The following is a 57,671-nucleotide window of genomic DNA, read 5'->3' as shown; positions in this document are numbered from 1 at the left end:
CACATCACCTCCATCGCCGACTTTATCGCTGCCCGTTACGGCAAGTCCCAGCGCCTTGCCATGGTGATTTCTCTCATCGCCATCATGGGGATCCTCCCCTATCTGGTGTTGCAGCTTAAAGCCATCGTCACTGGGCTGGATCTGTTGATCAGCAACAGCGGGGGGGGCGGTGCGACCGGTGTATTTCCCGGTAACACTGCCGAGTTGGCACTGGGCGTGACCCTGCTGCTGGCGCTGTTCAGCATCCTGTTTGGCACCCGCCATCTCGATGCCACCGAGCACCACCGGGGGATGGTGGTAGCCATCGCCTTCGAGTCGGTGGTGAAGCTGCTGGCCTTTATCGCGGTGGGGGGCTTTGCCCTCTGGCTCATTGTCAGTCAACCCGGTCCGGTCAACGATCAGGTGACCCACGACTTCTTTGTGCAAGTGGTGGCGGTGACCCCCGGCAACCTGCTGGAACTTGCCATCTATACGGTATTGGCGATGTGTGCCGTTATCTGTCTGCCGCGCCAGTTTCATGTGACTGTGGTGGAGAACAATCAGGGGCAGGATCTCCACTGGGCGCGCTGGATCTTCCCGCTCTATCTGTTCGTGATGGGGCTCTTTATCTGGCCGCTGGCGCTGGCGGGCAAACAGTGGGTGGGGGCGGAGATGGCCTCCGATACCTATGTGATCAGCTTGCCGATGACTCTCGGGTTCGACGGCATGGCGATGCTCGCTTTTCTCGGCGGTACTTCGGCGGCCACCGGCATGGTGATCGTCTGTACCATCGCGCTGGCCATCATGGTGAGCAACGATCTGGTGCTGCCGGTGCTGCTGCGCCGCTTCTGGCAGCAGGGGCGTGACGAGCGGTTGGTGCGGCTGCTGTTGCAGGTGCGTCGGGGCGCCATCCTGCTGATCCTGCTGGCCGCCTGGTTGCTCTATCTCTGGCTCGGCGATCTCACCAGTCTGTCGCGTATCGGTTATCTCTCCTTTGGCGCGGTGGCCCAGTTTGCCCCCGCCCTGTTGCTCGGCCTCTACTGGCGGCACGGCAATCGCAAAGGGGTCTATCTCGGTCTGGCCCTCGGGGTGAGCCTCTGGTTTGTCACCCTGTTGGCGGAGAGCGGCCTGCTGGCGGGCTCGCCACTGGCCGCGTTGCTGGCGCCACCCGACTGGCCCGCCTTTCGCGATCTGAGCCTCGGTGCCTGGTGCATCTTGCTGAGTCTGGTCTTCAACCTGCTTGGCTATGTGGTGGGTTCGCTGCTCTCCCGTCCGGCGGTGAGCGAACGGCTGCAGGCGGCCAACTTTGTTGGCAAGCCGAGCCGCGATACCGCTGCGCTCTATCAGGCGCGGGTGTCGGTGAAGGAGCTGGAGATGCTGGCGGCCCGCTTTGTCGGGTCGAGCCGGGTCAAGCGCGCCTTTGGCCGTTTTGCCGGTGAGCGGGGTGGCACGTTGGCGCCGCAGATGCAGGCGTCAGCCGAGCTGATCGCCCACACCGAGCGGCTGCTGGCCGGGGTGTTTGGCACCTCGTCGGCACGGCTGGTGCTCGCCTCTGCCCTGCAGGGGCGCAACATGCAGCTCGAAGAGATCGCCACCATAGTGGACGAGGCCTCCGACGTGTTTCGTTTCAACCGCGGCCTGCTGCAGGGGGCCATCGAGCATATCGGACAGGGGATTTCGGTGGTGGATCGGGAGCTCAAGCTGGTGGCGTGGAATCGGCGCTACATCGAGCTGTTCCACTATCCGCCCGGGCTTATCCAGGCGGGACGCCCCATCGAGGAGATCATCCGCTACAACGCCCTGCAGGGACTCTGCGGCCCCGGCGATATCGAGGAGCATGTGGCGCGCCGGGTCGCCTTTATGAAGCGCGGCAGTGCCCATATCTCGGCGCGGGAGCGCCCCGATGGCCGGGTGATCGAGATGCAGGGCAACCCCATGCCTGCCGGTGGCTTCGTCATGACCTTTACCGACATCACCCCGTTTCGCGATGCGGAAAGGGTATTGCGCGAAGCCAACGAACATCTGGAGGCGCGGGTGGCCGAGCGGACTCGTGAGCTCTCCGAACTCAACCGCCAGCTGCTGCTGGTCAACCAGCAGGTGGAGCGGGCCAATCACTCCAAGAGCCGGTTTCTGGCGGCGGTCAGTCACGATCTGACCCAGCCGCTCAATGCCGCCAAGTTGTTTACCTCCTCCCTGCTGGAGATGCTGACGCAGAGCGGGGAACAGGACGTGGTACAAAAATCAGAGCAGGCACGCATCGCCCGCCATATCGACGATGCGCTGGGGGCGACCGAGGATCTCATCACCGATCTGCTCGATATCTCGCGGCTCGAAGCAGGCAAGTTCAAGGCCAAGAAGCTCGACTTCGCCCTGGGCGATCTGTTCGACAATCTCAAGGCGGAGTTTGGCGTGCTGGCGCAGGCGGGGGGGATCCACTTCTCGGTGGTGGAGAGCAAGCTGGCGGTGCACAGCGATGTGCGCCTGCTGCGTCGGGTGTTGCAGAACTTCCTGACCAATGCGTTTCGCTATAACCCGGGCGGTCGGGTGTTGCTCGGTTGCCGTCGGGGCGGGGGGAAGATCCGCATCGAGGTGTGGGACAATGGTCCCGGCATCCCGGCCGACAAGCAGGAGGCGATCTTCGACGAGTTCTCCCGTCTCGATCACTCCCGTACCGCCAAGGAGCAAGGGTTGGGGCTGGGGCTGGCCATCGCTCGCGGCATCTCGCAGGTGCTGGGCCATCAGCTCACTCTGCGCAGCTGGCCGGGCAAGGGGTCGGTCTTTGCGGTGACCCTCAATCTGGCAACCCGCCCGGTTGTGCCTCATCCGCTGGTCGCACCGGTGGTTCGCGACAGCCAGCTGGAGGGGGTGACCGTGCTCTGCATCGATAATGAGCGGGACATTCTGACCGCCATGAGCACCCTGCTTGGCCGTTGGGGCTGCGAGGTGCGCTGCGCCAGCGATCTGGCGGAAGCCGAGACGCTGCTGGCGGAGGGATTCGTGCCGCGGCTGGTGCTCTCTGACTATCACCTCGACGATGGCAAAACCGGGCTGGATCTGCTGGCTGCGCTGCGGCAGGTGTGTGGCGACGAGATGGGGGGCATCATCATCAGCGCCGATCGCAAAAGCGATCTGCAGGCGCAGATCCGCGAGCAGGGTTATGGCTACATCAGCAAGCCGGTCAAACCGCTCAAGCTACGGGCGCTGATGAACAGTCTGCTATTGCGATAACGGCGACCAAGGCCGTTTGCTGTGAACAAGCTCACAAAACCGGGTAAATGTAGCGGCGGCCATCGCCATGATGGCGCCCCATCCATGCGTATATATTGGCGATTATCCCCTCACTTTTCAGTGCAATAGCGACAGATTGCCGTTCTGCTTCCCCGCTGTCGGTAAATGCCGACAGTAGCGGGCAGGATCGGCTCACTCTATAGTCGGAATGCGATTATTTTCATCGCAAATGAAGTAACCGAAGGGCAAACCGATCGCGAGGTCGGGACGCAAAGCTTCCGGTCCAGGGATGAGCCGTACTTGAGATAGCGGGGCCACCACAGGTTGTTGTGCACCTTTGCCAAGAGGCCGCACTGCTGTCTGCGTTACCTGTCAGGGCGTAGCCCTTTTCGTTGCCAACATAACGAAATAGGGAACTATAACAATGCTAAGTCCAAAGCCAACCATGCTGGCCCTTGCGGTCGGTCTATGTTGTACCACCTCTGTTTATGCTGCCCCACCCGGCAAGCCTGCCATTGCGTCTGGCCCCACCAAGTTCGCCGTTGTGGAGGTCGATATGGCCGCCACCGCTTATAACAATCTGGTCAAGGTGAAGGATGCCGCCGATGTGGAGGTGAGCTGGAACCTCTGGAGTGGCGACGTCGGCCAGAGCGCCAAGGTGTTGCTCGATGGCTAGGAGGTATGGTCAGGCCCCTCTGCCGCCGCGGGCACCGCCAAATTCAAGGTCAAAAAGGGGGGCCGTTACCAGATGCAGGTGGCCCTCTGCAATGCTGACGGCTGCACCCTCTCCGACCAGAAAGAGATAGTGGTCGCTGATACCGACGGCAGCCATCTCAAGCCGCTCAAGCCAGTGCTGCAAGAGAACAACAAGCCTTACGCCAACAAGTCCGGCAAGGTGGTCGGCACCTACTACGTAGAGTGGGGCGTCTATGGCCGCAAGTTCACCGTGGACAAGATCCCGGCCCAAAACCTGACTCACATTCTCTACGGCTTTACTCCCATCTGTGGCGGGGATGGCATCAATGACAGCCTCAAGGAGATTGAGAACGGCAACAGTTTCCAGGCGCTGCAGCGTGCCTGTGCCGGTCGGGCCGACTTCAAGGTGGCGATCCACGATCCCTGGGCGGCCGTCCAGATGCCACAAAGCGGTTTGACTGCCTATGACGAGCCCTACAAGGGCAACTTCGGCGCCCTGATGGCGCTCAAGCAGGCGTACCCTGACCTCAAGATCCTCCCCTCCGTCGGCGGTTGGACCCTCTCCGATCCCTTCTACTTCCTCGGCGACCAGAGCAAGCGCGACACCTTCGTCGCCTCGGTCAAAGAGTTCCTGCAGACCTGGAAATTCTTCGATGGCGTGGATATCGACTGGGAGTATCCGGGCGGACAGGGCGCCAACCCGAAACTGGGCAGCCCGAGCGATGGCGCCACTTATGTGGTCCTGATGAAAGAGCTGCGCGCCATGCTTGACGAGCTGGAGTCGCAGACCGGCCGCAAGTATGAGCTCACCTCCGCCATCGGTGCCGGTTACGACAAGATCGAAGATGTGGATTACCGCGCGGCCCAGCAGTACATGAGCCACATCTTCATGATGACCTACGACTACAACGGTGCCTGGAGCAACACCGAGCTGGGGCACCAGAGCAACCTCTACGCGGCGAGCTGGGATCCCAACACTAAGTACACCACCGACAAGGCGGTCAACCTGATGCTGGCGCAGGGGGTTGATCCCGGCAAGCTGGTGGTTGGTGCAGCCATGTATGGCCGTGGCTGGACCGGGGTGAGCGGCTATCAGGGCAACAACCCCTTTACCGGCAAGGCGACTGGCAAGGTGAAAGGGACTTGGGAGGATGGCGTGGTCGATTACCGCGACATCGTCAACAACCGGATGGGGGCGGGTTGGGAACAGAGTTATGACGAGGTGGCCGAGGTTCCCTATCTGTTCAAGGCGGGCACTGGCGATCTCATCACCTATGACAACGATCGTTCGGTCAAGGCCAAGGGGCAGTATGTGCTGGCCAACAAGCTGGGTGGCCTCTTCTCCTGGGAGATCGATGCTGACAACGGTGACATCCTCAACGCCATGCACGAGGGGCTGGGCCACGGTGAAGGAACGACTCCGCCAGCCAACAAGCCGCCGCTGGCCAATGCGGGCAGCGATCTCAAGGTGACTGGCCCGGCCGAGGTGGTGCTGGATGGCTCGGCTTCCCACGACCCGGAAAATAGTGCTCTCACCTATAGCTGGAAACAGGTTTCCGGCCCGCAGGCGACGCTGCTTGATGCCACTCAGGCCAAGGCCCGGGTGGTGCTCAATGGGGTGACGGCGGACATCAATCTGGTGTTCGAGCTGACTGTGACTGACGATCACCAACTGAGTGCCAAGGATCAAGTGGTGGTGACCAACAAGGCGCCGCAGCCCAATTTGCCGCCGCTGGTGAGTCTGCCTGCCACGGCCTCTGTGGAGTCGGGCAAGCTGGTGTCGCTCAAGGCGACCGCCTCCGATCCCAACGGCGATCCGCTCACTTACCAGTGGACGGTACCGGCTGGCCTCACCGCAACCGGCCAGAACAGTGCGACCCTGGTGGTCACTGGCCCGAATGTCACCGGCGATACCGTCTATGACCTGAGCCTTGTCGTCTCCGATGGCGCGCTGGATGCCAGTGCCGCCACCCGTCTGACGGTCAAGCCGGTCAGCGGAGGGGGCGGTTGCTCGGCCACCGATCCGGATGCCGCCAACTGGCCTGCCTGGCAGAGTGGCAAGGTCTACAACGGCGGCGACAAGGTGAGCCACAACCAGCTGGTGTGGCAGGCCAAGTACTGGACTCAGGGCAACGAACCGAGCCGTACCGCCGACCAGTGGACGCTGGTGAGCAAGGTGCAACTGGGTTGGGATGCCAATGTGGCTTACAACGGGGGTGATCTCACCACCTATAACGGTCGCCAGTGGAAAGCCAAGTACTGGACCAAGGGCAACGAGCCTGGCAAACACGAGGTTTGGCAGGATGTAGGGGCCGCCAGTTGTAAGTAATCAGCAATGTGTCACGGGGCATGCCTGGCATGCCCCTTTTTTGTGTGCAGCTGTCAGGGCGCGCCTTGTCAATCAGCGGTTGCCGACATCCGATATGGATCAGTCACCGTCCACCCGCCACTCTGCCCGGAGTGGGTCAGACGAACATTTTTGTCGTATCTGGATGGGGCGGTCGGAGGAAGCACCGGTTGTGCGGGTAACCCAATGCGAGTGAAAAAGTGACTAGCCATGCATGTCGGCTGCACTATCACGCCGCTTGCTGATTGTTGTTAGTTATTGATTTTTAACTGTTTATTTTGCATGTGGTGGTGTGTTCGTGTCGTATCTTAACTGAGTGTAAACACAGTAATGAGCACAGCTATATGTTTTTAAAGAGTTAGTTCACAAAAATAAAACAGACTCGGCGATTTTTTACAGGGGCGCTGGCAATGGTCGGATTTGCTTGGCCTGTTGTATTCCCCTACAGTTAATCGGTGATTATTTATCACCAAGAAGAAAATTGTGACAAGGGCAAACCGATTGAAAAGTCGGGACGCAAAGCTTCCGATCTAAGGGGGATGTTGACCTAGGATAGCGGGGCCACCACAGCGTTATACGGGCTGCCTTCGCCAAGAGGTGGCCGTTTTGGTGTTAGCTGTCGTGTTGCGTCGCCCTTTCGTTTCGCCATAACGAAAAGGAAAGCAATATGCTAAGTCCAAAACCGGCGTTGCTGGCCATGGTGGTCAGTAGCCTGTTCACGTCATCGGCTGCCTATGCTGCAGCACCCGGCAAGCCCGCCATCGCCTGGGGTCCGACCAAGTTCGCCATTGTCGAAGTGGATCCCGCGGCAACCTCCTACAACAAGCTGGTCAAGATAAAGGATGGTGCCGATGTCTCCGTCAGCTGGAACATCTGGAGCGGCGATATCGGCCAGAGTGCCAAGGTGCTGCTGGATGGCAAGGAGGTGTGGTCTGGTCCCTCTTCGGCTACGGGCTCCGCGACGTTCAAAGTCCACAAGGGCGGCCGTTATCAGATGCAGGTGGCCCTCTGCAATGCCGATGGCTGTACCCTCTCCGACAAGAAGGAGATAGTGGTCGCCGATACCGATGGCAGCCACCTCGCGCCCCTCAAGCCAGTCTTGCAAGAGAACAACAAGCCTTACGCCAACAAATCCGGCAAGGTGGTTGGCACCTACTATGTGGAGTGGGGTGTTTACGGTCGCAAGTTTACCGTGGACAAGATCCCGGCCCAGAACCTGACCCATATCCTCTATGGTTTCACCCCGATTTGTGGTGGTGATGGCCTCAACGATGGCCTCAAAGAGATCGAAAACGGCAACAGCTTCCGTGCCTTGCAGCGAGCCTGTGAGGGGCGGGAAGATTTCAAGGTCGCCATCCATGATCCCTATGCGGCAGTGCAGATGGCCCAAGGTGCTTTGGGGTCTTGGGATGAGCCCTACAAGGGCAACTTCGGTAACCTGATGGCTCTCAAGCAGGCCTATCCGGACCTGAAGATCCTCCCCTCCATCGGTGGCTGGACCCTCTCCGACCCCTTCTATTTTATGCATGACAAAGCCAAGCGTGACGTGTTCGTCGCCTCGGTCAAAGAGTTTCTGCAGACCTGGAAATTCTTCGACGGCGTGGACATCGACTGGGAGTATCCGGGTGGACAGGGTGCCAACCCCAATCTGGGTGACAAGACCAAGGATGGTGAAACCTATGTGCTGATCATGAAGGATCTGCGCGCCATGCTCGACGAGCTGGCCGCCGAGACCGGCCGCACCTATCAGCTCACCTCTGCCATCGGTGCCGGTTACGACAAGATTGAGGATGTGGATTACAAGGCTGCCCAGCAGTACATGGACCACCTCTTCGTCATGAGTTACGACTACAACGGCGCCTGGAGCAATACCCAGCTGGGCCATCAGGCCAACCTGTATGAAGCGACCAATGGCTCGGCCAACAAACGCTACAACACCGATTCCTCTGTGCGGCAACTGCTGGCTCAGGGCGTTGACGCCGAGAAGCTGGTGCTCGGTGCGGCCATGTATGGCCGTGGCTGGCAAGGGGTCAGCGGTTATCAGGGCAATGATCCCTTCACCGGTACCGCGGCTGGCAAGATCAAGGGGACTTGGGAAGATGGCGTGGTCGATTACCGCGACATCGTCAACAACCGGATGGGGGCGGGCTGGGAGTACAACTACGACGAGACTGCCGAAGCGGCCACCCTGTTCAAGCCCTCTACCGGCGAGCTGATCACCTATGACAATGAGCGTTCGGTCAAGGCGAGAGGCCAATATGTGCTGGCCAACAAGCTGGGTGGTCTCTTCTCCTGGGAGATCGATGCCGACAACGGCGACATCCTCAATGCCATGCATGAAGGTCTCGGCCACGGGGAAGGGGTCACCCCGCCCACCAATAAGCCGCCAGTAGCCAATGCTGGCAGCGATGTGACCGTGACCGGTCCGGCCACGCTGATGCTGGATGGTTCCGCCTCCCACGATCCGGAGAAAGGCACCCTGACCTACAGCTGGAAGCAGCTCTCCGGGCCGCAGGCCGTGCTGGGCGATACCTCGCAGGCCAAGGTGCGGGTCGATGTGAACGCAGTGAGCGCCGATACTGCGTTGCTGTTCGAGCTGACTGTCACCGATGACCATCAGTTGAGTGCCAAGGATCAGGTGGTGGTAACCAACAAGGCGCCGCAACCCAATCTGCCTCCGGTGGTGACTCTGCCCGCCAGCGTCAAGGTGGAAGAGGGCAAGCAGGTGAGCATCACCGCCAAGGCATCCGACCCCAATGGCGACGAGCTGATCTACCAATGGCAAGTGCCAGCTGGCATCACGACCACCGGCCAGAACAGTGCCACCCTGGTGGTTACCGGCCCGGCAGTCGATGTCGAGACCGGTTATGACCTCTCTGTGACCGTATCTGATGGTTCCCTCGACGCCAACGCGGCAACCCGTCTTACCGTCACCCCGGTTAATGAAGGTGGTGAGGGGGGGTCTTGCAACACCACCGACCCGGAAGCGGCCAACGTCCCCGCATGGCAGGCTGGCAAGGTCTACAACGGCGGTGACAAGGTGAGCCACAACCAGCTGGTGTGGCGTGCCAAGTATTGGACTCAGGGCAATGAGCCGAGCCGCGGTGCCGATCAGTGGACACTGCTGAGTCAGGTTGAGCTGGGCTGGAACGCCACCGTTGCTTACAACGGCGGGGATCTGACCAACCACAACGGTCGTCAGTGGAAGGCCAAGTGGTGGACCCAGGGCAACGAGCCGGGCAAGCACGATGTCTGGCTGGATGTCGGTGCGGCCAGCTGCCGTTAAGCCGAGATCACTATGATGGTTGCGGGGTCTTATGAGACCCCAACCTTTTCTGTTGAAAACCTTAGTCAGAGAGCAACAATAATGAAAAAAAATCGCATCACCCTTCTGCTTGCCGGCCTGATGCTGAGCGGCCACCTGTGGGCCGCCGAGGCATACGACATCAACAAATCCTATCCGGGCGGTAGCCAGGTCAACTACAACGGCCAGCTGTTTGAGGCCAAGTGGTGGGTCAACCCGGGCCAGACCCCCGGCACCACGGTTGCCAATGAGTGGGATACCCCGTGGAAATTGATCGGCGAAGGGGAGGTGACCCCGCCGGACAATGGTAACGGTGGTGACAAGCCAACCCCACCGACCCCGACGCCGCCGGATGGCGGTACCACCCCGGTCTATATGAGCCAGGCCGAGCTGGCTGCCAAAGAGAAAGCGCTGACCGACTTCCCTGCCATGGCGGTTGTGAAGGCCTCTATCGCTACCCGTGACAATCTGGTGGTAGAAGCAGTGCAACCGGGCCGTGCCGATAACCCGGACAACGTCAAACTGGTGGAGAGCCTGCTCAGCGAGAGCCAGTTCAACTACCTCTTCCCCCTGCGTGCCCCCGAGTACAGCTATCGTGGTCTGCTGCAGGCAGTTGCCAAGTTTCCGGCCCTGTGCAGTGACTACAGCGATGGTCGCGATGCCGATGCCATCTGCCGCAAGACCCTGGCGACCATGTTTGCCCACTTCGCTCAGGAGACCGGCGGCCATGAGAGCTGGCGCCCGGAAGCCGAGTGGCGGCAGGCGCTGGTCCATGTACGGGAAATGGGTTGGAATGAAACTATGCGTGGCGGCTACAACGCCGAGTGCAACCCCACGGTATGGCAGGGTCAACAGTGGCCGTGCGGCACCTTCGATAATGGCGAGTTCAAGAGCTACTTCGGTCGTGGCGCCAAGCAGCTCTCTTACAACTACAACTACGGCCCCTTCTCCGATGCGATGTTTGGCACGGTGCGCACCCTGCTCGACAAGCCGGAACTGGTGGCGGACAGCTGGTTGAACCTCGCCAGCGCGGTGTTCTTCTACACCTATCCGCAGCCGCCCAAGCCCTCCATGCTGCATGTTATCGACGGCACCTGGCAGCCCAATGACCATGACAAGCAGAACGGTCTGGTGCCCGGTTTCGGGGCCACCACCCAGATCATCAATGGCGGGGTAGAGTGTGGCGGCAAAGTGGAACACGGGCAGTCCCAGAATCGCATCAATTACTATCGCGAGTTTGCCAATTACTTCGGTGTACCGATACCGGCTGATGAAGTGCTTGGTTGCAAGGGGATGAAGTATTTTGATGAGAAAGGTGCCGGTGCCCTACCCATCAACTGGGAGCAGGACTGGAGCTATGTGGCTGAAAATCCCAACGGCGGCAAGAGCTATGCGTGCAAGCTGGTGGGTTACCAGACCCGCTTCAGCGCCTTCAAGGAGGGGGACTACACGCGCTGCATCCAGCACTTCTATCCCGAGGTGGTGATTGAAGATAATGGCGGGGGTACCAACCAGCCACCGGTGGCCAGCATCACCGGTCCGGCGCAGGCCGAAGGCGGCAGCAAGGTGACCCTCTCCGCGCAGCACTCCAGCGATCCGGAAGGCAAACCGCTGACTTATGCCTGGGTTTTGCCGGCAGGCGCCTCCGCCCCGGTACTGGATCAGGTCACCCTGGAGTTGACTCTGCCCAAGCCCGCCACCGATACCAAGCTGGATATCAAGCTGACGGTGACCGATGAAGGGAGCCTGAGCCGCAGTGCCAGCCATGCTTTGCTGGTCAAGGGGGAAGAGGGGGGCGTGACGCCACCTGACGACTACCCGGCTTATAAAGAGGGGACGCCTTACAAGGCAGGCGAGCGGGTCAGCAATGGCGGCGTCAGCTACGAGTGCAAACCGCACCCCTACACTGGCTGGTGTGCTGGCGCAGCCTGGGCCTACGAGCCCGGCAAGGGCACCGCATGGAGTGACGCCTGGATCAAGCTCTGATCCGGTTTGTCGTGACCAATCGCTGCAATGAAAAAATGGGGCCTGCGGGCCCCATTTTGCTTTGGTGGAGTTCAGGTTTGGCCGAGGACTCTCTCTGGCCGGGACAGGACAGCACCTGAATGGCGCTGCGATAGGATGTGTGTTTTGTAATTTAATTACTATTTATGGTGAAACACTTTCACGTCTTACTTGCCGTAGCGGAAGTAGTATTCACGGGTAGCCGGTGCATAGGTATCTTTCTCAACGATACCGCCTTTGGTGGTTGCGCCCTTGAGGCGGAACAGGACTGCCAGATTCTCAAACATGGTTTACCTCATCGCTCTGTCATTTATGGTTATGGTGTGTGACCTGTGTCACGGTTTGATCCTATGGTCATCTGTGAGCCAGATCAACTTTTTGTGTTGTAAATTTACCAAAATCATGGAAAGGGTTTTCAAATGCAACGCTTTTTATGGAAAGGTTTCCTGTTGGGGGAGGAATGAATCCGTTTGCGAGCCCGCAACAGCAGAAAGGAGGGTGGCAGGACCGGATGCGGGAGGGGTTCACTTCGTGGCTGGTGCGGTATCGGGATTTGACCCGATTTGTGACATAAAACAGAGAGATAGCGCGCTCTTTGCTGGTAAAAACAGCGAACTGCTGTAATTTTGACTAAACGCATCAATCGTCGTTATTTTAGGGTTGACAGCAAAGCGGGTGATGCCTATCATGCGCCTCCGTTGCCGGAGATAACTTCGTCAGCGCCGAGGTGAGTTGGGGTTATAGCTCAGCTGGGAGAGCGCTTGCATGGCATGCAAGAGGTCCGCGGTTCGATCCCGCGTAGCTCCACCAAATTCTCCTCGAACAATCTGGAATCAAAGGGGTTATAGCTCAGCTGGGAGAGCGCTTGCATGGCATGCAAGAGGTCCGCGGTTCGATCCCGCGTAGCTCCACCAGATTCTTGATTGTTGTATTGAATACCCAGGGCAGTGCGGTGTGTATCACCCAAGCCGACCTTTGTGGGGTTATAGCTCAGCTGGGAGAGCGCTTGCATGGCATGCAAGAGGTCCGCGGTTCGATCCCGCGTAGCTCCACCATTATTTAGGATGAATGGCCGCCAGAACCATTCATTCAGTGCCGAATTTGGGGTTATAGCTCAGCTGGGAGAGCGCTTGCATGGCATGCAAGAGGTCCGCGGTTCGATCCCGCGTAGCTCCACCAAATTCAGAGTGATTCAGCGTCACTCACACATATCGGGGTTATAGCTCAGCTGGGAGAGCGCTTGCATGGCATGCAAGAGGTCCGCGGTTCGATCCCGCGTAGCTCCACCATCTTTCGTAATGAAAGTAAAAAGGCCACCGCATTGCGGTGGCCTTTTTGTTTTCTCAGGTATTTAGTTTCCCCATACTTTTCCGCCTTTCATTTGCAAATCAAATGGCCAAAACAGAAAAGCCCGCGATATTCGCGGGCTTTGAGCGGTGTTCAAGCTGTTTGCCGGTTAGCGCCGACGGCGCCAGGCCAGCGGCAGCAGAGCCAGCAGGCCGAAGCCCAGGGAACCACCGCCATTGCTATTGCTGTCGGAGGTGGTTGCTACCTGCGGTTTGGTTGGGGTCTCAGCTGTTTGAGTGGTATCGGTCGTCGTGGTGTTGCTCTGTGCTTTCAGATCGATAATGACCGGGTCATGATCGGAAGAACGGAACATATTTTCAGACTTTTCAAATACGCCTGAGTTTTTCTTGCCGTACTCGAACAGCTTCATCTCGTAGGAGTTGATATGCCAGTCGGAGACCTTGAGTACCCGTTCGGCCATCGCCTTGTTGGCCAGCGCATAGTCCAGGGTGCCCTGCTCTCCCTCGAAGCTGTAGGAGATCGCCGCTTTGCCGTTGAATTTGACATTGAGATCGATCAGGCCATAGCCAGGTTGGCTGAACTGTTGGCCGTCGGTGTAGAGCGTATCCCCCAGATAGGTTTGCTGGCCAGTTTTGATGGGGTGTGACGGGTTGGGAACATAGTCGGTGAGCACCCGAATTGGGTCCTCTTTGGCGTAGGAGTTAAAGTCGCCCACCAGCAGCACCTGCCCCGGCAATTTGGTGACCGCGTCACCCAGCGCTTTGGCGGCACTGACCCGGAACTCGTTGCACTTGCCTTGCAGGTCGGCCGGTTCACTCTTGTCATTTTCCAGGCAGCCGGAGCCCTTGGATTTCAGGTGGTTGACCACCAGCGTCAGCGGTTCTGCTTCTCCTTTTACTGTAAAGGTCTGCACCAGCGAGTCCCGCTGCGATGCTGCGCGAGCATCACCACTCTTCTGGACGGGCAGGCGGATAATGTCGGCGGCCCCTTGTGGGCTCAGCAGGGCCGGGCGATAGATAATGGCCTGGCCAATGGCATCGGAGCCAAAGAACTTGCCTTGATAGAGCAGTTTGCTATCGGGAATAACATAGGCGTACTGCTTGTCAGCAGAGACTCTTTTATTGAGTTCATCCACCAGATTTTTAACCGCAGCACCATCTTGGTAACCGTTGTTTTCAATCTCCATCAGCCCCAGCAGATCGGCATCCATATCGACGATGGCGCTGACGATCTTGGTTCTTTGCAACTCGAATTCTGATTCTGAGGGGGCTCCACGGTTGCATTTAGGGGTAAATGCATCACCACAGGTCGGGTTGATATCGCCGCCGACCCCGCTGTTGAAGTAGTTCAGGACGTTAAAGCTACCCAGACGCAGTTTGGTACCATCAGGCCGCTTGGGTGCCGATTGGCGGGGGGCCTGGCTATCTTGGATATCACCCATTTTCAGCAGGGCATCCGGAGAGAGGATTAAGCGCCATTTGTCATGGTTAAAGGCCACTACGCCTTGCAGTTTGGTGATCTGATCGCCAACGCGCAGATAACCGGTGTCTGCATTAAGCTCCGGGAACCAGGCAATTTTACCATCTTTGGCCTTGATATCGGTTTCAATTACCAGCTGATTATTTTGGTTGGCTTCATTTAACGCGATGGCCTCGGGGCTATTCGCTTCATGTAACTGGGTCGGTTTTAACAGTGGCTCTTTATGAGAGAGCACCATATTGCTGCGCTTGGGGCCGTAATCAAAACCATAAGTACGGGTGATCCTGAGATCGCTGGCACTGTCGAGCGCAACCAGCATCCCTTCATGGCGCTTGAGCGTTGCGGCCAGTGATTCGCCATCTCTGACTTTGAGCATGACGGGAGCCGGAGCTTCGCTGCCATTAGTAACCTGAATGTTGTTATTGTCTGCCAGCTTAAGCTGCAGGCCACCGAAGAAATCCTGAATCTTGGCTTCAAAGCACACTTCTGAACCCGGTTTCAGGTCAGGGAATTTTTTTTCGGCATCAGGCAGATAGACAAAAATACCGGCGGATTCTTGGGTATTGCCAGCCTGGGTATCGGTCAGATAAATGCCCTTGGTCAACTTCTGCACAATGGCCGTGACCTGCCCTTTGACTATTTCAGTGCCAGTGCTGGTAGAGCCGGATCCCTTGGGATTGACGGTCTCTGCCTTGGCAATTTTGCCGGCTTGGTAGTCGGCGCGTAGTTGAGGTATGGGGAGGATTTGATCGGTTGGGCAGTCATAGGCGAATACAGAGGGGGATGCCAGCGCCAGCCCAATAGCGAGCGACAGCAGATTACGCGTAGCGTTCATTATTATTCCTTTTATTATTTTGCCAGTTATTCCGTAGCCTTGAGTCTTTGCTCAAGGGGGTGGCATTTTTGCATGTTAGACATGTCATACCAGTGAGCCACCGCACATTAAATGGATACACCTGTGTCTTTGTTAATGTTTTTATGATCAAGGTAACGTTATGAATTAATTGATTATTTTATCAATTTAATCGTTTTTGGATGATTGATTGAATGAGTGCAGCTAATAATTCTCTTCGAGAATAAAGATTGAGGGGGTGGTGGTACTTTTCTATACTGGATTCGTTCCTAACGGAACCCAGGTAAAGGGCAAACCGATAGTGATGTCGGGGCGCAATGCTTCCGGTCTCGTTATTTGAGCGAGATAGTGGGGTTTCCCTGGGTGAGGGTTGTTTTTGTGGCAGGTCCATTGCCAGTTGTCTGCACCTATCACGCAGGTTGCGCTTGTGCTTTGCCTTGGTGACCAACGCCAAGACAAAACAAGGAAGATAACAATATGCAACAGCTCTTCAGACCCGGCAGGCTTGCCATGCTGGTCGCCCTTGCGGCTGCGCCCGCTTGGGCACAGGCAGCCTACCCCGCCTACAAGGCCGGTACCGCCTACAAAGCCGGTGACATTGTCAGCAATGCTGGCGCCCTCTATCAATGCAAAGAATTTCCTTACTCCGGTTGGTGCGGGGCTTCGCCTTATCACTATGAACCCGGGGTCGGGGTGGTCTGGGCTGACGCTTGGAAGCTCTATGGTGGCGAAGTGCCGCCACCAGCGCTCGGCGTGGCCGTCAGCTCACCGGCTGCCGGTGCCAGCTTCAATGAAGGTGCCAGCGTAGCGCTGGCGGTGACCCTGAGTGGACCGGTCACGGCATTGGCCCGGGTGGAATACCTCATCGACGGCAAGCTTGCTGCCACGGCGAGCGCCTCGCCCTGGAGTGCCAGCTGGCGTGCCGCGGGCGTGGGGGCGCACGCTCTCAAAGCGCGGGCGCTGGATAAGGATGGCAAGGTGCTGAGCGAAGCGGATTCGAGCTTCAACGTCGCCGCTGTGGTCGCGCCAGAGGCGCCCAAGGTGAGCATCAGCAGCCCGGCCAGCGGTGCCAAGGTGACGCTGGGTCGCAGCGTGGCGGTGAGCGGTAACGTCACCGATGCCAACAACGATGTGGCCAAAGTCGAGCTGTTTGTCGATGGCAAGAAGGTAGGGGAAGACAACGCCGCTCCCTGGCAGGTCAACTGGACACCCGATGCCAAGGGCAGTGCCGCCCTCAAGCTGGTTGCCACCGACAAGACCAATCTGAGCGGCGAGTCGGCAGCAGTGAACGTCACTGTCGAGGAGGCCGCGCTGCCGCCCACCGGTGGCAACCTCTCCTGCGATATCCGCCAGATCTACCGCCCGGATGGCTACGAGTGCATGGGAGATGATCATGCCCGCCGGGTTATCGGTTACTTCACCTCCTGGCGCACCGGCAAGAACGGTCTGCCCGCCTATCTGGTGAGCGATATCCCGTGGAGCAAGATCACCCACATTAACTACGCCTTTGCGGCGGTGGACGAGCAGAGCCACACCATCAAGGTGGATGATTCGGCGACCAAGATGACCTGGGATGGCGTGCCGGGAGCCGAGATGGATCCGGAGTTCGCCTACCAGGGCCATTTCAACCTGTTGTCGAAGTTCAAGAAGCAGTATCCGGACGTTAAGACCCTGATCTCGGTCGGGGGTTGGGCGGATACCCGCGGCTTCTATACCGCCACTACCAAGGGCGACTGTTCGGTCAACACCGACGGCATCAACGCCTTTGCTGGCTCGGCAGTGAACTTTATCCGTCAGTACGGTTTTGACGGGGTCGATATCGACTATGAATATCCCACCTCCATGAAGGATGCGGGCAACCCCAATGACTTCCCGCTCTCCAACCAGTGCCGCAGCAAGCTGTTTGCCAACTACAAGGTGTTGATGCAGACCCTGCGCAGCAAGCTCGACACCGCGGGCAGCGAGGATGGCCGCAAATATATGCTGACCATCGCCTCACCGGCTTCGGCCTATCTACTGCGCGGTATGGAGAACTTCCAGGTCACCCAGTATCTCGATTATGTCAACCTGATGAGCTACGACTTCCACGGTGCCTGGAACAACTTTGTCGGCCACAACGCGGCCCTGTTTGACAACAAAGTGGACGGTGAGCTGGCTCACTGGGGGGTCTACACCCAGAAAGAGTTTGGCGGTATCGGTTACCTCAACGCGGCCTGGTCTGCCCACTACTTCCGCGGTGCGCTGGCGGCGGGCAAGATCAACGTAGGTGTGCCCTACTATACCCGCGGTTGGCAAGGGGTGAGCGGCGGCACCCACGGCCTGGGTGGCAAGGCCGCGCTACCGAGCCAGAGCGATTGTCAGCCGGGTACCGGTGGCAGCACCATTCCGTGTGGCAACGGGGCGGTCGGCATCGACAACATCTGGCATGATCTGGACAAGAACGACAAGGAGATCGGCGGTGGCACCGTCCCCATGTGGCATGCCAAGAACCTGGAGCACGCAGCCGATTTGGGGATCACCGGCATGCCGAGCTACGGCCAGGCCTGGGGTCTGGATCCCAACAACCCGGCGCACGTGATGCAGGGCAAATATGTCCGCTACTACGACGACAAGGCTCATGCGCCCTGGCTGTGGAACGAAGAGAAGAAAGTGTTCCTCTCCACCGAGGATGAGGAGTCCATGGGTCACAAGCTCGACTACATCGTCAATCGTGGTCTGGGTGGCGTGATGTTCTGGGAGATGGCGGGTGACTACGCCTTCGATCCGGTGAAAAAAGAGTACGGCATGGGGGATACCCTGACCACGCTCGCCTACGACAAGTTCGCCAAGGCGACCAAGTACAACACCAAACAGAACGATCTGGCGGCGCCAGCGGCTCAGCTCGACATCGCGGTGAACCTCTCGGGCTTCAAGGAGGGGGATTCCAACTACCCGATCAACCCGACCCTGAAGCTCACCAATAACTCGACCCAGACCATTGCGGGCGGTACCCGCATCGAGTTTCTGGTGCCCACCTCTACCTCCGACACCATCACCGACCAGAGCGGGATGGGGCTGAAAGTGGTGGAGAGCGGTGGCAACCAGAACTCCGACGGGATTGCCAACGAGAAGGACTTCCACAAGGTCGCCTTCACGCTGCCGAGCTGGAAAGCCTGGACACCCGGCACCGATGTGGACGTGGCGCTGACCTACTATCTGCCAGCCGCTGGCGTGCCGAGCGGTATCCGCATCATCAGCGGCACTCAGACGGTGGGTCTCAAGGCCGAGTTCCCGACCCTGCCGGAGGCCGTACTGGGCTCGGGTGGTGGCGAGGGTGGCGCGACCTGCAGTAGCCAGAACATCAATCCGGCAGCCTACAAGGCTTATCCGGCCTGGCCGCAAGGGGATCATGCCAACGGTGGCGATCGCATCACCCACAACAAGGTGGTGTGGCAGGCTAACTGGTGGACCAACAGCGAGCCCAAGGCAAGCGATGGTAGCTGGAAATCCGTATGTAGTTATTGATTTTCAAATCAATGATGTAAGTGGGGCTTCGGCCTCACTTTTTTTGTCTGGTTGGTAGAACTGGTTGAAAATGCGCCTGCCTTTCCTGGCAGGCTGCCTCTATAATAGAGTCGATTAATAATCAGATGGATGTCAGCATATGGCGAGCATATTGGATTCAGTTGATCAACGAACCCAGCTGGTAGGGGAAAACCGCCTGGAGTTGTTGATGTTCCGTCTCGGCACCCGCCAGATGTTTGCTATCAACGTCTTCAAGGTACGGGAGGTGGTCAAGCTGCCGCACCTTAGCAAAATGCCGGGTTCCCATCACAATATCAGCGGGGTGGCCAATATTCGCGGCACCTCGATCCCGGTGATCAATTTGCGCGGCGCCATCGGCATGCGCCCGATGCCCATCGACAGTGAATCCAACCTGATCATTACCGAGTACAACCGCACCATTCAGGGTTTTCTGGTGGGGCAGGTTGCCAACATCGTCAACATGACCTGGAAGGATATCCTGCCGCCGCCGCGCTCGGCCGGGCGCGCCAACTACCTCACTGCCATCACCCGCATTCCTGAAGAGGGAGTCGATCAGATCGTCGAGATCATCGACGTAGAGAAGGTGCTGGCCGAGATCATCACCTATGACATTCGCATCTCCGAAGAGGTGCTGGATCGGGAGATCCTGCCCGAGATGAGTGGCCGCAAGGTGTTGATCGTCGATGACTCCAGCACCGCCCGCAATCAGGTGCGCGAGACGCTGGGGCAGCTGGGACTTGAGGTCATCGAGTGCCAGGATGGTCTGCAGGCACTGACCCTGCTGAAAGGGTGGTGTGATGCGGGCAAGAAGGTCACCAACGAGATCCTGCTGATGATCACTGATGCCGAGATGCCGGAGATGGATGGCTACCGCCTGACTCACGAGGTGCGCAGCGATCCGCGCATGGCCGATCTCTTCATCACTCTCAATACATCCCTCAGTGGCAACTTCAACGAAGCCATGGTCAAAAAGGTAGGGTGTGACCGTTTTATCTCCAAGTTCCAGCCCGACCTGCTGGTGGGTGTGGCACAAGAACGGTTGCGTCAGGTGCTGGAGAGCTGAGTGGTTGCCAGCCGGTTATGCGCAATCAATAACAAAACATCCCGCTTCGGCGGGATGTTTGTTTATCTGCGCAGGTCGGTTCAGGCCAGTTATGGCCAACGCTTTAGCGGCTCATCAGCGGCTCTATAAAACGGGCCACCTTGTCACAGATCTGCGGCTGAGCGGCCGGGGTTGGGTGAATGCCATCGTTCATCATGAGTTCAGGGCGCAGCGCAATATCATCCATGAAAAAGGGGAGCAGGGGCAGCTTGTTGGCCTCGGCAAGCTCCGGGAAGATCTGTTCGAACTGGCGCAGGTAGCGGGCTCCGTAGTTACGGGGTAGCTGGATCTGGGTCAAGGCCACGTGAACCTGCTTCTCTTTGGCGAGGGCAATCATGCTGGCCAGATTCTGGCGGGTGATGGTCGGGGCAAAGCCGCGCAGGCCATCATTGCCCCCCAGCTCGATCAGCAGCCAGTCCGGCTGATGCTGCTCCAGCAGGGCTGGCAGGCGCGCCAGTCCGCCTTGGGTGGTTTCGCCGCTGACGCTGGCGTTGATGAGGGTGTGTTCACCACCTTCGTTTTGCCACTTTTGTGCGAGCAGGGCTGGCCAGCTCTGCTTCTCTTGCATCTGATAGCCCGCACTCAGGCTGTCGCCGAGCACCAGCAGGGTTTGCGCCTGAGCGGATGAGAGCAAGCAGCCGAGGCCAACCCACAAGACAAACAGCATACGTACCATCAATTCAACTCCCGCTATGGGTTGCCATCAAGGGATTGGGACAAAGGACATAGAGCATGAGTTCAACCCCCATTATTGTCGTCAAGGGCCTCGGCAAATCGGTCAGCCTTGGCCAGGAAAGCCTCACCATCCTTGAAGGGATCGATCTGCAAGTCAATAGTGGCGAGACGGTGGCGCTGGTCGGCGCTTCCGGCTCTGGCAAGTCTACCCTGCTGGGATTACTGGCCGGACTCGATCTGCCGAGCCTTGGTGCCATCGAGATCCTCGGCAAGTCCCTCGGCAAGCTGGATGAGGAGGGGAGGGCCAGATTGCGCGCCGAGCAGATTGGCTTTGTCTTCCAGTCATTCCTGCTGCTCCCGACCATGACAGCGCTCGAGAACGTGATGCTTCCCGCCGAGTTGCGCGGCGAGCGCGACTGCGAGCCCAGAGCCCGTGAACTGTTGGCATCGGTAGGGCTTGGCGAACGACTGCATCATCTGCCACCGCGTCTCTCCGGTGGTGAGCAGCAGCGGGTGGCCATCGCCCGCGCCTTCATGACCCGCCCCAGCTTGCTGTTGGCCGATGAACCGACCGGCAATCTTGACAGCAAGACCGGTGACAAGGTGATCGAGTTGCTGTTTGAGCTCAACCGCAAGCACGGTACCACGCTAGTGGTGGTGACCCATGATCATCAGCTGGCCGAGCGTTGCCAGCGGCAAGTGGTCATGACGGCGGGCAGACTGGATCGCGAGGTGGCCCATGATGTGGTGTAACGGGGTGAGCTGCGGATCAGGCGGGAGATGCAAGGGATGATGCAGTGGCGATTGGGATGGCGGCTGCTTCGCCGGGAAGGGGGAAGCGGCGAGTTGCGCTGGTTTGTGCTGGCACTGGCTCTGAGTGTGGCCTGCGTACTGAGTGTGGCGCTGGTGGCCGACCGGCTGGATGCCGGGCTCAAGGCCTCGGGTCGCGATTTTATCGGGGCAGATCGGGTGCTGCGTACTCCTGCGGCAGTGCCGGATGGCTGGCTGCAGCAGGCACACAAAATGGGGCTGGCGGTGCAGACCACGGTCAGCTTCAACAGCATGCTGTTTCATGGCGAGGCCCTGCAGATAGCGTCAATCCGTGCCGTACCGAGTGATTTTCCCTTTTATGGCAAGCTGGAGCTGACCCCGGCGCGGGCTCCGGCCCCCGGCGAGATCTGGCTCTCCGCCCGGGTGATGCAACTGCTGGCTGCCAAGGTGGGCGATGAGCTGGAGGTGGGCAATACGGTGCTCAAGGTGGCAGGTCTGCTTGGCGAGGAGCCTGATCAGGGCTTCAGCCCGTTCCTGCTGGCCCCGCGGGCTTTGATCCACAGTGCAGACATAGAGGCAACCGGCGCCCTGCTGCCAGGCAGTCGTCAGCAGTGGCGCTACTTGTTGAAGGGTTCGCGCGAGCAGGTGGCTAATTATGAGCGCTGGCTCAGGCCGCAGCTCAAAGCAGGACAGAAACTGATCAAGCCCGATGATCAGGGCTCCCGGGTAGGGCGCTCGCTGGTTAATGCCGAGCGCTTCTTCCGGCTTGCTTCCCTGTGCGGCGTGCTGCTGGGGGCGCTGGCGATGGGCATAGCGGTACGCCACTTTGCCGAGCGCCAGACCAACATGGTGGCGCTGCTCAAGACGTTGGGGGCATCTCGCACCACGTTGTGGCAGTTGATGAGCGTGCTATTGCTGTCACTGACCCTGATCGGTTCGCTGCTTGGGCTGGTGGCCGGTACCATCATGCAGTGGTTCACTCTGCAGTTGCTGGGAGGGCTGTTGCCGTCTGATCTGCCTTCTCCTTCCTGGCGTCCTTTTGCCCTTGGTGTGGCGGTGGCGCTCTTTATCACCCTGTTGCTCGCGTTTATCCCCTTCATGCGCCTGTTGAAAGTACCGCCACTGCGGGTATTGCGCCGCGAACTGGAGGCGGGTATTCCCCCCTGGTTGGGGCTGCCTGTCGGTCTGCTCGGCCTGTTTGCGCTGGTGTGGGGCTTTACCGCCGATGCAACCCTGGCGCTGGGGCTCATTGGTGGCATGAGCTTGTTGATGGGGTTGCTGGCCATCATCGCCTCGTTGTTGCTCCGGCTCGGTCGGCGGTTACAGGGGCCTCACGCGCTGCGTCTGGCGCTGGGTCACCTCTCTCGTGAGCGGGGCAGAGGTCTGTTCCAGCTGGCGGGTTTTGCGCTGGCACTGATGCTATTTGGCCTGTTGTGGGCGGCGCGGGTCGATCTGCTTGGCGAGTTTTCGGCCCGCTTACCGGCGGATGCGCCCAATCGCTTCCTGATCAATATCGCGGATGGGGAACGGGAAGGGATCCTGGCCGATCTGCATCAGGTGGGGGCCGCTACCTCGGACTTCTACCCCATGGTGCGGGGCCGATTGGTCAGCATCGCCAGCGAATCGGTACGCGATACCGATGAAGAGGGGCGGGAGGGCGTCAACCGCGAGCTTAACTTCACCACTACTGCCACCTTGCCACCAGACAATGCCCTGACCGCGGGACGCTGGCTGGATGGACCCGGTCAGGTGTCGGTGGACAAGGAACTGGCCAGGCGGCTCGACATCGCCCTCGGCGATACCCTGGGCTTTACCATTGAGGGGCGTAGTTTCAAGGCGAAGGTCACCAGTCTGCGCAGCATCAAGTGGGACAATATGCGCCCCAATTTTTACATGATCTTCTCGCCGGATCTGCTGGCCCCTTTCTCCCGTACCTGGCTCGGTAGCTATCGTCTGCCTGAGCAGGGCCGGGTGGCCGAGGTGGAGCTGGTCCGCAAGCACCCCACGGTGAGCCTGATCGACGTGGATGATCTCATCGTGCGGCTGACGGCGGTATCGGATCAGGTGAGCCGTGCGCTGGCCCTGATGTTGGGGTTGGTGACGGTGGCTGCGCTGCTGGTGTTGCTGACTCAGACCCAGGCCAGTATGGCCAATCGGCGTCGCGAGTTGCTGCTGATGCGCACCCTGGGGGCCAGCAGTGAGCTGCTGGGCAAGATGCTGCGTTGGGAGCTGGTGGCCAGTGGCCTGCTGGCGGGGCTGTGCGCCGCTATGGTGGTGGAGCTTTGCTCCTTTGGCCTGCAGTGGTGGTGGTTCGAGGGGCAGTGGCAGTTCCACTGGGCCATCTGGCTCGGCTTGCCTGTACTGGGAGCGTTGCTGGTGACGCTGGCAGGGCAAGGGATACGGCGCCAGCTGCTGGCGGGGACCCTGAGCGATCGGCTGCGAGGCGTGGGGCAGGGGTTGTTGTGATGCCAACCGGCTGACTCGATGCTGCCAGATGCAATAACCATCAGCCCGGCCAATGGCCGGGCTGATGGTTATCTGTCTCTTGAGCTGCACGGCTCTGCTCGTGCAGCGCCAGTTAATCTGGCGTATCGAGCAGATTGGTGAGCGCTTGGGGAAGCTCGGGATAGGTAAAGTGAAAACCAGCCTGTTGCAGGCGCATGGGCAGCACCTTTTGGCCTGTTAGCAGCAGATCGGCCGCTTCTCCCATCACCAGTTGTAGCAGGGGAGCTGGGACGAAGAAGAGGTGCGGGCGGTGGAGCGTGCGAGCCAGAGTCTGGCTGAACTCCCGGTTGCTGACCGGGTGGGGGGCGGTGCCGTTGAAGATGCCGCGGCACTCCTCGTGTTCCAGCAGAAACAGCATGGCGCGTACCAGATCCTGCACATGGATCCAGCTCATCATCTGGCTGCCGCTGCCCATGGGGCCGCCAAGGCCAAGACGATAGGGGGGCAGCATCTTGGGCAGTGCTCCACCATCCATACCGAGTACCAGCCCGATCCGCACGATGCAGACCCGGGTCTGGCTGCTGCCGGCCTCCTGCGCCAAGGTTTCCCACTGCTGGCAGAGCTGGTGGGTGAACTCGTCGTGGGGAGTAAGGCACTGTTCGTCGAGGGACTCCGTTCCTTGCCTGCCATACCAGCCGATGGCGGAGGCGTTGATCAGCACCCTGGGCGGTGTCGTGGAGAGTTTGATGAGGTCGACCAGCTGCTCGGTCAGCAGCCAGCGGCTGTCACAGAGCAACTGCTTGCGCGGCTCGCTCCAGCGACCTGCTGCGATCGGCTCTCCCGCCAGATTGATCACCGCATCCACGTCATTGAGGTCATCGAGTCGATCCAGACTATCGAGAAGCTGGATATCGTGGCCAAGTCGGGAGTATGCGCGGCTGCCTTGTCGACTCAGGACGACCACATCGTGATTGACCTTGAGATGAGCCACCAGACGGTGGCCGATAAAGCCGGTACCTCCGGTAATCAGAATCTTCATCGCTGCGCACTCCTGCTGTCGTTTGTTCTACTCTAATGGCCTCGTTCCCGATCAACAAGCTGGGGGCCGGAGTGGTAGATGATGAACTTCCAGCGGTTCAACAGGCCAGTAGTTCATAAAATGTTATTGAACAATAGTCAGAATTGATTGATTTTTGTTGGGTGGACATTTGTTGTTCAATCGCTATTATGGCGACCCTTTACGCTTGTCCACCGGGGCTGCTACAACTCATCCGTGTATCAAAGAGGCCACCATGCCATTTCGTCGTATGAAACTTCGCCAGTTCTCCATGAGGATTCTTGTGGCGCTATTGGTGGGTGGCGGGCTCCTGTTGCTGGGCGGCGTTGCGATCACTTGGCAGACTGTCTCGGAGATAGAACAGGATGCCGAGTCACGCTTGCAGCGTGCCCAGCTGATGTTTGATCGCACTATGAGCCATGCTCGGCAGGCTGCCACCAATGTGGCAGGGATGCTTGATCGTCCCTGTGCCGATGCGGCTCAGTTGCTGCGTGAACAGGTAACCACAGTTCCCGATGTGCGTTCGGTCAGTCTGGCCACGGGACACCGTGTTTACTGTACTTCGTTATACGGTGAATACGATGGGCCTTTCAATCCGGACAACTATGTGGATGGTCAGCTGCAATTGCTGAGTGGCAATGCCGTGACGCCGGATCGCCCTTTGATCGTCCTGCGTCAGGATACGGACAAGGGGAGTGTGCTGATCGGTATTGACGGCTATTACCTGCGCAATACCCTGGATATCTCCAGTAAAAACTCATTGATTGCTTTGGTGGTGGGCAAGAAGGCGATGTTTGGCTCAGGCCAGGTCGGAGAAGCCCCCTCGCCTGCAGAGGAGGGCTATATTGCCCTCTCTTCAGCCAGTTTCCCTTATCAGGTGGCAACACGGGTGACGGAGCATGACTATCTGAGTTACGCTTGGCGCCACTCTGTGGGCAGCATCATACTCTATCCGCTGCTGTCACTGTTGGTTGGACTCGGCACCTTCTGGTTGATGGGGCGTAGCCACTCGCCAGCGGAGGAGCTTAAGCGAGCATTGGTTGCAGAGGAATTTATCCCCTACCTGCAGCCTGTTGTGGCCGGTGACGATGAGCAGTGGCACGGATGTGAAGTGCTGATGCGCTGGCAGCACCCAAGGCAGGGGATGATTCCACCGGATCGCTTTATTTCTCTGGCAGAAGACAGCGGTCTGATCGTGCCCATGACCAGCCTGCTAATGGCGCAGGTGAGCACCCATTTTGCCCCCTACGTACACCAACTGCCTGCCGGATTTCATTTCGGTTTCAATATCTGCGCCAGCCACTGCAAAGATTTGAGCTTGGTGGCGGATTGCAGGGATTTTATCAATGCCTTTCGGAAAAAACCTATCCAGCTGGTGCTGGAGCTGACAGAGCGTGAGCTGATTGTCGCCGATGAGGTGACCGACCGGTTGTTTGCCGAGTTGCGCCAACTGGGGGTGAAGATCGCTATCGACGACTTTGGTACCGGTCACTCCAGCCTGACTTACTTGCAGCAGTTTCAGATCGATGCGCTCAAGATAGATCAGAGTTTCGTCGGCATGATCGGCACTGATGCACTCTCCAGCCATATCGTCGAAAACGTGATTGATCTTGCCATTCGATTGGAGCTTCAGCTGGTAGCGGAAGGGGTTGAAAATCAGGTGCAGGCGGACTACTTGCGGGCTCGTCATGTCGATTATCTTCAGGGTTATCTCTATGGGCGCCCTATCCCGATGAAGCAGTTCTGCAAGACCCTGTTTGGCTGATGGGGTACGCTTGCGGCATAAAAAAACCAGCGATCTCTCGCTGGTTTTTTTATTGGTGCCATCTGGTCTGACGATCAGAGCATGCGCTGGAGGGCGCGGGCCAGCCGCTTGACCCCCTCTTCGATGGTCGCTTCATCGACACAGGAGAAGCTTAGGCGCAGGGTATTCTTGATTTCGGGACGCACATAGAAAGGTGCGCCGGGTACGAAGGCTACTTTTTCCTTGATCGCCTCGTCAAACAGGGCCATGGCACTGATATGGGACGGAAGGGTCAGCCAGAGGAACATGCCCCCTTCCGGCCGGGTGTAGCTGACGCCGGGTGGGCAGTGACGAGCCAGAGCTGCCTCCATGGCGGCACGCTGGCGACCATAGACCTCCTTGATCTGATCCAGATGGGCATCGAGGGAGTTATCGGTCAGATAGCGGTGCAGCACCTGCTGACTGAAGGCGTTGCTGTGCAGGTCGGTAGCCTGCTTGGCGATGGTGACCTTCTTGCGCAGCCAGTCCGGTACCAGCATCCAGCCGAGGCGGAAGGCGGGCACCACGGTTTTCGAGAAGGAGCCGAGCAGTACGGTATTGTTCGGTGCCAGCTTGGCAATAGGAGGCAGATGCTCTCCTTCGAAGCGCAGCTCGCCGTAGGGGTCATCTTCCACCATCAACAGTTCGTGGCGCACCAGCCGCTCGGCCAGTGCTTCACGGTTGGCAGGGCTGTAGGAGACACCACTCGGGTTCTGGAAGTTGGGCACCCCGTAGAGCAGATTGGCATTGGAGCCGCTTTCCAGCAGTGCATCCAGTGCCGCCAGATCCAGCCCCGCTTCTCCGAGGGTGATGGGTTTGAAGGCGGGCTGATAGACGGAAAAGGCCTGAATGGCACCCAGATAGCCCGGCTCTTCGATGATGAGATCCTGACCCTCGTCGATCAGTACCTTGCCCAGCAGGTCCAGCGCCTGCTGGGAGCCGCTGGTGATGAGGATGTTGTCCGGATTGACCTGCATGCCGTGACGCGCCAGATAGCGGTCGGCGATGTACTGGCGAAGCGGGGCAAAACCCTCGGTGGTTGCGTATTGCAGGGCGGCAGCCCCTTGTTCGCGCAGCACATCCTGACATGCTTTATCGATCGCCTTGACCGGAAACAGATGGGGATTGGGCAGGCCGCCTGCAAAAGAGATGATCTCCGGGTTGGCGGCAACTTTGAGGATTTCACGGATAAAGGAAGGCTCGACTTTCTCGAAGCGCTGGGCAAAAAACGGCTGCATAGGCAATTCTCTCGGCGTGTGGGCGGTCGCTCCATTCGACCGCCAGGTTATCCGTTTGTATCAGATTTCAGAAATGAGGCAATGATTGTCACAAAAATCGCTAAAAAAGGGCTGGATTGGCTCTATAGCGGATTATATTGAGCGGTTAGTCGGGATGGAGATGCCTGCGAGAGGGCAGAGGAGTGGTTTGCAGGAATATTTGTTGCGCGAAACACTTGCGCCTTGGGCCCATCTTGGGATAATTCGCTCCCCCTGTTTTCGCGGAATGATGAAATAACGAGCCGCGAGCGGTCCCGGTCGGGATCGGCCCAACAGGTATTACCCGGATTGATGAAATAACGAGACTATTATGCCTGTGACCCAAGATGTATTTAACGAAGATGGCAAGTTCATGCGCAAGATCCGCAGCTTTGTCCGTCGCGAAGGCCGTCTGACCAAAGGGCAGGAGAAAGCCCTGGAAGAGCTCTGGCCGGTCATGGGTATCGATTTTGCGCCGCAGCCGCTCGATCTGGTCGCGCTGTTTGGCCGCGAGGCTCCGGTGGTGCTGGAGATCGGCTTTGGCATGGGCGCCTCTTTGGTCGAGATGGCCAAGAATGCCCCCGAGAAGAACTTCATCGGCATCGAAGTACACTCCCCGGGAGTGGGTGCCTGTCTGGGGACTGCCCAGGAAGCGGGTGTCACCAATCTTAAGGTCATTTGTCACGACGCGGTCGAAGTGCTGGAGCACATGATCCCGAACGGTTCACTCTCCTGCCTGCAGCTGTTTTTCCCGGACCCCTGGCACAAGAGTCGTCACCACAAGCGCCGCATCGTGCAGCCTGCGTTTGCGCAGGATATTCGCCAGAAACTCGCCATCGGTGGGGTATTCCATATGGCCACCGACTGGGAAAACTACGCCGAGCACATGCTGGAAGTGATGAGCGCTGCCGAAGGGTACGAGAACACCTCTGCTACCGGCAACTGGGTGGAACGCCCGGACTGGCGTCCGCTGACCAAATTTGAACAACGTGGCCACCGTCTTGGCCACGGGGTGTGGGATCTGATTTTCAAGCGTGTCAGCTAAGCTGGCGCGTCAACTCGCGTATCAACTAACTTGAGGAGCTATCATGGCCAATCGTAGCCGCCGTCTGCGTAAGAAACTGCGTGTCGATGAATTCCAGGAGATGGGTTTCGACATCAGTTTTAATTTCCCGGTCGGCACTGCCGAAGAGACCATCGATGCGGTAGTCGATGCGATGATCGATGAAGTGATCGAACCCCGTAAGCTGGCGTTTGCCGGTTCCGGCCACCTGGCCTGGGAAGGGATGATCTGCACCCAGCAGCTGGGCAAATGCAGCGAAGAAGACCGCACCGTCGTCAAATCCTGGCTGGAAGGCAAGGGGATGGAAGCTGTCGTGGTCACCGAGCTGTTTGACCTCTGGTACGGTGAACCGGCCTGATACGAGGCAGCCTCTCTGGCGCCTTGTTGTGGGTAACTGGAAAAATCCCGCCGCTGGCGGGATTTTTGTCAGTGGGGATGGGATCTCCACCGCTGTTTTAGTCATGGAATCGCTTATTGCTTATGGTGTTGTCATCCGAATTACTGGCCAGCATCCTTGAAGAGGTGCGCCCGTTGCTGGGACAAGGCAAGGTGGCCGACTACATTCCGGCACTGGCTCAGGTACCGGCCGATCGGCTTGGTATAGCGGTCTGTACCGTCGAGGGGGAGTTGTTCACTGCAGGTGACGCTTTTGAACCCTTCTCCATCCAGAGTATCTCCAAGGCGCTGAGCCTGACGCTGGCGTTCACCCTCTATCAGGAGGAGGAGATCTGGGCCCGGGTTGGCAAGGAGCCCTCCGGCCAGCCCTTCAACTCGCTGGTGCAGCTTGAGTTTGAGCAGGGTATCCCCCGCAACCCCTTTATCAATGCTGGTGCGCTGGTGGTCAGTGATCTGCTGGAAACCCGTCTTACCGCGCCGCGCCAGCGCACCCTTGAGTTGGCTCGTCGCCTCTCCGGCAACCCGGCCATCATGGCGGATCAGGTCGTCGCCCGCTCCGAATATCAGCACTCTGCCCGCAATGCGGCCATCGCTTATTTGATGAAGGCCTATGGTAATTTCGAAAACGAAGTGGACAAGGTGCTGCAGAGCTATTTCAATGCCTGTGCCATTCGTATGAGTTGTGTCGATCTGGCGCGAGCCTTTATCTATCTGGCCAACCGCGGCTTGCCGCTTGGCGAGACCATGCCGCTGCTGCCCGCCAGAACCACCAAGCAGGTCAATGCCCTGCTCGCTACCTGTGGCCTCTATGACGAGGCGGGGGACTTTGCCTACCGGGTCGGCATGCCGGGCAAGTCGGGGGTCGGCGGCGGCATCATGGCGCTAATCCCGGGAGAATTGTGCGTCTGTGTCTGGTCGCCCGAGCTTAACAAGGCGGGCAACTCGCTGGCAGGGACGGCTGCGCTGGAGTTATTGGCCGAGCGTCTGGGCCGCTCCATTTTTTAACCTTGTTCACTATGAATCGAGAAATCACCATGAAACGACATCTTCGCTTCTTGCAGGCCGCGCTGGCGACCTTGCTGCTCTGGTGTGCACTGCCCACCTTTGCAGCCGAATTGCCACCGCTTTCGCTGGCTGATGCCAAGGCCAAACAGGCGGTCATCCTGGATACTCGCGCCGGCTACTTCTATCAGGGGTGGCCCATGGAGGGCGAGAAGCAGGGGGGCCATGTGGCTGGCGCAGAGAATCTCTCCGCCGAGTGGAAGTACAGTGATGACGAATGGCCAGCCGCTCTCAAGACCAAGGGGCTGAAAGCGGATCGTCCGGTTGCCCTTTACGGCGCCCCCCGCGAAGTGGCTGAAGTCGCTCGTCTGCTGCGGCTGCACGGCATCAAGCAGCTGTTCGAACTGCAAGGATGGAAAACTGCACCGCGTGAGTATCTGGCCCGCTGGCAGCAGCTGGTCTACCCGCGCTGGCTGGCAGATCTGCAAGAGGGCAAGCCGGTTGCAGCGGCACCCAAGGGCGATTGGAAGCTGTTTGAAGTCGCTTGGGGTTCACCCAAGGCCTACCTTATCAGCCACATCCCGGGAGCTGGTTATATCGATACCAACAGCCTGGAAGAGGAGCCGCTGTGGAACAAGGTCTCTGACGAGGCACTTAAAAAGCTGCTGCTGGAAAATGGTATCCGTCACGATACCACCGTCATCCTCTATGGTCGCAACACCATGGCAGCAGCCCGTGCCGCTCATCTGATGATGTATGCGGGCGTTGAAGACGTGCGTCTGCTGGACGGTGGCCTGGATGCCTGGTTTATCCAGCATCTGCGCACCGAGACCGGCCTGGCCAACAAATATGAGCCGGTGAAGGATTTTGGTGTGGCCATTCCGGCTCACCCCGAGTACTACACCACGCTCAGTCAGGCGAAAGCGCTGCTCAAGCAGCCAGATAGCGCGCTGGTCAGCGTGCGGACCTGGGACGAGTTTGTCGGCAATACCTCTGGCTACAGCTACATCAAGCCGAAGGGCGATATCCCGGGGGCCAAGTGGGGTCACGGCGGGGTGGATGCCAACAGCATGAGCGACTTCCACAACCCGGACGGCACCATGAAACCAGCCCGCGAGATCCTCGCCATGTGGGATGAGTGGAACATCGAGCCGACCCAGCAGGCTGCTTTCTATTGCGGTACCGGCTGGCGCGCCTCCGAAGCCTTCTTCTACGCCTGGCTGATGGATTGGAAGCGGATCAGTGTTTACGACGGTGGTTGGTACGAGTGGAGCATGGATCCCAAGAACCCGACCGTGACCGGTGAGCGTCAGCCCGCCAAGTCATGATTGCGCAGTAGCGAAGAGGCCGGACAAATGTCCGGCCTCTTGCTTTAATGTGGTGTCCAGTACGCCAGACAGTGATGCTAACCATCTGATTATTGACGAAGATCTCATTTCACTCCTGCCATCACCCCTCTCCGTGTTAGTGAACTAGGCTTCAAGAAACATCCTCGTGGTGAGGATGAGCGCAGAAGAGGCCGCAATGAAAAAACTGATGATGATCCTGGTGTGCGCCCTGGGGTTGGTGGCATGCAGCTCCCAATACATTATGAGCACCAAGGATGGCAAGATGATCACCACCGAGAGCAAGCCCAAGCTGGACGAGAGCACCGGCATGTATCGTTATTACGATCACGAAGGGCGGGAAGTGATGATCAAGAAGGATGATGTCACTCAGATCATGGAGCGTTGAGCCTGCCATGAGGTGACAAGGGCTGCCGGTGGCAGCCCTTGTTGTTTTGAAAAACATGAAAATTGCAGACATTCACAGCAAATCACCATCAATTCGCGGTTTTTGGCCACGGGGTACAGCTCCCGTTATGGTTGTTTCACTATCATAACGCTCCATTTTTTATTGGAGGTGTTATGTCCCTGCGAGCTCTCTGGCGTTCCTGTTTTTCCATTCGTGCCCTGCTGGGAACTGTGCTGCTGGTTGTCGCTACTGCCAGCCATGCCGGTGAAGATCAATTCACCCTAGGCCGCACCATTTTACTGGGTGTTGGCGATCATGGTGCCACCATCCCTATGGTTGTCTGCCGCCAGACCAAATATATCAAGGTGAAGGCTGAGCGTGATTTGACGCTGGAGCGTGTGGTGGTCACATATGGTGGTGATCGCACCAAGACGATCTATTTCGATCAAGATATGCGCGGAGAAACCGAGACCGGCTGGAAATCCCTTGGCTCGCGTCGCTGTGTAAAGAAAATCGAAGTGTATGGTAATTCCGAGCGCAGTAAGGCTGGCGTGAAAGTATTTGGCCGTAAATAACGGAAGCGGTTTGTCGCTGTGAAAAATGGAGTAAAAAATAGTGGTGAGCAATGCTCGCCACTATTTTTATCTCTTCCTTTGCAGGGCTGGCTTATTTCTTTGGCCGAAATGGCTTGATGACTGTCTCGTCGCATTCGAGATAAGGCCCTTCCATCAAATCGATACAGTAGGGAATGGCGGGGAAGACGGCATCCAGGCATTCACGGATCGATTTGGGTTTGCCCGGCAAGTTGACGATCAGGGTGTCGTCGCGCAGTCCCGCCGTTTGACGAGACAGAATGGCGGTCGGCACAAACTTGAGGGATTCGGCCCGCATCAGCTCGCCAAACCCGGGCATCATCCGATCGCACACCGCTTCGGTCGCTTCCGGCGTCACATCACGTTTGGCCGGGCCAGTGCCGCCCGTCGTGACGATAAGGCAGCACTGCTCTTCGTCCGCCAGCCGGATCAGGGTTGCTTCAATCTGATCCTGCTCATCGGGGATCACCTGATAGACGGGTTCCCATTCGGAGGTCAGATAGGCGTTCAGGGTGTCGATGATGGCCTTGCCGGAGAGATCTTCGTAGATGCCCGCACTGGCACGATCGCTGACGGTAACGATGCCGATTTTTGCCTTGCTCATGGTCTGCTCTTGGATATCCGATAAAAGTGGCAATTAAAATAACATAATCAGAGAGATATGTTAAACCATCAGGATATGGTGCAGGCGCGTGAGGGGATATTAAAGTGTCGAATGAAGCGAAATAACCCTACGCTGACTTTTATTTGCAATAAAAAACATAAAATCACAACCTAAAATGTATAAGTGTTTTATCTCGCGTAAATTAAAAACAATCGCTTGTTTCTAAACACAATTAAAATAGATAAGTACCCTCGCTGTGGCCATTGGCCGGTTCAGTAGCCAGCGGATGGATTGACCCCTTTTTAGCTGCGTCGTATATAACGTTTTATATGGTTGACGCGTAATGGTGTGGTACCGGAGTGTGCTGCCAGTAATAGTCGCCGAGGAGGGCATATGGAGTTGCCTGATTTTGATACCCTGAAGGAGTTGGCTACGAGTGAGCCTTCCCGGTTGGATGCCATTCTGGTTCAGCAGATCGACCAGTTGATGGCCCGGGCGAGCCCCGAGCAGCAGCGCCGTTTGCGCGGGTTGCAGTTCAAGATTGATGGCCAGCGCCGCTTGGCTAAAAACAATCTCGACAGCTGTATCCGGATTGCCAATATGATGCGTGAATCTTTTTATCTGATGCGCAGTGAAATGATCCAGTTCAAAGAGGAAGAGGGGGGACTGGCACCTGAAAACGTTAGCAGCGGCATAATAATCCGCCTTGCTGATTATCGACGCCCTAAATAATCCACCACGAGCTCTTTGGCTAATATTTAACCCAAGGATGGGCCGCCAAAATACATCGTCATGCAAGGCTGACAGATTGTTATGGTTTTTCATGTTGGTCGTAATGTATTTGTAATGTGCTGTTTCTTTCCCTTTTTGTAATAATTCATCGCTCAGGTTGTGATAGCTGTGGATGAATAGCCGCAAGAGTTAGGCTAATATGGCCGCCATATTTATTGCTACGACTCGAAGGGATTATGAGAAGTATCACACCAAGACGGGTGTTGTCGCGGGAGCAACAGACAGAGATCACCCGCATTATCGTCAAGGTGGGTCAGATGTTGGCCCAGTTTGGGGCAGAGAGCCGGATCATTGAGCAGACCACAGTGCGCTTGGGGATGGCGTTGGGGTTGGAGAGTGTCGAAATGGCGATCTCCTCCAGTGCGATTGTGCTCACCAGTCTCTATCAGGGGGGATGTGTGACCACCACCCGGCGGGTGCGCGAGCACGGCATCAACATGCAGGTGGTATGCGAGATCCAGCGTATCTGCATCATGGCGGAGAAAGAGTTGATCGGTGCCCGTGAAGTGCGTCAGCGGCTCGAAGCTATCGCCCCCTTTCACTACCACCCCTGGCTGGTTGTGCCCATGGTGGGATTCTCCTGCGGTGCCTTCAGCCTGCTATTTGGTGGTGACTGGCCCATTTTTTTGGTGACCTGTCTTTCGTCTGCAGTCGCAATGCGGGTGCGCCAGCTGATGGCCCGTCATCACCACAGCCCGCTTATCAACTTCGCCGTAACCGGTTTTATCGCCACTCTGCTCGCCTCCAGCGCCACCTTCTTCAACTGGGGTGCCCAACCCTATCTTGCAATGGCGGCCAGCGTGCTGCTGCTGGTGCCGGGCTTTCCGTTGATCAACGCCGTTTCAGACATGGTAAAGGGCTACTTCAACATGGGATTGGCCCGCTGGGGTACCGCCACGCTGCTCACCATCAGCGCGGCCATCGGCATCATTCTGGCCATGTCGGTAACGGGGATCTGGGGGTGGAAAGTATGATGGATCTGCTCTGGCTACTGGCCAAGGATGCCTTCTGGTCAGCCATTCCGGCAGTCGGGTTTGCCATGTTGTTCAACGTGCCGCCGCGGATGCTGAAATATTGCGCCATGGGCGGGGCGCTGGCTCATAGTTCGCGAACCCTGTTGATCCACTACGGTATGCCCATAGAGTGGGCGACCCTGGCAGCTGCGACCATGGTCGGATTTGTCTGCGTCTATTGGTCACGTCGTTTGCTGGCACCACGTCCGGTGTTCAGCGTGGCCTCCATCATTCCGATGATCCCCGGTAGCTATGCGTTCAAGACCATGATTGCGGTGGTGGAGCTCAACATCAACGGCGTGACCATGGATCTCATTCAGAGTGCGGTGGAAAATGGCCTCAAGGCGCTCTTTATCGTGGGTGCCCTGAGTTTCGGTTTGGCGATCCCCTCATTGGTCGTGTACCGTAACCGCCCCATTATCTGACAGACGGTGAGAGGCTGAAGCCATGAAGATTTCCATGATTGCCGCCATGGCCCACGATCGGGTGATCGGCAAGGATAACCAGATGCCGTGGCACATGCCGGCCGATCTGGCCCACTTCAAGCGGGTCACCCTTGGCAAGCCGGTATTGATGGGACGCAAGACCTTTGAATCCATCGGTCGTCCGCTGCCGGGTCGCCGTAATCTGGTGATCAGCCGCAACCCTGACTATCAGGCAGAGGGGATCGAAGTGGTGGGTTCCGTTGACGCTGCATTGGCGCTGCTGGCCGATAACAACGTGGCGGAGGTGATGGTCATCGGGGGAGGGCACCTCTATGGTGAGCTGCTGCCCAAGGCGAATTGCCTCTACCTGACCCGCATCGATCTGGCGGTGGAGGGGGATACCCGCTTCCCTGCTTTTGATGATGGCCAGTGGCAACGCATCGACTGCGAGATCCACCCTGCCGATGAGAAGAACCCGCACCCCTACAGCTTCGAAACCTGGCTGCGCAAGTAACGTCTCATGGAACAAACAACAAGGGCACCTTCTGGTGCCCTTGTTGTTATGGGAGATCAGATCCCCGAACCGCCGTTTTCGCCGCTCTCTTCGTGCAAGCCGCACTCGCGCTTGAGGCCGAAGAAGCGGGTCTGCTCCTCGCTCATGCCGGGCTCCCACTTGGCGGTGGTGTGCACGTCGCCCACCGAGAGGTAGCCCTGCTCCCACAAGGGGTGGTAGGGCAGGTCGAACTCCTTGAAGTAGTAGAAGACGTCCTTATTGCTCCAGTCGATCACCGGCAGGAACTTGAAGCGGCCGCGCTGGATTGCCAGCACCGGCAGCTTGCCCCGGCTGCCGGATTGCTCCCGGCGCAGGCCGGAGAACCAGGTCTGGGCACCCAGCTCGTTCAGGGCGCGGTCCATGGGCTCCACCTTGTTGAGCTGGTTGTAGCGGGTGATCCCCTCCACCCCCTGCTCCCACAGGAGGCCGAAGCGGGCCTCCTGCCAGGCCGGACTGAGTTCGGCCCGATAGATCTTCAGGTTGAGCGCGAGGCGCTCGGTCAGCTCGTCGATGAAGCGGTAGGTCTCCGGGAACAGATAACCGGTATCGGTCAGCACTACCGGTACATCGGCCCGCTCGCGGCTTACCAGATGGAGCATCAGCGCTGCCTGAATGCCGAAGCTGGAGGAGAGCACATGCTCCCCCGGCAGATTGGCCAGCGCCCAGCGCACCCGCTCGGTGGCGCTCATGGCATCCAGCTCCCGGTTGAGGGGCGCCAGCGCCTCGATCTGCTCCTCGCGACTCAAGGCCAGCAGGGCGTCGAGGTCGAGTCGGCCGTCGGCGGTGCGCTCTAGCAGCCTGCTATCGGTTTGATCAGGCTGCATAGAAGTCCCTCGCGGAATCGATAACGGGAGCAATCACCCCAACCCGGATCACGAAGTCGCCGAAGCACTCGTGTTCGTTGCGCTCGCTGGCCCAGCGGCCGATCAGAGCATCCAGCTCGGCCAGGATCTGCGGCTCGGTGATGTTCTCCCGATAGAGGCGCGGAATGCGGGTGCCCTCCAGGTTCCCCCCCAGATGCAGGTTGTAGCGGTCGGGCGCCTTGCCTACCAGACCTACTTCCGCCAGCATGGCCCGGCCGCAGCCGTTGGGGCAGCCGGTGACCCGGAAGACGATGGCGTCATTCGCCAGACTGTGTTTGGCCAGCAGCCCTTCGATGTCGGTGACAAAGGCGGGCAGCATGCGCTCCGCTTCGGCCATCGCCAGCGGGCAGGTGGGCAGGGCGACACAGGCCATGGACTGCTTGCGCTGCTCGCTCACGCCGTCATCCAACAGGCCATATTGGCGCGCCAGCCCTTCAATGCGGGCCTTCTCGCTGGCAGGCACGCCTGCGATGATCAGGTTCTGGTTGGCGGTGAGGCGAAAATCCCCCTGATGCACCTTGGCAATTTCCAGCATGCCGGTTTTGAGCGGCTTGCCCGGGAAGTCCAGCAGGCGGCCATTCTCGATAAACAGGGTGAGGTGGTGCTTGCCGTCGATCCCCTCGACCCAACCGAAGCGATCGCCACGGCTGGTGAACTCATAGGGGCGAACCGGCCCGAACTGGATGCCAGCGCGGCTCTCCACCTCAGCCTTGAAAGCCTCGACGCCAACACGTTCAAGGGTGTACTTGGTCTTGGCGTTCTTGCGGTTGACCCGGTTGCCCCAGTCGCGCTGGGTGGTCACTACGGCGGCCGCCACTTCCAGCACGTGAGAGAGTGGGATGAAGCCAAAATCGCTCGCCTTGCGCGGGTAGGTGCTGGTGTCGCCGTGGGTCATGGCAAGACCGCCGCCCACCAACACGTTGAAGCCCACCAGCTTGCCGTGCTCGGCAATCGCCACGAAGTTGAGATCGTTGGCGTGGATATCCACGTCGTTGTGAGGGGGGATCACCACTGTGGTCTTGAATTTGCGTGGCAGGTAGTTGGAGCCCAGGATCGGCTCTTCGTCCTGCCCCAGTTTTTCACCGTCCAGCCAGATCTCCACGTAGGCGCGGGTCTTGGGCAGCAGGTGCTCGGAGATCTTCTTGGCCCACTCGTAGGCCTCCTGATGCAGCTCGGATTCCACCGGATTGCTGGTGCAGAGTACGTTGCGGTTCACGTCGCCTGCGGTGGCTATGCTGTCGATGCCGGTGCTGTTGAGGGTCTGGTGCATCAGCTTGATGTCGCGCTTCAATACCCCGTGAAACTGGAAGGTCTGACGGGTGGTCAGGCGGATGCTGCCATACAGACTGTGCTCCTCGGCGAACTTGTCGATGATTTGCCACTGGGCCGGGGTGATGATCCCCCCCGGCAGGCGGGCACGCAGCATGACGTTGTGCAGCGGCTCCAGCTTCTGGGCGGCGCGCTCTGGGCGGATGTCGCGGTCATCTTGCTGGTACATGCCGTGAAAGCGGATCAGCTGGAAGTTGTCGCCGTTGAAGCCGCCGGTGAGCGGGTCCTGCAGATCCTGTTCTATGGTACCGCGCAGAAAGTTGCTCTCGCGCTTGAGACGTTCGTTGTCGGCCAGCGGTCCTTCGACCGGTCCCGCTTTTGGGTGAGAAAGAGGTTGTTTGCTCATTAATAGACATCCCTTTGATAACGTTTGGCACGACGCAATTCGCTCAAATACTCTTCTGCTTCCTCACGGCTCTTGTGGCCGTGTTCGGCAATCACATCCAGCAGGGCCTCCTGCACATCCTTGGCCATCTTGTTGGCGTCACCACACACATAGAAGTGAGCGCCTGCTTCCAGCCACTGGTAGAGCTCTTGGCCCGCTTCGCGCAGGCGGTCCTGCACATAAATCTTGTTGGCCTGATCCCGGCTGAAGGCCAGCGAGATCTTCGACAGTAGCCCCGATTTCACATAACGCTGCCACTCCACCTGATAGAGGAAATCCTGGGTAAAGTGCGGGTTGCCGAAGAAGAGCCAGTTTTTGCCCTTGGCCCCCTGCACTTCCCGCCCCTGCATAAAGGCGCGGAACGGGGCAATGCCGGTGCCCGGGCCCACCATGATGACAGGGGTGTCGGGGTTTTGCGGCAGGCGGAAGTTGTCGTTGTGTTCCACAAACACTCGTACCTCTCCATCCTCGATCAGCCGGTCCGCCAGATAGGATGAGGCTCCGCCACTGCGCACGGTGCCATCTTCCTGCGGGTAGCGCACCACCCCTACTGTCAGGTGCACCTCCTCTTCCACTTCGCTCTGGCTTGATGCGATGGAGTAGAGGCGCGGGGTGAGGGGGCGTAGCAGCCCGACCAGCTGTTCGGCCGTGAGTACGGTCGGGAAGCGCTTCAGTACATCCACCACTTGGGCAGAGGCCACCAGCCCATTGACCTGAACCTTGTCGCCGGCCAGATCTTTCAGTGCAGCGTTGCCTGATATGTCAGCAAGTCCTGTGATAAAGCCGCCGTGCAAGCGGGTCAGCTCCAGCTCGCGGGTGAGCACTTCGCGCAGGCTGCCGCGGGCGGTGGCTTCATCGCCTGAGAGGCCAGTCAGGGCCAATACTTCGCCCACCAGATCGGCATCGTTGTCGAACCAGACGCCGAGGGCATCCCCCGGTTGGTAGCTGAGGCCGGAGTCGGCCAGATTGATCTCGATGTGACGGATATCTTTGGTGGAATCCCGGCCGGTGATCTTCTGATTGACCGACAGGCGGGCAGGGAAGGGGTTCTCCTTGCTGTACTGGCTGTGGCCAACCGCCTGCTGCACCGCGCTTGCCACGCTGCTGCTGGCCGTACCGGTAGAAAGGGTCGCGGCAATGGCGTTGATGGCCTGCTCTCCCCAGCTTCTGGCGGCATCCTGATAATCCACATCGAGACTGGCGAGCTCATAAACCCGCTCGGCCCCAGCGGTGGCGAGGAAGTTGTCAAAATCTTTGCCGGTCTGGCAGAAGAATTCGTAGGAGCTGTCACCCAGCCCCAGCACGGCGAACTTGAGGCCATCGAGTTTGCCGACCTTGCCTTTCTTCAGCTGGTCGTGGAGGTCGACGGCACTCTCCGGCGGCTCACCCTCCCCGTAAGTGCTCACTACCACCAGCAGGTGGCTCTCTTTCTTGAGCTGCTTGGGTTTGTAGTCGGCCATTGACGCGAGGGTGACGGGCAGGCCACGGGCCTCGGCCTGCGCCTTGATGGCACTGGCTACGCCCTTGGCGTTGCCTGTCTGGGAGCCGTAGAGAATGGTCAGGTTGCCACTTGGGGTGGCGATGGCACTGCTGGTCACGGCAGTCTGTAAACCGGTTTGGGAGAGCCCGTAGAGATATCCGCTCACCCAGACCAGTTGCTGGGTATTGAGGGTCGAGAGTACCTGACCCAGCTGACGTTGCTGCTCGTCAGAGAGGGGGGAGAGGTTGAATGGGGAGTCCTTCAATTGCATCACACGCGTCTTCCATGGTCTGATTTTCGGTCAGGGTAAGGGGTGGGATAGCTAACAACAAAGAATAAAAATGTCTTCTTTATTCTATTACTGCATTAAAAGGCGCGTTGGTTCGATCGGGAAGTGACTCAGGTCGACAGGAGCCCCATGGTATAAAGAGCAATAAATGAGCCCGTTTGAAAAATACAGGAAGTGTGAATGTCGACCATCAGATTGTTTCATGTCAATGCCTTCAGCCAGCAGCTCTTTGGCGGCAACCCGGCAGTGGTGGCGCTGGGGCCGAATCAGCCAGATGCCCGCCTGCTGGCCATGGCAGCCGAGTTCAACCTGTCGGAGACCGCCTTTCTGGTGCCTCTTGGCCGGGCCCGTTATCAGTTGCGCTGGTTCACCCCCAAGGTGGAGGTGGATCTCTGTGGTCATGGCACTCTGGCTGCGGCCCACGTGCTGTGGCAGACGGGAGAGGTGGCCGAGGATGAGGCAATCTGCTTCGAAACGCGCAGTGGCGAACTGCTGGCCCGGCGCGAAGGGGAGTGGATATGGCTCGATTTTCCACGTATCGCGTTGACGCCACAGACGCTGGATCCTGCTTATTCTGCTGCAATCGGTTGCCAGCCACTGCAAATCCTGGCGGCTGGGGCCAAGTTTTTGCTGGAGCTGGCCAGCGAGGAGGAAGTCCGCGCACTTTCGCCTGATTTTCATGCGTTGCGCGCCTTGCCGGGACGGGGGCTGATAGTCACGGCGCCCTCAAGCGACCCGGATCATGACTTCGTCTCCCGCTATTTTGCCCCTTGGGTCGGGGTGGAGGAGGACCCGGTGACCGGCTCCAACCACTGTGCTTTGGTTCCTTTCTGGGCCGAGCGGCTCGGCAAACAGCAACTGCGGGCCCGCCAGATCTCGGCCCGCGGTGGCGAGCTGCGGCTTGAGCTGCAGGAAAATAGGGTGCTGATGGCAGGTCAGGCCGTCACATTGTGGCAGGGGGAGTGGCTGCTGCCTTCGGCCTCATAAGCGGCAAGCTGGCGGCGTATTGAGCGTTCGCCGCCAGTTTGTGCTCGCCATAAAAAACGCCCCGCGGTTGCGGGGCGTTTTCAAGCTATCGCGCTCGGGATGGATCCCGGCGGGCATGAACCTTACTTCTGCGGACGCAGAGCCGGGAACAGGATAACGTCGCGGATGGTGTGGCTGTTGGTGAACAGCATTACCAGACGGTCGATACCGATACCCTGACCGGCAGTCGGCGGCAGGCCGTGTTCCAGCGCGGTAACGAAGTCGGCGTCGTAGAACATGGCTTCGTCGTCGCCTGCGGCTTTCTGATCAACCTGATCCTGGAAGCGCTTGGCCTGGTCTTCTGCATCGTTCAGCTCGGAGAAGCCGTTGGCCAGCTCGCGGCCACCGATGAAGAATTCGAAGCGGTCGGTCACGTCCGGGTTCACGTCGTTACGGCGAGCCAGCGGAGAAACGGCAGCCGGGTACTCGGTGATGAAGGTCGGTTGCAGCAGCATGTGCTCCACGGTCTCTTCGAAGATCGCGGTGATCACGTGACCCAGCTCCCAGCCCTTCATCAGCTCGATGTGCAGACGCTTGGCAACGGCCTTGGCGCTCTCGAGGGTAGCCAGATCGTCCAGGGTCACATCCGCGTTGAACTTCAGGATGGACTCGACCATGGTCAGGCGCTGGAACGGCTGACCGAAATCGATGGTCAGACCCTCTTCGCCCTCTTTGGCGTAACGGATCTTGGTGTCGCCCAGAATGTCCTGCGCCAGGGTGCGCAGCAGCTCTTCGGTCAGGTCCATCAGATCGATGTAGTCGGCGTAGGCCATGTAGAACTCGATCATGGTGAACTCGGGGTTGTGACGCACCGAGATACCTTCGTTACGGAAGTTGCGGTTGATCTCGTAGACACGCTCGAAACCACCTACCACCAGGCGCTTCAGGTAGAGCTCCGGTGCGATACGCAGGTACATGTCGATGTCCAGCGCATTGTGGTGAGTGACGAACGGACGCGCGGAGGCACCACCCGGGATGACTTGCATCATCGGGGTTTCCACTTCCATGAAGCGCTTTTCGTTGAAGAACTTGCGGATACCGGCAACCACTTTGGTACGGGTCACGAAGGTCTTGCGGGACTCTTCGTTGGCGATCAGATCCAGATAACGCTGGCGGCAGCGAGCTTCCTGGTCGGTCAGGCCTTTGTGCTTCTCGGGCAGCGGGCGCAGTGCCTTGGTCAGCAGGCGGATATCGGAAACGTGAACGGAGAGTTCACCGGTCTGGGTCTTGAACAGGGTACCTTCGACACCCACGATGTCGCCCAGATCCCACTTCTTGAACTGCTCGTTGTAGAAACCTTCCGGCAGGTCGTCACGGGTGACGTAGACCTGGATCTTGCCGGCCATGTCCTGCAGGGTGGCGAAAGAAGCCTTGCCCATGATCCGGCGGGTCATGATGCGACCGGCAATCTTCACCCGTTTACCCAGGCTCGTCAGCTCCTCGGCGCTCTTGTCGTCAAACTCTGCGTGCAGATCGCCAGAGAGGCTGTCGCGACGGAAGTCGTTGGGGAAAGGATTACCCTGGGCGCGCAGGGCGGCCAGCTTGGAACGACGCTCAGTCATCTCGTTGTTGAGTTCGAGTGAGTGATCGACTTCCGGAGTGATGGTTTGTTCAGACATGGTGATTCCTGCTTGTTTACAGACCTGATTTCAGGCTGGCTTCGATAAACTTGTCCAAGTCACCGTCGAGCACCGATTGGGTATTACGGGTTTCGACGCCGGTGCGCAGATCCTTGATACGGGAGTCATCCAGCACATAGGAACGGATCTGGCTGCCCCAACCGATATCGGACTTGGTCTCTTCCAGGGCTTGTTTCTCAGCGTTCTGCTTCTGAATTTCCAGCTCGTAGAGCTTGGCTTTCAGTTGCTTCATACACTGGTCTTTGTTTTTGTGCTGGGAACGGTCGTTCTGGCACTGTACCACGACACCGGTCGGAACGTGGGTAATACGCACCGCGGATTCGGTTCGGTTAACGTGCTGACCACCGGCACCGGAGGCGCGGTAGACGTCGATCCGCAGATCCGCCGGGTTGATCTCGATATCGATATCGTCGTCGATTTCGGGGTAGACGAACACAGAACAGAAAGAGGTGTGACGGCGGCCACCGGAATCGAACGGTGACTTGCGAACCAGACGGTGGACGCCGGTTTCAGTGCGCAGCCAGCCGAACGCATATTCGCCGGTGAACTTGATGGTGGCGGACTTGATGCCAGCCACATCGCCTTCGGAGCATTCGATCAGCTCGGGCTTGTAGCCGTGGGCATCGCCCCAGCGCAGGTACATGCGCAGGACCATGTTGGCCCAATCCTGCGCTTCGGTACCACCGGAGCCGGACTGGATGTCGATATAGCAGTCGGAGCCGTCGTGCTGACCGGAGAACATGCGGCGGAATTCGAGATCCACCAGCTTGGCTTCCAGCTGTTCGGATTCGGCGATGGCTTCGTTGAAGGTCTCTTCGTCTTCCCCTTCCACGGCCAGGCTCACCAGCATCTCGACGTCATCTACGCCCTGGGTCAGGGTGTCGATGGTGCCGACCACGTTTTCCAGCGTTACACGCTCTTTGCCCAGCGCCTGTGCGCGCTCGGGTTCATTCCAGACGTCCGGCTGTTCCAGCTCGGCGTTGACCTCTTCTAGACGCTCTTTCTTGGCGTCATAGTCAAAGGTACCCCCTAAGAAGCTCGGTCCGCTCAGACAGCTCCTTAAGTTTATTTAATACGGGATTAACTTCGAACATCGTGAAGACTCTCAGGGTCGATGTGACTTAAAAACGGGATATTCTAGCCAATTGTGGAAGGAATAAACAGGGTTGCCTTGGCCTGCTCGCCCCATGTAGTCAATTTCTGGTGTCGTTTCCACTGTCTTGGCAGAAAATATCGTCTTCAGACCCATTTTTAGGTTCAGTTTTGGCCGTGCAGGTCGCTAATGAGTAGGTAGTGTTGTGCACTTTTAGGGAAAAACCCGCTCCTCACCTCATTCATAAGAAGAAAATATGATGAAAAACCTATCACTCAAACAGAAAATACTGTTGTCGGTGGTGATCGCCCTTTCGTTGGTGATCTTGTTGCTCTCCTGGCAGAGCTATAGCAGTCAGAAGGCGTTGCTGCTGCAAGGCAGCCAGGAACAGGTGCAGCGGCTGGGTAGCCAGCAGGCGACCAGCGTCAGTGATTGGCTCGCGGCCCGTCGCGATGTGATCCAGGCGCTCGGCAGCAAGATCAGTGGCGAGCCCCTGAATGCCCTGCAGCAGGCGCAAACCTCAGGTCGCTTCCAGCTCACCTATTTTGGCGAGAGCGGCGGCAAGATGAACGACTCCGATCCCTCCATCAATCGTAACGGGTATGATCCGCGCTCCCGTGGCTGGTATCAGGAGGCGATGGGCAAGGGTGGCCTTATCGTCACCAAACCCTATCTCGATGTGGCTTACAACATCATGGTGGTGACCCTGGCACAACCGGCGCAAGGTGGTGTGGTAGGGGGTGACCTCTCCATCGCCTCGCTGGTGGACGATATCACCAAGATGACGCTGCCTGCCGACGGTTTCGCCATCATGATGCACAAGGATGGCACCGTCATCGCCTACAAGGATGCGGCCAAGGCGATGAAACCGGCTACCGAGATCGACAACGATCTGACCAATACGCTGATTGATCAGAGCAAGGCCAATTCGAGCCTGGTGCCTGCTTACTTCGATAACGAAGGGCGCGACAAGCTGCTGTGGGCGACCGATATCCCCGATACCGATTGGGAGCTGGTGCTGGTGCTCGATAAGGCCGCACTGGAAGCGCCGCTCTCCTCTCTGCTGATGACTCAACTGGGAATGGCCCTGCTGGTGCTGGTTGCGAGCATTCTCGCCATCTCCTGGCTGGTCAGCATGCTGCTCGGCCCGCTTGGCAAGGTATCGCAGGCGCTGGCCCGTATTGCCGACGGTAACGGTGATCTGACCCAGCGCATCAAGATCGACGCCAATGACGAAGTGGGTCAATTGGCCAATAGCTTCAACCGCTTTGTAGGCAGCCAGCATCAGCTGATCGGCAATATCCGTCAGCTGGCCAACGAGCTGAATGCCGATGCCGAACGCAGTCTGGTGACCAATCAGGCTGCCGTAGACGAACTGCAGCGTCAGCAGCAGGAGGTGACCATGGTCGCCACTGCGGTCACCGAGATGGCGAGCGCTACCATGGAGATCGCCGGCAACGCCGAGAACACCGCAGCGGCAGCCCAGCAGTCTGCCCAGAGCAGTGAGCAGGGCAAGATGCTGGTCAACAAGACCCGTCAGTCCATCAATGGTCTGGCCGAAGAGGTGGGACAGGCGACCGAGGTGATCGGTGAGCTGAGTCGCCATGCGCAGGCCATCACCAGCATCCTCTCCACCATTCAGGGGATTGCCGAGCAGACCAACCTGCTGGCGCTGAACGCGGCTATTGAGGCGGCCCGCGCCGGTGAGCAGGGTCGTGGTTTCGCCGTGGTGGCGGACGAGGTACGGGTGCTGTCGCGTCGCACCCAGGACTCCACCCAGCAGATCCAGTCCACCATCGAGACCCTGCAGCAGACGACTGCTCGTGCAGTGAGCCTGATGCAGACCAGTCAGGGCTTGGCAGACAACAGCGTGCAGGATGCCGATCAAGCGGTGCGTGCACTGGAAGAGATCACCAGCGCCATCTCTCTCATCTCCGATATGGCGGGTCAGATCGCCACGGCGGCCGAGGAGCAGACTCAGGTAACTGGCGAGATCACCCAGAACACCACCGCCATCAAGGATGTAAGTGACGAGATCACTGCTGCCGCCATGCGCGATCTGGATCAGGCACAAAGCCTCAAGGGCAGAGCCACCGATCTGAACCAGCAGGTGTCGACCTTTATCCTGTAACGTCAGGTTTTAGGCTGTCATCAACAAGCCCCGCACTCGGCCGATTGCGGGGCTTGTTGTTATCCGGAATGTATGGAGTCTGCCTGCATGGTGTGTTTGGTTGGGATGTTGATTCCGGCGTGTGGCGCCGCGACATTGCCCGGCGCAGAGGCCGCTGACGGAAGACGTAGCCAGTAAACAAGATGACGTGGCCAGTAAACAAAAAGCGCCCACCGATTGGTGGGCGCTTTTGCATATACGTCTGACTACTAGGGATTACAGGAAGGGCAGTGCCAGGAACAGCTTGATCACCATGGCGTTGATGATATCGATGAAGAAGGCACCGACCATGGGGACGACCAAAAATGCCAGATGGGAGGGGCCGAAGCGCTGGGTGATGGCCTGCATGTTGGCAATCGCGGTAGGGGTTGCCCCCAGACCGAAGCCGCAGTGACCCGCTGCCAGCACGGCGGCATCGTAGTTGCTGCCCATTACCCGGAAGGTAACGAAGATGGCGTAGAGCGCCATTGCTACCGTCTGGGCGGCCAGCAGAATAAAGATGGGCAGCGCCAGGCTGGCCAGATCCCATAGTTTCAGGCTCATCAGGGCCATGGCGAGGAACAGCGACAGACTGACGTTGCCAAGCAGCGAAACCTCGCGATCGCTCACTTCATGCCAGTTCAGCAGGGTCAGCACGTTGCGCAGCAGTACACCGATAAACAGCACACAGACGAAGACGGGGAGCTCAAGAGCACCGCCTTTGAGGGAAGCTGAGAGCAGTTCACCGCCCTTGAGGCTGATGGCGATCAGCGCCAGCGTCTCAATGAGGCTAAAGGTGGTCAGTGGGCGCTCCAGATCAGGCATTTCAAAGCCTTGCGGCGCATCGTCCTTGTTGTGCTCCTCACCGGGCACCTGCACCTTTTTCACCAGATGGCGGGCTACCGGACCACCGATCAGGCCACCCAGCACCAGACCAAAGGTGGCACAGGCGATGGCCAGCTCGGCAGCGGATTGCACCCCGTACTTCTCGGAGAAGGTGGCACTCCAGGCTGCGCCGGTACCGTGACCGCCGGAGAGGGTGATGGAGCCAGCCAGCAGACCCATGTGAGGGTCCAGTCCGAGCAGAGTCGCGAGACCTACCCCGAGCGTGTTCTGCACCAGCAGCAGACCGGTAACTACCAGCAGGAAAGTGAGCACCGCCTTGCCGCCGCGCTTGAGGCTGGCGAGATCGGCGGAAAGACCGATGGAGGCAAAAAAGGCCAGCATCAGCGGGGTTTGCAGACTGGTATCAAATTGCAGCTCCATCTGCATGGTGGAGCGCAGCAACAGTAGCACCAGCGCGACCACCAGGCCGCCGGCAACCGGTTTGGGGATGTTGAAGGTGCGCAGCAGCCCGACCCGGGTGACCAGCACCCGGCCAAGCAGCAATACCAGAGTGGCAGCGACCAGCGTTGCGTAAGAATCAAGTTGTAACATTCAGTACTCCCATGTTGATTGGCTGTGCCTTCTGTTGGTGAAGACTCACAGATTCAGCCGGGATAAAAACAGTGTGGCTTATGCGCCAACAAAGAAGGGGAAACATCTCCCCGCCCCGGAAAATACGGGGCTTGTGCGGGCCTGAAATGTTCAGGCATCCAGATGAGATTTCAGCAAAATCCGGCGGATTGTAGCAAAAAGCATCGTTTAATTCCAACTTTGTCGTATTAATACTCGTTTTAATGTCTTACTGTGAAATTTAACACTATTGAGGTATGGAGATTAAACGCCAAAAACGAGCAGAGAACGGCTGTCATTTGAGGCGCCAGTCTCTATAATTCGCCGGTTTCCAATCTGCGGGGAAACCGCGCGGGATCTGAGCTGCCGGTTCATTCCGAATGGTTTATCATCCGCAGGTTTTCGGCCCACAGAGAGGAGAGGGTGTGAAGAAGTCCATCTACATTGCCTACACAGGCGGCACCATAGGGATGCAGCGTTCCGATCACGGCTACGTGCCGATGGCGGGCTTTATGGAAGACTGTCTGGCACGGATGCCCGAGTTCCATCGTCCCGAGATGCCGGATTACCATATTCACGAATATGCGCCCCTCATCGACTCTTCCGACATGACGCCGGCAGACTGGCAGCGCATCGCCGAAGACATTCGCGACAACTACGAGAAGTACGACGGTTTCGTCATCTTGCACGGTACCGACACCATGTCATTCACCGCCTCGGCGCTCTCCTTCATGCTGGAAGATCTGCACAAACCGGTCATTATCACCGGCTCCCAGATCCCGCTTGCCGAGCTGCGCTCCGACGGTCAGCAGAACCTGCTCAACGCCCTCTACATCGCGGCCAACTACCCGATCCACGAGGTAACGCTGTTCTTCAACAATCAGCTCTATCGCGGCAACCGCAGCAAGAAGGTGCACGCCGATGGCTTCCACGCCTTCGATTCACCCAACTATCCGCCGCTGCTCAATGCCGGTATCGCCATCTCGCTGGAAGCGGGTGAGTTGGGTGTGCCCTCCGAGCTGCCGCTGGTGCTGCATGACATCACCCCCCAGCCCATCGGCGTGGTGACCCTCTATCCGGGGATCTCCAGCGAGGTGATTGCCAACATCCTGCAACAGCCGGTGAAGGCGCTGATCCTGCTGTCGTTCGGGGTGGGCAATGCGCCGCAGAACCCGGCCATGCTGGCGCTGCTCTCCGAGGCTTCGGCCCGTGGCGTCATCATCGTCAACCTGAGCCAGTGTTTGCACGGCAAGGTCAACATGGGCGGTTATGCTACCGGCAACGCCCTGTCGCGGGCCGGGGTTATCTCGGGCTTTGATATGACTGCCGAAGCGGCGCTCACCAAGCTGCACTTCCTGCTGAGCCAGGAGTTGCCCTCCCACCGCATTCGCGAGCTGATGCAGCAGTCCCTGCGCGGAGAGCTGACCCCCTGACAGGTTGCCCCCTCACCCTAACCCTCTCCCGGCGGGAGAGGGGATAGATCGGGGTGCTGTTGGCCACGAGGCTTGCCATGAAGATCGCCGGCAGGTGACCCGCTTACTGTCCGCAGGCTGCGAGCCTGCTCCCTTCTCCCCCGGTGGGAGAAGGGTTGGCGGATGAGTCATCCTGTATAGATAGATAGGAAAAAAGAGGGGAGCCATCATGGCTCCCCTCTTTGCTATTTATCGCATTATTTTATCAAACCATCGCTGTTCGACTTGCCGCTGCGAGACGGGATGGCGAGTGGTCTCAGTGATTGAGATTGACCCGCACTATCTCCTCTTCAACCGGCTGTGGTTCATCACGAAACAGCCGCTTGAGCTCGCTCTTGCTCTTCATCACGATCTCGCCGTCGCGGCCGATGTTCATGTGCTCCGGGTTGTCGAGGTGCATCGCCTGCCAGGCCATCACGGCTTGCAGGGAGGTGGCCTTCTGCTCGTCGGTGAGGGGCTTGCCATCGGGCCACTTGCCCAGCTCGACCGCGGTCTTGAGCCGCTCGTACACCTCTGCGGGCATCTGCCTGATTGCTTGCAAAAACTCACCCTGTTGAAACGACATCCGGCCTTCTCCTTGAACTATTGAGCCATAAACTTCGGGGTCAGCCCGGCAGATCCTGGCGGGCCATGCAGGTAGACCCTATCGGGCTATGCAGGCAGATCCTGGCGGGCTATGCAGGTAGATCCTGGCGGACTACGCCAGCCATCTGCTCCATCACCCGCACGACCTGACAACTGTACCCGAACTCGTTGTCATACCATACGTAGAGCACGCAGTGATCCCCCTCGGCGATGGTCGCCTGGGAGTCGACGATGCCCGCATAACGGGAACCCACCATATCGGAGGAGACCAGCTCGGTGCTGGCGCTGAAGTCGATCTGGCGATGGAGGGCCGAGCTTAGCGCCATCTGCTGCAGATAGGTGTTGAGGCTCTCCCGATCGGTGGCCTGCTCCAGCGACAGGTTGATGATGGCCAGCGAGACGTTGGGAGTCGGCACCCGGATGGCATTACCGGTCAGTTTGCCCTTGAGTTCGGGCAGCGCCTTGGCCACCGCCTTGGCGGCACCGGTGCTGGTCATCACCATGTTGAGGGCGGCGCTGCGACCGCGGCGCTCGCCTTTGTGATAGTTGTCGATCAAGTTCTGATCGTTGGTGTAGGAGTGGACCGTCTCCACGTGGCCGTGGCGGATGCCGTACCGCTCCTGCATCACCTTGAGCACCGGAGTGATGGCGTTGGTGGTGCAGGAGGCCGCGGAGATGATCTTGTCATCCGGGCCTATCACCTCGTGGTTGACGCCGAACACCACGTTCTTCATCTCCCCCTTGCCGGGGGCGGTCAGCAGTACCTTGCCGGCACCGCGCGCCTTGAGGTGTTCGGAGAGGCCCGCTTCATCGCGCCAGGCCCCGGTGTTGTCGACGATCAGCGCATCGTGAATGCCATAGGCGGTGTAGTCGATGTCGGCCGGGCTATTGGCGTAAATCACCTGGATGAAGGTGCCGTTGGCGATGATGGCGCTGCGCTCCGCATCTACCTCGATGGAGCCGTTGAAGGGGCCGTGCACCGAGTCACGGCGCAGCAGGCTGGCACGCTTCTCCAGATCCCCGTCACGACCACCGCGTACCACGATGGCGCGCAGTCGCAGCGGATTGGCGGCGCCGGTGCGCTCAATCAGCAGGCGGGCAAGCAGGCGGCCGATACGGCCAAAGCCGTAGAGCACCAGGTCGGTCGGCTGCGGCATCTGGCTGCTGCCCAGGGCCGGTGCCAGTTTGGCCTGCAGATAGTCCTCGATCCCCGCTTCATCCTGGTGATCCTGCCAGTAGCCGACGGCCAGCTTGCCAAGGTCAACCTCGGCGGCGGTCGGTTTCAGGGCCACGATGGCCTGGAGCAGGGGAAAGCTTTGCTGGATGGGGAGGGGAGCGCCCTGGTGGCGGCGGACGACCCGGTGGGCCTTGAGGATATCGATGGTGGAGGCATTTTGCAGCGGGCGGCCGTAGAGGGTGATCTCTATCCCTTGCTGGCGGTAGAGGCGACCAATCAAGGGCTGCATGGCTTCGGCGAGCTCCTGGCTCTCCTGCCACGCTTGCAAGTAGTGCTCGTGGGTCATTGACCAGATCCTTTATTTCACGTTGTTGGTGTAAATAGAAAATTCGTCGAATGCAGATCAGTGTAGGGGTGTCGATTTCGTTATAGTATTCTGCAATCGCGGCCTTATATGGCGCGCGCATTGTAATGGATATGTAACCGGTTTGCTAGCCGAAGGTGGCCGCATGAGGCTCCTGTTGTTACCAGTCACTGTTACTAGCCAGATGTGAGCCATGACCCCTACTGCCCTGCGACAGCCTCTCTTTATCCTCTCGGCCAGCCTTGCTGTCGCTGCTTGCGATAACGATCGGCTCCATTCCATATGCAGCAATTCTCCCGAGCTTTGTCAGGATCTGGTGGATGACGGCTGGTGCCGCTATGAGCGTACCGATATCATCCGCAGCCGTTTCTATCTCAAGGAGGAGGGGACGGATCGACGTAAGTACGAGCTGATGCGCAATCTCGAGCGCTATCTCAAGTGCGCCGAGCACTCCACCAACATCGAGTACAAACGGGCCCGCGAGCAGAAGAGCCCGCGGGTGGAGGGGATGCTGGCGGCAGGGGAGCAGCTGGCCCAACTCGATGCCGCCACCCGCAACTCGCAGGATCCCTACCTGCTGCTCTGGCACTGGACCAACAACACCAACGAGCTGGCCCGCCAGCAGTTTATGGCGCTGGAGGGTACCAGGGCGCTGGATGAACCCGAGCTGCAGCTGGCGCTCGGCGGTATCTACGCCAAGAGCGATCCCGAGAAGGCCATCGCCATTCTGCACCACGGCCTCTCCCTCTATCGCGAGGGTGAGTCGGTCAACAGCCGCCTGCTCACCTCCCTCAGTACCCTCTATATGGGCCAGAAGCAGTACGGGCTGGCCTATCTGTGGGGCAAGGTGAGCGAGTCGTTTCAGGATGCGCCAGAGGTCTCTGCCAAGCGTTTTGGCATCTACCACACGCTGAGCAAGACCGAGCAGGATGGCTACGATGTGCGGGCTGCCGAGATAGTTCAGCAATTGCAAAACGGTAGCTACCGACCCTGAGGAGATGATGACCAATTCGTCCGGGGCCAGTTCTTGGCCCGAACCTTTCGACCACTCGTTTGTGCACGGCGAGGTGGTCACCGATGGCCGTACTCTGGAGCGGCTCACGGTGCGTGCCGTGGTGCTGCGTGGCGATGAGCTGCTGCTGGTGCACTCCCGGGTCAACGGCGATTTGATGTTTCCCGGCGGTGGCGTCGAGGCGGGTGAAAGCCATGACGCTGCACTGGCTCGCGAGCTGTTGGAAGAGTGTGGCGCTGAACTGCTGGAGGTGGGGGCTCTGCTCGGTGAGGTCCGTGAGTATCGCCTCGCCCGTGAGCTGGGATTCGATGCCTACTGCATTCGCTCACTCTACTATTTGTGCCGGATTGGCGAGCAGCTGGTGGCGCCACAGCCACAGCCCTACGAGATCCGGCTCGGTTTTGTGCCCGGCTGGTTTGCCCTCGACGAGGCGCTGCAGACCAACAAGACCCAGCTGGCGGGGCCCTGTCCCCAGTGGACGGCGCGGGAAACCCGGGTGCTGGCCCAGTTGCAGCGCTGGCATCAGCAGGGGCGCTTCGAGGAGTGACAAGGGGGGCAGTGTCCCCCCTTAACGATCATGTCGGGGATTGCACTCACACCCGCCTTGTCGTGTAGCGGCCAAGCTCACGGCGCAGATTGTTGCAAATAAATCGGTTGGAATTTTCTATTTGTTGCATTGATGAGACAATTTGCCTTGTCAGAGCGTCCGATTTGCCGGTCATGATGGTCAGCAAACTATGCCCGATCTGCTGCACAAGCCCTATCGGTGCGTGCAGAGATAGCGGCAGCGACCTTGATATCGCAGCATCAGCCATCAGTGCTGAGCCATAAAAAAGAGCGCCAATAGGCGCTCTTTTTGTTGCTGCGAGTGAAGGGGTTATTTGACCTCTTCGCCCTTGGCTTGCAGATCCGCGTGGTAGGAGGAGCGCACGAAGGGGCCGCAGGCGGCGTGGGTAAAGCCCAGCTCCATGGCGACCTCTTTCAGCTCGTCAAACTCTGCAGGCGGCACGTAGCGCTTCACCGGCAGGTGGTGGCGGCTCGGCTGCAGATACTGGCCCAGAGTCAGCATGTTGACGCCGTGCTCGCGCAGATCTTTCAGTACCTGGACGATCTCTTCGTTGGTCTCGCCCAGACCCATCATGACGCCGGACTTGGTTGGTACGTCAGGGTGCATCTCTTTGATGCGGCGCAGCAGCTCCAGCGACCACTTGTAGTCGGCACCCGGGCGGGCGACGCGATACATGCGCGGGGCGGTCTCCAGGTTGTGGTTGAAGACATCCGGCGGGGTTTCGCGGAACACCTCCAGCGCCTGCTCCATCCGGCCACGGAAGTCCGGGGTCAGGATCTCGATGCGGGTCTGCGGGCTGTGCTCGCGGATCTGCTTGATACAGTCGGCGAAGTGCTGGGCACCGCCGTCGCGCAGATCGTCGCGGTCCACCGAGGTGATCACCACATACTTGAGGTTCATCTCCTTGATGGTCAGTGCCAGCTTCTTCGGCTCTTCCGGATCGAGCGCCAGCGGGCGGCCGTGGGCCACGTCGCAGAAGGGGCAGCGACGAGTGCAGATGGCGCCCATGATCATGAAGGTGGCGGTGCCATGGTTGAAGCACTCGGCCAGATTGGGGCAGGAGGCCTCTTCACATACCGAGTGCAGCTTGTTCTTGCGCAGGGTGCTCTTGATGTGCTCGATCTTCTGGCTGGAAGGGGGCAGCTTGATCCGCATCCAGTCCGGCTTGCGAAGGAGTTCTTCGTTGGGATCCGGCATGAATTTCACCGGGATCAGGGCCATCTTGTCGCCATCGCGCAGCTTGACGCCCGGCTCCATACGAACGGGTTTGCTCATGATTCACTCTCGGTGTTTGTTATTGTTTGATAGCCAATCAGGCGGGCCAGCTCGGCCACCAGAATGGATTGCGCCTCGGCCACGCTTTGCGGGCCGCCCAGGGCGCTGGTCTGGGTCATGGCCATGCCCGCGTAGCCGCACGGATTGATGTGCAGGAAGGGGGTCATGTCCATGTTGATGTTGAGGGCCAGCCCGTGGAACGAGCACCCCTTGCGGATGCGCAGGCCGAGCGAGGCCAGTTTGGCCTCCATGCCAAGGTCATTTTTCACATAGACTCCGGGGGCATCGGCCTTGGCGTAGGCCTGGATATCGCTGTTGGCCAGGGTGTTGATGATGGCTGTCTCCAGCGCGGTCACCAGCTCGCGGACCGAGAATTTGCAACGGCGGACATCCACCAGTACGTAGAGCACCAGCTGGCCCGGGCCGTGATAGGTCACCTGACCGCCGCGATCGCTTTGCACCACCGGGATATTGCCCGGATTGAGCAGGTGCTCGGCCTTGCCAGCCTGCCCCTGGGTGTAGACGGGATCGTGTTCGACTACCCAGAACTCGTCCGGGGTGTCACTGGTACGGTTGTCGGTGAAGGCTTTCATGGCGTCCCATACCGGCTGGTAGGGGCGGCGACCCAACTGCCTGACAATCAGGCTGGACTGGGCGGGGATCTGGGATGACATGGTGTCCTCGCGGCGTGCTGCGGCCAAAAACAGTCGCCCCGCAGAACGGGGCGAGAGAGAAATTACAGTACGTACTTCACCAGCTCAATCTTGCCAAGAGCGTGGTACATCGCTTCGATGTGCTCTTTGCTCTGGGCCGTCACGGTCACGCGAACCGAGTGGTAGTTGCCCTTGGAGCTGGGCTGGACAGTCGGGCTGTAGGTGCCGGGGGCGTGCTGCTGCAGCACCTCAACCACCATCTCCGGCAGCGCCGGGTCGGCAACGCCGAGCACCTTGAACGGGAATTTGCAGGGAAATTCCAGCAGTTCATCAAACTTGGTATTCATTTACTCACCTTTTGCGTCATCAACGGGATGACTTCATCTTGGATGGCTAGTGGCCGATGGCCCGTGAAGGCCGCCATTTCAAGTCTATACGGGCACGGCTCATAGCTATATGGGCGCGGCACGGACCGGGATCAAGGCCAGGATCGGTCAGACCAGGATGGAAGTGCTGCTTTTTACCACAAATCAGGGTAAGGCGGAACCTGCAGTTTGCAGGGTTATTCACTGCCTTTACCCGGTATAGACAGCAGCGGCGCCTGTTGGCGCCGCTGTATGGTGAGGATTGTGCGTCCGGATTACTTGAACCAGCTGGAGACCAGCAGTACCAGGTAGTCCCACAGACGGCTGATCAGGCCACCTTCCTGCACCTCTTCCAGCGCAACCAGCGGCACTTGCTTGATCTCTTTGTCGCCCTGCTTCAGGAACACGGTACCGACCCGTTGACCCTTGGCCAGCGGTGCTTTCAGCTCGCTGTCGAGCTGGAAGTCCGCTTTCAGGTTGTTGCCCTGACCACGGGTGACCAGCACGGAGACATCTTTGTCGACACCCAGTTTCACTTCAGACTTGTCGCCCATCCAGATCTTCTGGGTGACCAGCTCGGTGCCAGCCTTGTACGGAGTCAGGCTCTGGAAGAAGCGGAAGCCGTAGGTGAGCAGTTTTTTGCTCTCGGCCGCGCGGGAACCTTCGCTGCTGGCACCCAGTACCACGGCGATCAGGCGCATGCCTTCGTTGTTGGTGGCGGAAGAGACCAGGTTGTAGCCGACCTGGCTGACGTGGCCGGTCTTGATGCCGTCAACTTGCAGGGATTGATCCCACAGCAGGCGGTTACGGTTGTGCTGGGTGATGCCGTTGAAGACGAAAGACTTCTGGGAGTAGATCTTGTACTCCTCCGGCAGGTCGCGGATCAGCGCCTGACCCAGACGGGCCATGTCATGGGCGGTACTGTAGTGACCTTCCGCATCCAGACCGTGCGGGTTCATGAAGTGGCTGTCGTTCATGCCGAGCTTGGCGGCCCAGCTGTTCATCAGGCTGGCGAAGGAGTCGGTGCTGCCCGCCAGGAATTCGGCCATGGCGACGCAGGCATCGTTGCCGGACTGGATGATGATGCCTTTGTTCAGGTCATCGACAGAGACCTGCTTGCCCACCTCGATAAACATCTTGGAGGAGTCGGAGTAGTTCTTGGACCAGGCGTTCTGACTGATGGTCACCATGTCGGTGCGCTTGATATTCCCCTTCAGCAGCTCCTGGCCGATGATGTAGGAGGTCATCATCTTGGTCAGGCTCGCGGGCGGCAGGCGCTCTTCGGCGTTCTGTTCGGCCAGCACCTGACCGGAGTAGTAGTCGATCAGGATATGAGCCTTGGCGGAGATCTCCGGCGCGGCGGGTACCACCACGGGCATGGCGTTCGGGGTCGGTGCCGGGACCGGCGTATTGGCCTGGGCGGTAACGCTGACCAGTGAGGCCAGAAGAACTGAACGGGCAAATTTGGACATCTTGAAATTCCTGCGAGCCAGATGGGGATAAAATGCGGGCCTAACTATACCAGATGCGTCCGCAGGTCATAGCCTGACGTGGCGATCATGACTGGTTTTTTATCCATCACTCCCTGCCATCACGCCATAAAACGACGTGATAGCAGTAAGTAAGCGGTTAGTCACACGCGCGGCAAAGGGGTGGTGATCAGGGGACGATAAAGGCCTGTTCGAGCCCGCCCTGACGTACTTTTTCCAGTGTTGCGGCTTGCTGGTCGGCCGCAACAGGGCCAATCAGCACCCGGAACAGGGCGCCATGGCTATCGATCCGATAGGGGACGCCGTAACGCTGGGTCATCACCTTGCCCATCGCCTCGGCCCGCTCCCGGGAGCCGCTGGCCAGCACCTGGATCATCTTGCCATCACCGCCGCTGGCTGGTGCGGCCGCCTTGGCCGGAGCAGGTTTGGTGGCTGGCGCTTTGGCCGGCTTGGCGGCAGGGGCCTTGACGGGGGCTGCTTTGGCAGTCGGTGCGGCCATGGCTCGCTCGGTGGGTTGGCCGACGAAGCCGTCTTGAGCGACCGGCGCAGCGGCGGCTGGCGTAGTCGGGGTCATCTCGATGGGCTTCATCGGCTCCATGATCACCATCTGATCCGGGGTGTCATTGATCAGCTCCAACCGTACCCGTGCTGCGCCGCTATCGACCATCTCCAGCTGCTTGGCGGCCGCGTAGGAGAGATCGATCAGATTGGGGCTATTGAACGGGCCGCGGTCGTTGACCCGCACGATCGTCTCCAGCCCGTTGTCTAGATTGGTGACCCGGACATAGCTCGGGATGGGCAGGTTACGGTGGGCGGCGCTGAACAGCTTGCTGTCCAGCACATCGCCATTGGCGGTCTTCTGGCCATCCAGATCCGGCGACAGCCAGCTGGCTGTACCCTCTTCGCTGTAGTGCTTGATATCGCGCCACACCTCGTTCTTCTGCTTGCCAATCCAGTAGTCCCGGTTGCCGCTGGCACTCAGGGGCTCGGGACGCGGAATGGCGCCGGTGGCTT

At 58.9% G+C, this 57,671-nt stretch carries 43 protein-coding genes, 5 tRNA genes, 1 pseudogene and 3 riboswitches (2 of these 52 running past the window's edge); of the genes and pseudogenes, 29 read left to right on the top strand and 20 right to left on the bottom strand.

Annotation, left to right across the window (positions count from 1 at the left end; genetic code table 11):
* From ACE1BR_RS11680 to ACE1BR_RS11665, 4 genes and pseudogenes are all read left to right on the top strand, one after another.
* Positions 1–3,207, top strand: partial view of a NahK/ErcS family hybrid sensor histidine kinase/response regulator gene (locus tag ACE1BR_RS11680; protein ID WP_374870411.1) — the 3' portion only. 285 nt of this gene lie to the left of the window's left edge; only the last 3,207 of its 3,492 coding nucleotides appear in the window; the start codon falls outside the window, past its left edge; the stop codon is at positions 3,205–3,207.
* Between the two features lie 234 nt (positions 3,208–3,441).
* A riboswitch (cyclic di-GMP riboswitch) is annotated at positions 3,442–3,529 on the top strand.
* A 102-nt stretch (positions 3,530–3,631) separates the two neighbouring features.
* Positions 3,632–6,232: pseudogene (locus ACE1BR_RS11675) on the top strand (glycosyl hydrolase family 18 protein).
* A gap of 499 nt (positions 6,233–6,731) precedes the next feature.
* A riboswitch (cyclic di-GMP riboswitch) is annotated at positions 6,732–6,819 on the top strand.
* Positions 6,820–6,917: 98 nt separating this feature from the next.
* On the top strand, positions 6,918–9,536 hold the full coding sequence (locus ACE1BR_RS11670) for a glycosyl hydrolase family 18 protein (protein ID WP_374870409.1): 2,619 nt from the start codon (positions 6,918–6,920) through the stop codon (positions 9,534–9,536).
* Between the two features lie 81 nt (positions 9,537–9,617).
* Positions 9,618–11,540, top strand: a complete 1,923-nt coding sequence (locus ACE1BR_RS11665) for a glycoside hydrolase family 19 protein (RefSeq protein ID WP_374870407.1) — start codon at positions 9,618–9,620, stop codon at positions 11,538–11,540.
* 542 nt (positions 11,541–12,082) lie between these two features.
* Here the strand turns inward: ACE1BR_RS11665 and ACE1BR_RS11660 are convergent.
* Positions 12,083–12,247, bottom strand: coding sequence for a hypothetical protein (locus ACE1BR_RS11660; RefSeq protein WP_374870405.1), 165 nt, complete (start codon positions 12,245–12,247; stop codon positions 12,083–12,085).
* Between the two features lie 45 nt (positions 12,248–12,292).
* Between ACE1BR_RS11660 and ACE1BR_RS11655 the strand changes: the two genes are divergently transcribed.
* The 5 genes from ACE1BR_RS11655 (at position 12,293) to ACE1BR_RS11635 (ending at position 12,847) form a co-directional block, all read left to right on the top strand.
* A tRNA-Ala gene (locus ACE1BR_RS11655) sits at positions 12,293–12,368 on the top strand.
* A 28-nt stretch (positions 12,369–12,396) separates the two neighbouring features.
* Positions 12,397–12,472 (top strand) — tRNA-Ala (locus ACE1BR_RS11650).
* A gap of 65 nt (positions 12,473–12,537) precedes the next feature.
* A tRNA-Ala gene (locus ACE1BR_RS11645) sits at positions 12,538–12,613 on the top strand.
* A 48-nt stretch (positions 12,614–12,661) separates the two neighbouring features.
* A tRNA-Ala gene (locus ACE1BR_RS11640) sits at positions 12,662–12,737 on the top strand.
* Positions 12,738–12,771: 34 nt separating this feature from the next.
* Positions 12,772–12,847, top strand: a tRNA-Ala gene (locus ACE1BR_RS11635).
* Between the two features lie 167 nt (positions 12,848–13,014).
* Here the strand turns inward: ACE1BR_RS11635 and ACE1BR_RS11630 are convergent.
* Positions 13,015–15,180, bottom strand: a complete 2,166-nt coding sequence (locus ACE1BR_RS11630) for an ExeM/NucH family extracellular endonuclease (protein WP_374870403.1) — start codon at positions 15,178–15,180, stop codon at positions 13,015–13,017.
* Between the two features lie 297 nt (positions 15,181–15,477).
* A riboswitch (cyclic di-GMP riboswitch) is annotated at positions 15,478–15,560 on the top strand.
* A 148-nt stretch (positions 15,561–15,708) separates the two neighbouring features.
* Here ACE1BR_RS11630 and ACE1BR_RS11625 point away from each other — a divergent pair.
* Positions 15,709–18,702 (top strand): glycosyl hydrolase family 18 protein, encoded by a 2,994-nt coding sequence (locus ACE1BR_RS11625; protein ID WP_374870517.1) that lies wholly within the window; start codon positions 15,709–15,711, stop codon positions 18,700–18,702.
* A 139-nt stretch (positions 18,703–18,841) separates the two neighbouring features.
* Positions 18,842–19,786, top strand: coding sequence for a chemotaxis protein CheV (locus tag ACE1BR_RS11620; protein ID WP_374870401.1), 945 nt, complete (start codon positions 18,842–18,844; stop codon positions 19,784–19,786).
* Between the two features lie 103 nt (positions 19,787–19,889).
* Here the strand turns inward: ACE1BR_RS11620 and ACE1BR_RS11615 are convergent, their stop codons facing one another.
* Positions 19,890–20,501 carry an arylesterase gene (locus ACE1BR_RS11615; RefSeq protein WP_374870399.1) on the bottom strand — a complete coding sequence of 204 codons (612 nt, stop codon included), beginning with the start codon at positions 20,499–20,501 and terminating at the stop codon, positions 19,890–19,892.
* A 56-nt stretch (positions 20,502–20,557) separates the two neighbouring features.
* Here ACE1BR_RS11615 and ACE1BR_RS11610 point away from each other — a divergent pair, with 56 nt between their 5' ends.
* The gene (locus tag ACE1BR_RS11610; protein ID WP_374870397.1) at positions 20,558–21,253 is read left to right on the top strand and encodes an ABC transporter ATP-binding protein; all 696 of its coding nucleotides are present in this window, start codon (positions 20,558–20,560) and stop codon (positions 21,251–21,253) included.
* 36 nt (positions 21,254–21,289) lie between these two features.
* A complete protein-coding gene (locus ACE1BR_RS11605; RefSeq protein ID WP_374870515.1) occupies positions 21,290–23,737 on the top strand; it encodes an ABC transporter permease in 2,448 nt (815 codons plus the stop codon).
* 112 nt (positions 23,738–23,849) lie between these two features.
* On the opposite strand, the gene ACE1BR_RS11600 is transcribed toward ACE1BR_RS11605, so the two are convergent.
* Positions 23,850–24,755 (bottom strand): TIGR01777 family oxidoreductase, encoded by a 906-nt coding sequence (locus ACE1BR_RS11600; protein ID WP_374870395.1) that lies wholly within the window; start codon positions 24,753–24,755, stop codon positions 23,850–23,852.
* A 253-nt stretch (positions 24,756–25,008) separates the two neighbouring features.
* On the opposite strand from ACE1BR_RS11600, the gene ACE1BR_RS11595 reads away from it, so the two are divergent.
* The gene (locus tag ACE1BR_RS11595; RefSeq protein ID WP_374870393.1) at positions 25,009–26,538 is read left to right on the top strand and encodes an EAL domain-containing protein; all 1,530 of its coding nucleotides are present in this window, start codon (positions 25,009–25,011) and stop codon (positions 26,536–26,538) included.
* 74 nt (positions 26,539–26,612) lie between these two features.
* Here the strand turns inward: ACE1BR_RS11595 and ACE1BR_RS11590 are convergent, their stop codons facing one another.
* The gene (locus ACE1BR_RS11590) at positions 26,613–27,794 is read right to left on the bottom strand and encodes a PLP-dependent aminotransferase family protein (RefSeq protein ID WP_374870391.1); all 1,182 of its coding nucleotides are present in this window, start codon (positions 27,792–27,794) and stop codon (positions 26,613–26,615) included.
* 349 nt (positions 27,795–28,143) lie between these two features.
* Between ACE1BR_RS11590 and trmB the strand changes: the two genes are divergently transcribed.
* From trmB to ACE1BR_RS11560, 6 genes are all read left to right on the top strand, one after another.
* Positions 28,144–28,857 carry a tRNA (guanosine(46)-N7)-methyltransferase TrmB gene (gene trmB, locus ACE1BR_RS11585; RefSeq protein WP_374870389.1) on the top strand — a complete coding sequence of 238 codons (714 nt, stop codon included), beginning with the start codon at positions 28,144–28,146 and terminating at the stop codon, positions 28,855–28,857.
* Positions 28,858–28,900: 43 nt separating this feature from the next.
* The gene (locus tag ACE1BR_RS11580; protein ID WP_374870387.1) at positions 28,901–29,233 is read left to right on the top strand and encodes a YggL family protein; all 333 of its coding nucleotides are present in this window, start codon (positions 28,901–28,903) and stop codon (positions 29,231–29,233) included.
* 122 nt (positions 29,234–29,355) lie between these two features.
* Positions 29,356–30,276, top strand: a complete 921-nt coding sequence (glsB, locus tag ACE1BR_RS11575; protein WP_374870513.1) for a glutaminase B — start codon at positions 29,356–29,358, stop codon at positions 30,274–30,276.
* Positions 30,277–30,305: 29 nt separating this feature from the next.
* Positions 30,306–31,601, top strand: coding sequence for a sulfurtransferase (locus ACE1BR_RS11570; RefSeq protein ID WP_374870385.1), 1,296 nt, complete (start codon positions 30,306–30,308; stop codon positions 31,599–31,601).
* Positions 31,602–31,797: 196 nt separating this feature from the next.
* Positions 31,798–32,007, top strand: a complete 210-nt coding sequence (locus ACE1BR_RS11565; RefSeq protein ID WP_005335219.1) for a YgdI/YgdR family lipoprotein — start codon at positions 31,798–31,800, stop codon at positions 32,005–32,007.
* Between the two features lie 173 nt (positions 32,008–32,180).
* Positions 32,181–32,582, top strand: coding sequence for a DUF2541 domain-containing protein (locus tag ACE1BR_RS11560; protein WP_374870383.1), 402 nt, complete (start codon positions 32,181–32,183; stop codon positions 32,580–32,582).
* 91 nt (positions 32,583–32,673) lie between these two features.
* On the opposite strand, the gene mog is transcribed toward ACE1BR_RS11560, so the two are convergent.
* The gene (mog, locus tag ACE1BR_RS11555) at positions 32,674–33,204 is read right to left on the bottom strand and encodes a molybdopterin adenylyltransferase (protein WP_005354170.1); all 531 of its coding nucleotides are present in this window, start codon (positions 33,202–33,204) and stop codon (positions 32,674–32,676) included.
* Between the two features lie 393 nt (positions 33,205–33,597).
* Here mog and ACE1BR_RS11550 point away from each other — a divergent pair, with 393 nt between their 5' ends.
* The 4 genes from ACE1BR_RS11550 (at position 33,598) to folA (ending at position 35,948) form a co-directional block, all read left to right on the top strand.
* Complete coding sequence (locus ACE1BR_RS11550) at positions 33,598–33,936, top strand: DUF3135 domain-containing protein (protein WP_374870381.1); 339 nt, start codon at positions 33,598–33,600, stop codon at positions 33,934–33,936.
* A gap of 236 nt (positions 33,937–34,172) precedes the next feature.
* Entirely contained in the window at positions 34,173–34,970 is a 798-nt protein-coding gene (locus ACE1BR_RS11545) for a threonine/serine exporter family protein (RefSeq protein ID WP_374870379.1), read from the top strand.
* Positions 34,967–35,434 (top strand): threonine/serine exporter family protein, encoded by a 468-nt coding sequence (locus tag ACE1BR_RS11540; protein WP_374870511.1) that lies wholly within the window; start codon positions 34,967–34,969, stop codon positions 35,432–35,434. The genes ACE1BR_RS11545 and ACE1BR_RS11540 overlap by 4 nt, the downstream gene beginning before the upstream one ends.
* Before the next feature lie 22 nt (positions 35,435–35,456).
* Positions 35,457–35,948, top strand: coding sequence for a type 3 dihydrofolate reductase (gene folA, locus ACE1BR_RS11535; RefSeq protein WP_374870377.1), 492 nt, complete (start codon positions 35,457–35,459; stop codon positions 35,946–35,948).
* A 56-nt stretch (positions 35,949–36,004) separates the two neighbouring features.
* Here the strand turns inward: folA and ACE1BR_RS11530 are convergent, their stop codons facing one another.
* Genes ACE1BR_RS11530 through ACE1BR_RS11520 form a run of 3 tightly spaced genes read right to left on the bottom strand, consistent with a single transcriptional unit; the run spans position 36,005 to position 40,315 of the window.
* Positions 36,005–36,811 (bottom strand): phosphoadenylyl-sulfate reductase, encoded by an 807-nt coding sequence (locus ACE1BR_RS11530; protein ID WP_374870375.1) that lies wholly within the window; start codon positions 36,809–36,811, stop codon positions 36,005–36,007.
* Positions 36,801–38,525 carry an assimilatory sulfite reductase (NADPH) hemoprotein subunit gene (cysI, locus tag ACE1BR_RS11525; protein ID WP_374870373.1) on the bottom strand — a complete coding sequence of 575 codons (1,725 nt, stop codon included), beginning with the start codon at positions 38,523–38,525 and terminating at the stop codon, positions 36,801–36,803. The genes ACE1BR_RS11530 and cysI overlap by 11 nt, the downstream gene beginning before the upstream one ends.
* Entirely contained in the window at positions 38,525–40,315 is a 1,791-nt protein-coding gene (locus tag ACE1BR_RS11520; RefSeq protein WP_374870509.1) for an assimilatory sulfite reductase (NADPH) flavoprotein subunit, read from the bottom strand. Before ACE1BR_RS11520 ends, cysI begins: the two co-directional genes overlap by 1 nt.
* Before the next feature lie 198 nt (positions 40,316–40,513).
* Between ACE1BR_RS11520 and ACE1BR_RS11515 the strand changes: the two genes are divergently transcribed.
* Positions 40,514–41,320 (top strand): PhzF family phenazine biosynthesis protein, encoded by an 807-nt coding sequence (locus ACE1BR_RS11515; protein ID WP_374870371.1) that lies wholly within the window; start codon positions 40,514–40,516, stop codon positions 41,318–41,320.
* Positions 41,321–41,442: 122 nt separating this feature from the next.
* Here ACE1BR_RS11515 and lysS read toward each other — a convergent pair whose 3' ends face one another.
* Together lysS and prfB are read right to left on the bottom strand one after the other, a co-directional pair.
* A complete protein-coding gene (lysS, locus tag ACE1BR_RS11510) occupies positions 41,443–42,978 on the bottom strand; it encodes a lysine--tRNA ligase (RefSeq protein WP_374870369.1) in 1,536 nt (511 codons plus the stop codon).
* Positions 42,979–42,994: 16 nt separating this feature from the next.
* A protein-coding gene (gene prfB / locus ACE1BR_RS11505) for a peptide chain release factor 2 (RefSeq protein ID WP_201979590.1) occupies positions 42,995–44,093 on the bottom strand; the annotation gives its coding sequence in 2 pieces (ribosomal slippage) (positions 42,995–44,017 and positions 44,019–44,093; 1,098 coding nt in all).
* A 258-nt stretch (positions 44,094–44,351) separates the two neighbouring features.
* Here prfB and ACE1BR_RS11500 point away from each other — a divergent pair.
* Complete coding sequence (locus ACE1BR_RS11500; protein WP_374870367.1) at positions 44,352–46,223, top strand: methyl-accepting chemotaxis protein; 1,872 nt, start codon at positions 44,352–44,354, stop codon at positions 46,221–46,223.
* Between the two features lie 255 nt (positions 46,224–46,478).
* On the opposite strand, the gene gltS is transcribed toward ACE1BR_RS11500, so the two are convergent.
* On the bottom strand, positions 46,479–47,678 hold the full coding sequence (gltS, locus tag ACE1BR_RS11495) for a sodium/glutamate symporter (protein WP_374870365.1): 1,200 nt from the start codon (positions 47,676–47,678) through the stop codon (positions 46,479–46,481).
* Positions 47,679–48,121: 443 nt separating this feature from the next.
* Between gltS and ansA the strand changes: the two genes are divergently transcribed.
* Complete coding sequence (gene ansA, locus ACE1BR_RS11490; protein ID WP_374870363.1) at positions 48,122–49,129, top strand: asparaginase; 1,008 nt, start codon at positions 48,122–48,124, stop codon at positions 49,127–49,129.
* Positions 49,130–49,424: 295 nt separating this feature from the next.
* Here the strand turns inward: ansA and ACE1BR_RS11485 are convergent, their stop codons facing one another.
* Together ACE1BR_RS11485 and ACE1BR_RS11480 are read right to left on the bottom strand one after the other, a co-directional pair.
* On the bottom strand, positions 49,425–49,733 hold the full coding sequence (locus tag ACE1BR_RS11485) for a YeaC family protein (protein WP_267529810.1): 309 nt from the start codon (positions 49,731–49,733) through the stop codon (positions 49,425–49,427).
* 109 nt (positions 49,734–49,842) lie between these two features.
* A complete protein-coding gene (locus tag ACE1BR_RS11480) occupies positions 49,843–51,276 on the bottom strand; it encodes a glyceraldehyde-3-phosphate dehydrogenase (RefSeq protein ID WP_374870360.1) in 1,434 nt (477 codons plus the stop codon).
* 211 nt (positions 51,277–51,487) lie between these two features.
* Here ACE1BR_RS11480 and ACE1BR_RS11475 point away from each other — a divergent pair, with 211 nt between their 5' ends.
* Both ACE1BR_RS11475 and ACE1BR_RS11470 read left to right on the top strand, forming a co-directional pair.
* Positions 51,488–52,288 (top strand): DUF2989 domain-containing protein, encoded by an 801-nt coding sequence (locus tag ACE1BR_RS11475; protein WP_374870358.1) that lies wholly within the window; start codon positions 51,488–51,490, stop codon positions 52,286–52,288.
* Positions 52,289–52,295: 7 nt separating this feature from the next.
* The gene (locus tag ACE1BR_RS11470) at positions 52,296–52,853 is read left to right on the top strand and encodes an NUDIX domain-containing protein (protein ID WP_374870356.1); all 558 of its coding nucleotides are present in this window, start codon (positions 52,296–52,298) and stop codon (positions 52,851–52,853) included.
* A gap of 46 nt (positions 52,854–52,899) precedes the next feature.
* Here the strand turns inward: ACE1BR_RS11470 and ACE1BR_RS11465 are convergent, their stop codons facing one another.
* The 6 genes from ACE1BR_RS11465 to ACE1BR_RS11440 form a co-directional block, all read right to left on the bottom strand.
* Entirely contained in the window at positions 52,900–53,121 is a 222-nt protein-coding gene (locus ACE1BR_RS11465) for a hypothetical protein (protein WP_374870354.1), read from the bottom strand.
* 62 nt (positions 53,122–53,183) lie between these two features.
* A complete protein-coding gene (gene lipA / locus ACE1BR_RS11460) occupies positions 53,184–54,149 on the bottom strand; it encodes a lipoyl synthase (RefSeq protein ID WP_374870352.1) in 966 nt (321 codons plus the stop codon).
* On the bottom strand, positions 54,146–54,823 hold the full coding sequence (lipB, locus tag ACE1BR_RS11455; protein ID WP_374870350.1) for a lipoyl(octanoyl) transferase LipB: 678 nt from the start codon (positions 54,821–54,823) through the stop codon (positions 54,146–54,148). Before lipB ends, lipA begins: the two co-directional genes overlap by 4 nt.
* A gap of 62 nt (positions 54,824–54,885) precedes the next feature.
* Positions 54,886–55,149 (bottom strand): DUF493 family protein YbeD, encoded by a 264-nt coding sequence (ybeD, locus tag ACE1BR_RS11450; RefSeq protein WP_005335178.1) that lies wholly within the window; start codon positions 55,147–55,149, stop codon positions 54,886–54,888.
* A 293-nt stretch (positions 55,150–55,442) separates the two neighbouring features.
* A complete protein-coding gene (locus ACE1BR_RS11445; protein ID WP_374870348.1) occupies positions 55,443–56,639 on the bottom strand; it encodes a serine hydrolase in 1,197 nt (398 codons plus the stop codon).
* A gap of 187 nt (positions 56,640–56,826) precedes the next feature.
* Positions 56,827–57,671, bottom strand: partial view of a septal ring lytic transglycosylase RlpA family protein gene (locus ACE1BR_RS11440; RefSeq protein WP_374870346.1) — the 3' portion only. The gene runs 133 nt beyond the window's last position; only the last 845 of its 978 coding nucleotides appear in the window; its start codon lies beyond the right edge, outside the window — the gene reads right to left on this strand; the stop codon is at positions 56,827–56,829.

Origin of the sequence: Aeromonas sp. MdU4 (genome assembly GCF_041929505.1) — a bacterium.
Lineage (GTDB): Bacteria > Pseudomonadota > Gammaproteobacteria > Enterobacterales > Aeromonadaceae > Aeromonas.
Note: the sequence above shows the minus strand (reverse complement) of the source record. Positions and strands in the feature narration are given on the sequence as shown.

Bases quoted from the DNA above. Each gene is read 5' to 3' on its own strand.
- ACE1BR_RS11670 (WP_374870409.1), top strand. From the start codon at position 6,918: ATGCTAAGTCCAAAACCGGCGTTGCTGGCCATGGTGGTCAGTAGCCTG.
- ACE1BR_RS11665 (WP_374870407.1), top strand. From the start codon at position 9,618: ATGAAAAAAAATCGCATCACCCTTCTGCTTGCCGGCCTGATGCTGAGC.
- ACE1BR_RS11660 (WP_374870405.1), bottom strand. From the start codon at position 12,247: ATGATAGGCATCACCCGCTTTGCTGTCAACCCTAAAATAACGACGATT.
- ACE1BR_RS11630 (WP_374870403.1), bottom strand. From the start codon at position 15,180: ATGAACGCTACGCGTAATCTGCTGTCGCTCGCTATTGGGCTGGCGCTG.
- ACE1BR_RS11625 (WP_374870517.1), top strand. From the start codon at position 15,709: ATGCTGGTCGCCCTTGCGGCTGCGCCCGCTTGGGCACAGGCAGCCTAC.
- ACE1BR_RS11620 (WP_374870401.1), top strand. From the start codon at position 18,842: ATGGCGAGCATATTGGATTCAGTTGATCAACGAACCCAGCTGGTAGGG.
- ACE1BR_RS11615 (WP_374870399.1), bottom strand. From the start codon at position 20,501: ATGGTACGTATGCTGTTTGTCTTGTGGGTTGGCCTCGGCTGCTTGCTC.
- ACE1BR_RS11610 (WP_374870397.1), top strand. From the start codon at position 20,558: ATGAGTTCAACCCCCATTATTGTCGTCAAGGGCCTCGGCAAATCGGTC.
- ACE1BR_RS11605 (WP_374870515.1), top strand. From the start codon at position 21,290: ATGATGCAGTGGCGATTGGGATGGCGGCTGCTTCGCCGGGAAGGGGGA.
- ACE1BR_RS11600 (WP_374870395.1), bottom strand. From the start codon at position 24,755: ATGAAGATTCTGATTACCGGAGGTACCGGCTTTATCGGCCACCGTCTG.
- ACE1BR_RS11595 (WP_374870393.1), top strand. From the start codon at position 25,009: ATGCCATTTCGTCGTATGAAACTTCGCCAGTTCTCCATGAGGATTCTT.
- ACE1BR_RS11590 (WP_374870391.1), bottom strand. From the start codon at position 27,794: ATGCAGCCGTTTTTTGCCCAGCGCTTCGAGAAAGTCGAGCCTTCCTTT.
- trmB (WP_374870389.1), top strand. From the start codon at position 28,144: ATGCCTGTGACCCAAGATGTATTTAACGAAGATGGCAAGTTCATGCGC.
- ACE1BR_RS11580 (WP_374870387.1), top strand. From the start codon at position 28,901: ATGGCCAATCGTAGCCGCCGTCTGCGTAAGAAACTGCGTGTCGATGAA.
- glsB (WP_374870513.1), top strand. From the start codon at position 29,356: ATGGTGTTGTCATCCGAATTACTGGCCAGCATCCTTGAAGAGGTGCGC.
- ACE1BR_RS11570 (WP_374870385.1), top strand. From the start codon at position 30,306: ATGAAACGACATCTTCGCTTCTTGCAGGCCGCGCTGGCGACCTTGCTG.
- ACE1BR_RS11565 (WP_005335219.1), top strand. From the start codon at position 31,798: ATGAAAAAACTGATGATGATCCTGGTGTGCGCCCTGGGGTTGGTGGCA.
- ACE1BR_RS11560 (WP_374870383.1), top strand. From the start codon at position 32,181: ATGTCCCTGCGAGCTCTCTGGCGTTCCTGTTTTTCCATTCGTGCCCTG.
- mog (WP_005354170.1), bottom strand. From the start codon at position 33,204: ATGAGCAAGGCAAAAATCGGCATCGTTACCGTCAGCGATCGTGCCAGT.
- ACE1BR_RS11550 (WP_374870381.1), top strand. From the start codon at position 33,598: ATGGAGTTGCCTGATTTTGATACCCTGAAGGAGTTGGCTACGAGTGAG.
- ACE1BR_RS11545 (WP_374870379.1), top strand. From the start codon at position 34,173: ATGAGAAGTATCACACCAAGACGGGTGTTGTCGCGGGAGCAACAGACA.
- ACE1BR_RS11540 (WP_374870511.1), top strand. From the start codon at position 34,967: ATGATGGATCTGCTCTGGCTACTGGCCAAGGATGCCTTCTGGTCAGCC.
- folA (WP_374870377.1), top strand. From the start codon at position 35,457: ATGAAGATTTCCATGATTGCCGCCATGGCCCACGATCGGGTGATCGGC.
- ACE1BR_RS11530 (WP_374870375.1), bottom strand. From the start codon at position 36,811: ATGCAGCCTGATCAAACCGATAGCAGGCTGCTAGAGCGCACCGCCGAC.
- cysI (WP_374870373.1), bottom strand. From the start codon at position 38,525: ATGAGCAAACAACCTCTTTCTCACCCAAAAGCGGGACCGGTCGAAGGA.
- ACE1BR_RS11520 (WP_374870509.1), bottom strand. From the start codon at position 40,315: ATGCAATTGAAGGACTCCCCATTCAACCTCTCCCCCCTCTCTGACGAG.
- ACE1BR_RS11515 (WP_374870371.1), top strand. From the start codon at position 40,514: ATGTCGACCATCAGATTGTTTCATGTCAATGCCTTCAGCCAGCAGCTC.
- lysS (WP_374870369.1), bottom strand. From the start codon at position 42,978: ATGTCTGAACAAACCATCACTCCGGAAGTCGATCACTCACTCGAACTC.
- ACE1BR_RS11500 (WP_374870367.1), top strand. From the start codon at position 44,352: ATGAAAAACCTATCACTCAAACAGAAAATACTGTTGTCGGTGGTGATC.
- gltS (WP_374870365.1), bottom strand. From the start codon at position 47,678: ATGTTACAACTTGATTCTTACGCAACGCTGGTCGCTGCCACTCTGGTA.
- ACE1BR_RS11485 (WP_267529810.1), bottom strand. From the start codon at position 49,733: ATGTCGTTTCAACAGGGTGAGTTTTTGCAAGCAATCAGGCAGATGCCC.
- ACE1BR_RS11480 (WP_374870360.1), bottom strand. From the start codon at position 51,276: ATGACCCACGAGCACTACTTGCAAGCGTGGCAGGAGAGCCAGGAGCTC.
- ACE1BR_RS11475 (WP_374870358.1), top strand. From the start codon at position 51,488: ATGACCCCTACTGCCCTGCGACAGCCTCTCTTTATCCTCTCGGCCAGC.
- ACE1BR_RS11470 (WP_374870356.1), top strand. From the start codon at position 52,296: ATGACCAATTCGTCCGGGGCCAGTTCTTGGCCCGAACCTTTCGACCAC.
- ACE1BR_RS11465 (WP_374870354.1), bottom strand. From the start codon at position 53,121: ATGGCTGATGCTGCGATATCAAGGTCGCTGCCGCTATCTCTGCACGCA.
- lipA (WP_374870352.1), bottom strand. From the start codon at position 54,149: ATGAGCAAACCCGTTCGTATGGAGCCGGGCGTCAAGCTGCGCGATGGC.
- lipB (WP_374870350.1), bottom strand. From the start codon at position 54,823: ATGTCATCCCAGATCCCCGCCCAGTCCAGCCTGATTGTCAGGCAGTTG.
- ybeD (WP_005335178.1), bottom strand. From the start codon at position 55,149: ATGAATACCAAGTTTGATGAACTGCTGGAATTTCCCTGCAAATTCCCG.
- ACE1BR_RS11445 (WP_374870348.1), bottom strand. From the start codon at position 56,639: ATGTCCAAATTTGCCCGTTCAGTTCTTCTGGCCTCACTGGTCAGCGTT.